Genomic DNA, 56,386 nt, shown 5'->3' with positions numbered 1-56,386 from the left:
GTCTTCCAGGGCCGCGAAATCGGCGGCTTCGGCGTCCTTGAGTTGTTTGAGCTGGCCCATCAGTTCGTAGGCCTTGTCGTCGTCGAAGGCATCGTGGGCCTGGCGGATAGCGTTGCGCAGTTCGCGGATCTGGTCGCTTTCGCGGTTCGACTGGAACGCATCGAGGACCATTTCGCTGATGGTTTTGGCCTGGGGCAGATGCTGTGAAAGATTGATGGAGTTTTCGTATTCCGCTTTGGACGACAGGGTGGCTACGGATTCAGCGGTGTTGGAATCGGACATTGAAATTTCACTACTTCTGTTAGCGGGATGAGGCGAGAAAGGCATTGAGCTTTTTTCCGGCCGCCTAATCTATTGGACGCGGGCGGTGTTGTCACGGTCGGAGCGGCAGTAACCGACCATTTGTTGTGGCTGGCGCGTTTCAGTCGTGCATCAGGTCCATCAATCGCAATGCATCGGCGGTCGCGGCGCCACTGGCGGTGTTGTCAAAGATGCACCAGGTCGGTGTGGCGGGGTCGGCTTTCAAGGCGCGGGCGAGGCGCTCCAGCCAGGCGTCTTCGTAAGCCGAGTAGTAAATCCGTGGCGAACCGTGCAAGCGGTAGTAGCGAATGCCGGGCCAGCCTGCGGGTCGATCGCCGCCGGGCAACGGCGACGGATCGGCGGCGACACGGCCGATGCGCTCGTCCAGCAGGATCGCTGCGGCCTGGGGCACCAGCCAGCTCGGATGCCGCGGCTCAAGCACGGCATGGCCTTGGTAACGGTCCCGCAAGGTCTTGAAGAATGCTTCGGCCACGGTCGCATCGAAGGCCAGCGACGGAGGCAACTGAATCAACAGGCAGCCAAGCTTTTCGCCCAGTTGTGAACATTGCCCGAGGAACGCATCCACAAGCCCTTCGCAATCGATCAGCCGCCGTTCATGGGTGATCTGCTTGGGTACCTTGACCGAAAAACGAAAATCCCCGGCAACGCTGTCGGCCCACTTTGCATACGTGGCGGGGCGGTGCGGACGATAGAACGAACTGTTGATTTCCACGGCGGGGAATCGGCTGCTGTAGCGCTGCAAATGCGTGCCCTCGACGGCGAAGGCCGGCCAATGCTCGCGGGGCAGCGACCAGCCGGCGCAGCCCAGGTAAAGGCGTGAGGAGGAGGGAAGTCGAGTCGGCAAGGGCGAAGGCCTGGTGGCAACGGATACAGCCTATGACCGCTGCTAACCCCCCTTGTCAGCATTCTTTTTTATCGTGGGCCTGGGCTACCGCTCATTCACAAATCACATTCTTGCCGGCCATTTTGGAGCGATACAGCGCCTGGTCCGCCCGATGCAGCAACGCCGAGTGCTGTTCATCCTCCAAGCGCTGCACCACGCCGAAACTCATGGTGATCTGGAAGTCGCCCACCGGCAGCAGGTCGGACAAGCCTCGGCGAATGCTTTCCGCCAACAGGCGGGCATCGGCCAAGGTAGTGTTGGGCAAGATCATGATGAATTCGTCACCGCCCCAGCGCACCAGCAAATCGCCGTCGCGCTCGCAGCGCTGGACGCTCTGCACCACTTGCACCAGCGCTGCGTCGCCAAAGGCATGGCCGTATTGATCGTTGATATCCTTGAAATCATCGACGTCCATGGCGATCAGCGACAACGATTCGCGAAAGCGCTGGGCACGCTCACAGGCCAGTGGCAGCGCCTGCTCCAGGCGATAGCGGTTGGCGACCCGTGTCAGGGCATCGGTTTCGGCCAACCTGCGGTTCTCGTCGAGCTGGATTTGCAACTGATGGTTGACCCTGGACAGCTCGCGTGTGCGTTCTTCGATGATCGCTTCCAGGGATTGGTTGCGCCGTTCGAGTTGTTCGAACAGGCGCTTCTTGTCATCGATACTGCGATGGGCGCCGATCATTCGAGCGACGCTGCCGTCGGGGTTGCGAGCAATGACGTAACCGCGGTCTTCGATCCAGATATAGGAGCCGTCATGGGCCCGGCATCGGTATTCGGCTTGGTATTTCGGCGATCGTTGTTCCAGGTAATCGTCGAACAGGGCCATCACCTGGGGATAATCCTCTGGATGGATCACGCTCTCCCAGGTCAGCACGGTATTGCTCAGGGAATGGGGCGTATAGCCGAGCATGGTGTACCAGCCGGGGTTGCGATAGACGAACCCGGTATTGGCGTTCCAGTCCCAGATGCCGTCGCTGACCAGCTCCATGATGGTGTGCAGCACGCTTTCGTCCAGATCGGACAAATCGAACCGCAGCAAATCGATCTTCGAGGCGTCGTCCATCGTTGTTCCCTCAATCAGCCCTGATATCAAAATGCTCTCCAGGGGTGAAGAGTAGCCGATGGGGCGCGGGGTCACTAGCCGGAGCGATGCCCTGTAGGAGCTGCCGAAGGCTGCGATCTTTTGATCTTTCGCTTGGGATTCAAGCGCCTGGGAAAAGATCGCAGCCTCGCTTCGCTCGTCAGCTCCTACATCATCATTCGGCTTGGGTTTGGGGTTTGCCCCATTTCTCCAGCGCAAACTGGACAAAACTGCGCAGCTTCGGCAAACGGTAGCGATCCTGGGCGTACATCAGGCTCATTGGCCGATGGGGCAGTTGATAATCCTGCAGCAGCGCCACCAGATCCCCTTCCTGTAGATCCTTTGCCACCAACGCGTCGGGCAGCATCACCACGCCCATTCCGGCCAGGGCGGCGCGGTGCAGGCCCGAGGAGCTGTTGATCAGCATCGGCCCGGTCACCGGGACTTTGATTTCCCCTTCCGGACCGTTGATTGGCCAGTGCTCCTGGGCGAAGCGCCATTCGTCACCAGCTGAATAGGCAAACGACAGGCAATCATGATGTTGCAGATCGTCGGGCTTTTGCGGCGTGCCTTTGCGCGCCAGGTAAGCAGGGGAGGCACAAATGGTCAGGGTGTAGTCCACCAACGGACGGGCAATCAGTTTCGGGTCGGGATGGCCGAGGCGAATGGCGACATCGAAGCCATGGTCAAGCAGGTCCAGGCGCTGGTTGGTCAGTACCACGTCGAGTTTGACCTGGGCGAAGCGCTGGCTGAATTCGGCCAGGGCCGGCGCGAGGCGTTCGGTGCCGAAGGTCAGCGGCGCGGTGATGCGCAGGGTGCCGGTGGGCTCGCCTTGGGTCTGTTCGGCCAGGCGCTCGGAATCGGCCACCAGCCCCAGCACTTCCAGGCAGCGCTGGTAATAGGCCGAGCCGAACTCAGTCAGGCGCTGGCGCCGAGTCGTACGGTTGATCAGGCGCACGCCGAGACGTTGCTCCAGTGCGCGAAGATGATTGCCCACCATTGTCGTAGACATTTCGCACGCCTGGGCCGCCGCCGTCAGGCTTCCGGTTTCCACCACCTTCACGTAAACGGTCATTGCCTGGAACAAATCCATTATCAAGCTCAGCTTTTAAATGATTGAAGTAAAGCGACGTTTATCCAGCCTTGGTGGCTAACCATACTGGAAAAAACCACCCTGATGGAGCTTGATGCCATGACCGCTGCCTGCCTGATGACCACTTACCAACCCCTGGCGCTGAGTTTCACCCATGGTTTGGGGACGCGCCTGTGGGACCAGGACGGTCGCGAATACCTCGATGCGGTGGCGGGCGTGGCGGTGACCAATGTCGGCCACTCCCACCCGCGGCTGGTGGCCGCCATCAGCGAGCAGGCCGGCTTGCTGTTGCACACCTCCAACCTGTACAGCATCGATTGGCAGCGGCGCCTGGCGCAAAAACTCACCCGGCTGTCCGGGCTGGAGCGGGCGTTTTTCAACAACTCGGGCGCTGAGGCCAACGAAACTGCGCTGAAACTGGCGCGCCTCTACGGCTGGCACAAGGGCATCGAGCAGCCGTTGGTGGTGGTCATGGACAATGCGTTCCATGGGCGCACCTTGGGCACGATGTCCGCCAGTGACGGCCCGTCCGTGCGGCTGGGCTACAACCGGTTGCCGGGGGATTTCATCAAGGTGCCGTTCGGCGATCTCGCGGCGCTGGAGCAGATCCAGCAGGCTCATGCCGAGCGCATCGTCGCGGTGCTGGTGGAGCCGATCCAAGGCGAAAGCGGCGTGCAACTCGCCCCGCCGGGTTATCTCAAGGCCTTGCGGCAGCTGTGCAGCCGGCGTGCCTGGCTGTTGATGCTCGATGAGATCCAGACCGGCATCGGCCGTACCGGCCAATGGTTCGCGTTCCAGCACGAGGGCATCGTGCCGGACGTCATGACCCTGGCCAAAGGCCTGGGCAACGGCGTGCCCATCGGTGCCTGCCTGGCCCGGGGCAAGGCCGCCGAGCTGTTTACCCCAGGCAGTCATGGCAGTACGTTCGGTGGTAATCCATTGGCCTGTCGGGTCGGCTGCACGGTGCTGGACATCATCGAGGAACAAGCGCTGGTGGAGAACGCCAGGCATCAAGGCGAACAGTTGCTGAGTCGACTGCGGACCGAACTGGCGGACAACCCGAACGTATTGGCGATTCGCGGCCAGGGCTTGATGATCGGCATCGAACTCAAGCAACCGATCCGCGACCTGACCCTGCGCGCCGCCCGGGACCACGGCCTGCTGATCAATGTCACCCGGGGCCAGACCATTCGCCTGCTGCCGCCGCTGACCATCGATGGGCGCGAAGTGGAGATGATTGTCAGGGGCGTGAGCCGCTGTCTGGCGCAGGCTTGAGGGGCGTTCGCCCGGTTGACGGTTTTTATCGGTGAGCCGGGCGAAGCGCAACGCAGCGGGACGGAATTTTTAACGATTGCCGCGTTCCAACGCCTGCCAGAGTCGATTGCCTACACTTTGGCATTCAGACTGAAAACCCAGGAGCATCTTCATGTTCACCTCGCGTCGCTTGATCGTTGTCGCTACTGCCGTAGCTTTGTTGTCCGGCTGTGCGTCGCCTAACCCCTATGACAACCAGGGCCAGGCCTCTACCGATTCGTCGGGCATGAGCAAAACCGCCAAGTACGGCGGCCTCGGTGCACTGGCGGGGGCGCTGGCCGGTGCGGCCATCGGTCACGATAACCGCGGCAAGGGCGCATTGATCGGCGCGGCGGTGGTGGGGGCTTCCGCGGCCGGCTATGGCTACTATGCCGACCAGCAGGAAAAGAAGCTGCGCGCCAGCATGGCCAATACCGGTGTTGAAGTGCAGCGCCAGGGCGACCAGATCAAGCTGATCATGCCGGGCAACATCACTTTCGCCACCGACTCGGCGAACATCGCGTCCAGCTTCTACCAGCCGCTGAACAACCTGGCCAACTCCCTCAAGGAGTTCAACCAGAACCAGATCGAGATTGTCGGTTACACCGACAGCACCGGCAGCCGCCAGCACAACATGGACCTGTCCCAGCGACGCGCCCAGAGCGTGGCGACCTACCTGACATCCCAGGGTGTGAGCGGTGCCAACCTGTCGGCCCGTGGCGCCGGCCCGGACAACCCGGTGGCGAGCAACGCCGACGTCAATGGCCGCGCGCAAAACCGTCGGGTCGAGGTTAATCTCAAGGCGATTCCTGGGCAGCAGTACCAGGCGCCGCAGCAGCAGCAGGGCCAGACTTACCAGCAGTATCCTTGATCGCTGGGCGGTAAATGAAAGGGGGCCCCCGGAAATGGGTCCCCTTTTTTTTTGCGACCAGCGTTTGGGCTTTTGTGGCGAGGGAGCTTGCTCCCGCTGGGCTGCGAAGCAGTCCTGAGATCATTCGCCTTGATTCTCCTGGGACACCGCGTTCGCTGATTTGGGGCCTCCTGCGCCCGAAGCGTCGGACCGGTCCAGCGGGAGCAAGCTCCCTCGCCACAAAGGTGTTCACTTGAGTCATGGGTTAGGGGTTAGTTAGCCTCTTTCACCGCGCTCAAGAACGCACACGTGCGCTCCTGCTGCGGATTCTCGAAAATCTGCTCCGGCGTGCCTTGTTCATGGATCTGTCCTTTGTAGAAGAAGCACACCCGATCAGCGAACTCCCGCGCAAACCCCATTTGGTGGGTCACCATCAGCATGGTCAGGTTGTGTTCGGCCCCCAGTTTGCGAATCACGTTCAGCACCTCGCCGCACAGCTCCGGGTCGAGGGCCGAGGTCACTTCGTCGAACAACATTACCTTGGGCCGCATCGCCAGGGCCCGGGCAATCGCCACCCGTTGTTGCTGGCCGCCGGACAACTGCGATGGGTAATGGTCGAGCTTGTTGCCCAGGCCCACCAATTCCAGCAGGTCGGCGGCGCGTTCCCGGGCCTCTTTCGGGTTCATGCCCAGCACCTGCACCGGCGCTTCGATAACGTTTTGCAGCGCAGTCATGTGGGGGAACAGGTTGAAGCTCTGGAACACCATGCCGATCTTGCCGCGCACCCGGCGGATGTGTCGGTCGTTGGCCGGCACCAGCACGCCGTTGCGATTGGGCATGTGGGTCAGGGAGTCATCCTCGACGCGGATCTGGCCCTGGTCGATGCCTTCCAGGGTCATCAGCACCCGCAGCAGCGTGGACTTGCCCGAGCCGCTCGGGCCGATGATCGCGACTTTTTCACCGGGCGCGACATCCAGGTTCAGATGGTCGAGTACAGTGAAGCTGCCGTAGCTTTTGGTCACGTCCTGGAAACTCACAATCGGCCGGGACGGTGTCGGAATCTGCATGGCCGGGGCCTCCTGCTGCGACGCCAGCGTGCTGCGCCGGGACAAATCGGTGGGCGTGGACAGGGGTAAAGTCATTAGCGTAGCTCCATGCGCGTTTCAAGGCGCCGTACCAGATAGGCCAAGGCGAGGCTCAGGGCGAGGAAGAACAGGCCGACCAGGGTGATCGGTTCCAGATAACGGAAATGCTCGGAACCGATGTTCTTGGCCTGCTGCATGATTTCCACCACGGTGATCGCCGACAGCACCGGCGTGTCCTTGAGCATCGCCACCAGGTAATTGCCCAGGGGCGGCACGATCGGGCGCAGCGCCTGGGGCAGGATGATGTTGCGGTAGGCGTCGTACGGCGCGATGTTCAACGCCGTCACCGCTTCCCACTGCGCCCGCGGCACCGCGTCGAGCCCGCTGCGGTAGACCTCGGCGATGTAGCAGGCGTAGTGCAGGCCGATGCCGAGGATGCCGACTTGCATGGCCGTCAGGCTCAAGCCGTAGTTGGGCAGCACGTAGTAGAGGAAATACACCTGGATCAGCAACGGCGTGCTGCGGATGAACTCGATCACCGCCGTGGCCGGCCACGACAGCCAGAACCTGCGACTGCGCCGGCCAATCGCCAGGAACAGCCCCAGCACGATCGCGATCAGGAAACCGATCAGGGTAATGCCCACGGTATTGAGGGAGGCGCGCAGCAGGTCCGGGAGGATCTGTGCGGCGTAGGACCAGTCGAACAGCGTCATGACAGACCTCCACGCATCCGGCCCCGGCTCAGCCGTCGCTCGACGTTGCGCATACCGAAGTTGATGGCTTGGGCGAGGATGAAATACAGCACCAGCGCCAGGCTGAATATCTCCAGGGTCTGGAACGTCGCCTGATCCAACTGGCGCGCCCTGAAACTCAGGTCGGACAAGGTGATCAGCGACACCAGCGAGGTGTTCTTCAGCAACTCGATCAACAGGTTGGTGCCCGGTGGAATCGCCGCCAGCAATGCCTGGGGCAGGATGATTCGCTTGAAGCGGGTGAAGCCGCTGAAATTCAGTGCCGTGCAGGCTTCGTATTGGCCCTTGGCGACCGAGCTGATGGCGCCGCGCATCACTTCCGCACCGTAGGCGCCAATGTGCAAGCCCAGGCCGACGATGGCCACGGCGTAGGGGCTCAGCTCGATATTGAAGGGCGGCAGTGGCAGTACGAAAAACAGCCAGAACAACTGCACCAGCAGCGACGTGCCTCGGAACACTTCGATGTAGGTAATCGAAAACCAGCGCAACGCGCGCCACGGCGACAGCCGCCCGAGGGCTGCGAGCACCGCAGCGACAATCGCCAGCAGCGAGCCAAAGAAGGTCACCTGGAGCGTGACCCAGGCCCCTTGAATCAATAACGGAAGTAATTCGCCCATGGTTCAACCCGATGTCCGATGAAGCAGGGAACAGGCATCACGCCTGCGCGTCATGCCTGTTTCGGCGTGCCATTAGGGCTGAGCGCAAAGCTCGGCCGCGGTCTTGCTGGTGACGTTGGATTTGTCGAAACCGAATGGCGCGACGGCCTTGAGGTGTTCCTCCGAACCCAGCCACTTCTTCAGCTCGGCATTGACCGCGTCGCGCAGGTCTTTGTCCTCGGGTCGGAAGGCCAGCGCGCCGTAGCCGATGTGGGACGGGTCGTCCTTGAATTCGGTCATCGCCTCTACTTTATCGCCACCCTTGCTGGCCAGGCCCTTCATGGTCAGTTGGGTGCCGACGGCCGCGTCGGCACGACCGGCGCGCACGGCTTGCAACTGCGCGGTGGTGTCGGGGACCTGGAGGATCTGATCGTCCTTGACCCCGGAGTCGCGGGCATAGGCCAGGTTCACCGTGCCGGCCATGATGGCCAGCTTGACGTCCGGTTGCTTGGCGATGTCTTCATAGCTGTGGAGTTTTTTCGGGTTGCCCTTGGCCACGAGCAACGCGTCGGGCAATTGATACTGCGGATCGGTGAACAACACTTGTTTGCAGCGCGCCGGGGTGATGTACATGCCGGCAGCAATCACGTCGAAGCGACCTGCGCGCAGGCCAGGAATCAGCGAGCCCCATTCGGTGAGCACGCCGTTGACCTGCTTGATGCCCATCTTGGCGAAGATGATCTTGGCGATCTCCGGCGATTCGCCAGTGACGGTGCCGTCGGTTTCGGTGAAGGCGAACGGGGTTTCGTTGGCGTAGCCGATCCGGATGCTGCTGTTGCTTTTGACGGTGTCCAGGGTGGCCGCTTGAACGCTGCTGGCCAGGCCCAGTACGGCACAGGTCAACAAGAGCCGACGCAAGGGCGCGCAGGTGCCGGGAAGAAAATTGCTCATCGATAAAATCTCCTGTTTCTTGTGGATCCGTCAGCGGACGGTTCTGTGTTAGGAGGCAGTGTGACAAGAGCAAAGCGTACAGCGGCGGATCCGGGCGGGGCCTGGAATCGGTAAGGGCGCCGGTACAGGTCGATCCGGCTTTTTGTCGGGGTAATGAACCCGCCTGGAGGACGACCTTGGACCGAGCATACAAAAGCCCCGGCATCGATTGTATTGCACTAGGACAATTGCTTTGCCGCGAGGGCCGCGCAATGCTGTGCGCACCCCTACACACGCCGGTTGCAGCCGTTATGGATAAGTGGAAGTCAGCCTTGGACCTCGCCCGCAGTGGTGAATCCAAATACAAGATTCTGGTGCAGGCCATTGCCGACGATATCGAACAGGGCAGCCTGGCCAATGACCAGCGCCTGCCGCCGCAACGGCAAGTGGCCGACGCCATGGGCATCAGCGTGCAGACCGTCACCAACGCTTACAAGGAGCTGGAGCGCCAAGGGCTGGTCCGTTGCGAAGTGGGGCGCGGCAGTTTTGTCTCGCGGCGCATGAGCGACCGGGTGGCGACTTACATTCTCGACAGCCCCGAACGGGCGCTGGTGGATTTTTCCATCACTCGCATCCTCCACACTCGCGAGCATGACCAGGCCTGGCGGGATACCTGCGCGGCGCTGAGCACTGAAGAAGATCAGCCGTGGATCCATGCGTTTCGCCCCATCGCCGGTTTCGAATCCCATCGCGAAGCGGCGGCGCAGTGGATTGGCCGGCAAGGGCTGAAAGTCGACCGTAACGATGTGCTGATCACCAACGGCGCGGCCCATGGGATTTTCCTGGCCCTCGCTTCGCTGGCGGGGCCCGACGATGTGGTGCTCTGCGAAGGGCTGACCGATCACGGCGTGATCGGCAATTCCCAGGTGCTGGGCTTCACCCTCAAGGGCCTGGAGATGGACCGCTATGGCATCGACCCCGAGCATTTCGAAGACATGTGCAGCAACGAGCGCATCACCGCGCTGGTGTGCACGCCGAACCTGAACAACCCCACCACCAGCCTGATGCCCGACGCCCGGCGCCGGGAAATCGCCGAGATCGCCCGGCGCTTCGGTGTGCATATCATTGAAGACGATGTGTACGGTCCGCTGCTGGACGAGCGTCGCGCGCCGCCCATCAGTCATTACCTGCCGGAGCTGTCGTTCTATTGCACGAGCATGACCAAGTCGGTGCTGACGGGGTTGCGGATTGGCTATCTGGTGGTGCCCAAGCGCTTGGCGTTGCGTACCGAGAGCATCCTGCGGGTGAACAGTTGGATGGCCACGCCGATGGTTTCGGAGATCGCCACCCGCTGGATTCGCGATGGCCGCGCCGAGTCGCTGGTGCAGTTGCAGCGCCAATTGCTGGCCGGGCGCCAGGCGCTGATCACCGAATACATGGGCGAACATGTGTTGGCCCAGCATCCCCATGCCTTGAACGCCTGGATCGGCATTCCGCCCCACTGGGAAGTGGACAGCCTGGTACGTGCGCTACGGCACAAACACATCGCCGTCACGTCGCCCGACCCGTTCACCGTGCGCGGCACTCCCCGGCCCCGTGCGGTGCGAGTGTGTGTCGGCGCCGAATGCAGCGACGAGGAAATGCGCCATGCACTGATCGGCATGCGCGAGATCTTCAACCAGTACCCGCAGATTCATGATTTTTGATAGGCAAACAGTGGGCTTTCTCCAAAGTTGCATGTGCTTTTGTGGCGAGGGAGCTTGCTCCCGCTCGGCTGCGAAGCAGTCGTAAAAACAGTTAACTGTCTTCAGATACATCTGGTTGACTGGATTTGGGGCTGCTGCGCAGCCCAGCGGGAGCAAGCTCCCTCGCCACAGGGATAGGTGGGTCATGCTGAATTTGTCGATCTTTCAGCCGACACTGAATGCAAAGTAAATTGCCCTAGTACATTCATCGCCACAATCCAGCCCTCTTAGACTGCGCCCAACACATCCGCTCGGGACGCCGTCATGACAGGGTTGCAGCTTCAGGACATTTACCTCGCCCGCCAGCGCATCGAGTCGCAGGTGCGGCGCACGCCCATGGAGCATTCCCCGAGCCTGTCACGGTTGATGGGCGTGCCCGTATCTCTCAAGCTGGAAGCCCTGCAAATCACCGGCAGCTTCAAATTGCGCGGGGCGAGCAATGCCGTCGCGCAACTCAGTCCCGAACAGAAGGCCCAGGGCGTGGTCACCGCGTCGACCGGCAACCATGGCCGGGCATTGGCCCATGCGGCCTCGCAACAAGGCGTCCGGGCGATTGTCTGCCTGTCGAACCTGGTACCGGCCAACAAGGTGCAGGCGATTCGCGATTTGGGCGCCGAAGTGTGCATCGTCGGCCAGTCCCAGGACGACGCCCAACGCGAAGCCGAGCGCATTGCCCGGGAGCAGGGCGCGACGTTTTTACCGCCCTTCGATCACCCGGCGATCATCGCCGGCCAGGGCACCCTCGGCCTGGAGATCCTCGAGCAGCAACCGGAGGTGGCCCAAGTGCTGGTGCCATTGTCCGGTGGCGGCCTGTTCGCCGGGGTCGCCCAGGCCCTCAAAAGTGCCAACCCCACGATCCAGGTCCACGGCATCAGCATGGCTCGCGGTGCGGCGATGCACGCCAGCCTCGCAGCCGGGAAACCCGTAGACGTCGAAGAACTGCCGACCCTGGCCGACTCCCTCGGGGGCGGCATCGGCCTGGACAACCGCTACACCTTCGCCATGACGCGGCAACTGCGTGATGACTTGCACCTGCTCTCGGAAGCCTCCATCGCCAATGCCATCCGCCACGCCTATCACCACGAACGCCTGGTGCTCGAAGGCGCCGCCGTGGTGGGCATCGCGGCGCTGCTCGACGGCCTGGTCGAGCCGCGCGGCCCCATCGTCCTGGTGGTCAGCGGGCGCAACGTCGACATCGAACAACATGCCCGCGTGATCGCTGGCGCCAACGCTTGATAACCCGATAACGGAGTCTGTCATGAGTGAAGTCACCCTATTGAGCGAGGCCGACGTGCGCAGTTGCGTGGCCCTCGACCTGGCCAGCATCGATGCCATCGAGCAGGCTTTCGTGCTGTTGGCCACCGCCGCCGTGGCGATGCCACCGATCCTGCGATTGGACATCCCCGAGCACAACGGCGAAGTGGATGTGAAGACCGCTTACCTGCCGGGCCTGGAACGCTTCGCCATCAAGATAAGCCCGGGTTTTTTCGATAACCCCAAGCTTGGTCTGCCCAGCCTTAACGGCATGATGATGCTGCTCTCGGCACGCACCGGTTTGCTGGAGGCGCTGTTGCTGGACAATGGCTACCTCACCGCCGTGCGCACCGCCGCCGCCGGTGCCGTGGCGGCGCGGTGCCTGTCTCGCGAGGACAGCCGCAGCGTCGCGCTGGTCGGTGCCGGCGAACAGGCGGCGTTGCAGCTTCAGGCGCTGCGCCTGGTGCGGCCCATCGACGAGGTGCGGGTCTGGGCGCGGGATGTACAAAAGGCCAAGGCGTTCAGCCAAGACTTGGCGCGTGACAGCGGACTGGCCGTCACGCCATGCACCTCCATTGACGATGCCCTGGAAGGCGTGGACATCGCCATCACCTGCACCCCCAGTCGCGAGCCGCTGATCGAAGCCCGCCATTTGCACCCTGGCCTACACATCACCGCGATGGGCTCGGACGCGGAACACAAGAACGAAATTTCCCCGCAAGCCTTGGCGGCCGTCGATTGCTATGTCGCCGATCGCCTGAGCCAGACCCGCGTGCTCGGCGAACTGCACCACGCCCTGGCGGCGGGCACCGTGCGCGATGACTTGGCATTGACGGAGCTGGGGCGGGTGCTGGCGGGGCAACGGCTGGGGCGCGCCGATGAGGCGCAAGTGACGCTTTGCGACCTGACCGGCACCGGCGCCCAGGACACCGCCATTGCCAACCTGGCGTTCGAGCGGGCGAGGGCGGCGGGCAAGGGCTTTGCGTTCGGTCGCTAGATCATTTTCTTCATGAGTTATTGAACAGAGGGCAGGTGGATGTCAGAGATCGTCGTCAATCTTCCGTTTGAACGGGAGGAATACGCCCAGCGCCTGGCGAAGGTTCGCGCGGCCATGCAGGCCCAGGGCCTGGAGCTGCTGCTGGTCACCGATCCGTCGAACATGGCTTGGCTCACCGGCTATGACGGTTGGTCGTTTTATGTGCACCAGTGCGTGCTGCTGGCGCTGGAGGGCGAGCCCGTGTGGTTCGGCCGCGGCCAGGATGCCAACGGTGCCAAGCGCACGGTGTTCATGCAGGCCGACAACATCGTCGGCTACCCGGACATCTACGTGCAGTCCCGCGAGCGCCACCCCATGGACTACCTGTCCCGCGAGGTGATCATCGCTCGTGGCTGGGGGGCGCTGAGCATCGGCGTGGAGATGGACAACTATTACTTCAGCGCCGCCGCGTACCTGTCGCTGCAAAAGCACTTGCCCGACGCGACGCTGGTAGACGCGGTGGGCCTGGTGAACTGGCAGCGCGCGGTCAAGTCGCCCCAGGAAATCGCCTACATGCGCATCGCCGCGCGCATCGTCGAGAACATGCACAGCCGGATCCTCGAACGGATCGAACCGGGCATGCGCAAGAACGAACTGGTGGCCGAGATCTACAGCAGTGGCATTCTCGGTGCCGATGGTCATGGCGGCGACTACCCGGCCATCGTGCCGCTGTTGCCCACCGGCGCCGACGCCAGCGCGCCGCACCTGACCTGGGACGATTCGCCGTTCGAACAGGGCGCCGGCACGTTCTTTGAAATCGCCGGTTGCTACAAGCGTTACCACTGCCCGTTGTCGCGGACGATTTACCTGGGCAAGCCGCCCCGACATTTCCTCGACGGCGAAAAGGCCGTGGTTGAGGGCATCGCCGCCGGCCTGGACGCGGCCAAGCCGGGCAATACCACCGGCGACATCGCCGTGGCGTTTTTCAAGGTGCTGGAGAAATTCGGCATCCACAAGGACAGCCGTTGCGGCTATCCCATCGGCATCAGTTATCCGCCGGATTGGGGCGAGCGCACCATGAGCCTGCGCCCTGGCGACAACAGCGTGTTGCAACCGGGCATGACCTTCCACTTCATGCCGGGGCTGTGGATGGACGATTGGGGCCTGGAAATCACCGAAAGCATCCTGATCACCGAGACCGGCGTCGAGACGCTGTGCAACGTGCCTCGTCAACTGTTCGTGAAGGATTGAGCCATGCCCGACTTGCCCAACAATCCCATCAGCGCCACGGTCGATTTCAGCCGCGAGGGCGTGCAGCACGGCTTTCTCAAGCTGCCGTATTCGCGGGACGATTCGGCCTGGGGCGCGGTGATGATTCCCATCACCGTAATCCAGCGCGGCAGCGGCCCGACGGCGCTGCTCAGTGGTGGCAACCACGGCGATGAATACGAAGGCCCGGTGGCCCTGAGCAAACTGGCCCAGCAATTGACCGCCGATGAAATCAGCGGACGGGTGATCATCGTGCCGTTCATGAACACCCCGGCCTTCCATGCCGGGCGCCGGACATCGCCCATCGACAAGGGCAACCTGAACCGCAGTTTCCCCGGCAGGCCGGACGGCACCGTCACCGAGAAAATCGCCGACTATTTCAATCGCACCTTGTTGCCCTTGGCCGACATTGTCCTCGACATTCATTCCGGCGGCCGAACCCTGGATTTCCTGCCGTTCGCCGCCTGCCACGTGTTGCCGGACAAACAGCAGCAGGCCCGCTGCGAGGCCGGGATGCTGGCGTTCAACGCGCCCTATTGCATGCGCATGCTGGAATTGGACGCCGGGTCGATGTACGACACGGCGGCCGAATCCCAGGGCAAGGTGTTCGTCACCACCGAGTTGGGTGGCGGCGGTTCGTCGACCGCCCGCAGCGTGGCGATTGCCGAGCGTGGGGTGCGCAACCTGCTGATCCACGCCGGCATCCTGCGGGGCTCGATCGAGTTGCAGCCGTCGCTGGTGCTCGACATGCCGGACGCCAGTTGTTTCATTGCCAGCGAACACAACGGTTTGCTGGAAATGTGCCGTGATCTTGGTGAAAACGTCACCCAGGGTGAGGTGGTGGCGCGTATCCATGACACTACCCGCAGCGGTGTCGCCCCGGTCGAATACCGCGCCGCCCGCAGCGGCCTGCTGGCGGCCCGGCACTTTCCCGGGCTGGTGCAGTGTGGCGATACGTTGGTGGTGATTGCGGATGTGTTGGCTTGATAACAGCCAGCCACAAATTTCCTGTGTACATATAAAACCTGTGGGAGCGAGCCTGCTCGCGATGGCGGTATAACAGATGATAGAGGTGCTGAATGTAATGGCCTCATCGCGAGCAGGCTCGCTCCCACAGGGATTTACGGTGATTGCAGGTTGGTGATCCGCCACAGATAAATGTGGGAGCGGGCTTGCTCGCGAAGGCGGTGTGACATGCAACGGATATGTTGAGTTTGATGGCCTCTTCGCGAGCAAGCCCGCTCCCACAAAGGCCTGCGTTGAGTCTGAGTTTTTTAACCACCCGGAGCCCGGCCCCATGCACAAGCTCGATCGCTACGACCTCAAGATCCTGCAGATCCTCGCCGAGGACGGGCGAATCACCAAGTCGAGCCTGGCCGAGGCCATCAACCTGTCGGTGACCCCGGCCTGGGAGCGGGTGCGCAAGCTGGAAGCGGCGGGTCTGATCATCGGCTACCGGGCGCAGATCGATTGGGGCGCGGTATTCAAGCGCCAGCAGGTGCTGGTGGAGATCACCCTGGCCCGACACACCGCCCAGGACATGCGCCGTTTCGAGCAACGCATGATTGCCGTGCCCGAAGTGGCGTTCTGTTACGCCACCGGGGGCGGGGTGGATTACCTGGCTATGATCCAGGCGCCGGACGTCGATGCCTATCAGCGTTTCGTCGACCAACTGCTGCTCGAAGACCTCGGCATCGAACGCTACTTCACCTACATCGTCACCAAGACCATCAAGACCGCCGGGGCATTGCCGGCGGAGTTGGCGTTATCTTCCTGAGCACCGCAGAAAACACTTCTGCGTAGGTCTTTTCCAGAAAAAAACCAAGGTCTGACCCCGCGTAAACACCCGATAACCCAAGCATTGCTGCCCTAGCATGGACTCACGCAAACGGTCTGGAGTGAACGTCATGCTTTATCAACATCCACTGCTGTTCAAGGCGCTTTGTTACATTGACGGCCATTGGGTCCACAGCGACAGTGGCCAGAGCATCGCGGTGCACAACCCTGCCACCCGTACCGTCATCGGCCATGTGCCGATGCTCGATCAGCCACAGATCGTCGCGGCAGTGGACGCGGCGCATCGCGCCTTCCCGGCGTGGCGCGAGCAGAGCCTGGAAACTCGCGGCGCGATCCTGCGCCGCTGGGCAGCGTTGATCACCGAACACAGCGAAGACCTTGCGCGTATCCTCAGCCTGGAGCAGGGCAAGCCGTTGGCCGAGTCCCGTGGCGAAATCGCCTATGCCGCCAGCTTCATCCCGTGGTTCGCCGAGGAAGCACGGCGCCTGTACGGCCAGAACATTCCCAGCCATATCCCGAATGCGCACCTGGGCACCATCAAGGAGCCGGTGGGCGTCTGCGCGCTGCTCACGCCCTGGAATTTCCCTTCGGCGATGATCACCCGCAAGGCCGCCGCCGCCCTGGCCACCGGCTGCACGGTGGTGATCAAGCCAGCCCACGAAACGCCGTACTCCGCGTTGGCCCTGGCGCAACTGGCCGAGGAGGCAGGCTTTCCTGCCGGGGTCTTCAACGTGGTCTTGGGCGAGCCGCAAATGGCCATGGAAACCCTGGTCAAGGACCGTCGTGTACGCTCGGTGAGTTTCACTGGCTCGACCCGGGTCGGCAAACTGGTGTTGCAAGCGGCGGCCCATGACGTGAAAAAAGTCGCGTTGGAACTGGGCGGCAATGCGCCGTTCATTGTCTGCGCCGATGTCGACCTGACGCTGGCGGTGAAAGTCGCCGTGGAGGCGAAATTCCAGACATCGGGCCAGGATTGCTGCGCGGCCAACCGGATCCTGGTGCAGCGTCCTGTGTACCAGGCGTTTCTCAGTCGTTTCGCCGCGGCAGTGCGTGCCTTGCGCGTCGGGCCGGCCATGGTCGATCAACAGGAACAGGACGTGGAGGTCGGGCCGTTGATGCACCAGGCGGCGTTCGATGCGACCGCTGATCGTGTCACCGATGCCCTGGCCCTTGGCGCTCAGCGCCTGGTGGGGGGCGAGGCCCATGCCTTGGGCGGGTTGTTCTATCAACCGACGGTGCTGGCCGACGTCACGCCGCAGATGCGCATCTACCGTGAAGAAAACTTCGCGCCCATTGCCGGGGTGATGCCGTTCGACACCCTGGACGAAGCCATCGAAATGGCCAACGACACTGAATACGGGCTCGCGGCCTATATTTGTTCCAACCGCCTGGACGTCATTTATCCGCTGATTCGCCGTCTCGACCACGCCATGGTCGCGGTCAACGGCGTCAAGTTCACCGGCCACCCAATCCCCTTCGGTGGCATGAAAGCCTCCGGCCTCGGTCGCGAGGGTGGCAGCGAGGGCTTCGAGCCCTTTGTCGAAACCAAATATTTTTGCCTGCACCATCAAGGCCAGTTCCCAGGAGAGTCCGCATGAGCCAAGAACTCAACACGCTGTTCGAACAAGACCGTGCGCATTTCATGCACCCCTCGACCCACGCCCACGACCACGCCAGCGGTGCCCTCAAGGGCCGGATCATCAAGAGTGCGTCAGGCGTTCGCATTCGCGACCATGAGGGCCGTGAGTTCATCGACGCCTTTGCCGGGCTCTACTGCGTGAACATCGGCTACGGCCGCACGGAGGTGGCTGACGCCATTTATAAGCAGGCCAAGGAACTGGCCTACTACCACACCTACGTCGGCCATTCGAGCGAGGCGATCATCGAGCTGTCCAGCCGCATCATGGACTGGGCGCCGGAAGGGATGAAGAAGGTCTATTACGGGCTGTCCGGCTCCGATGCCAACGAGACCCAGGTCAAGTTGGTGCGCTACTACAACAACGTACTGGGCCGGCCGCTGAAGAAAAAAATCATCTCCCGCGACCGTGGTTACCATGGCTCGGGCATCATGACCGGCAGCCTGACGGGGCTGGCGACCTTTCACCAGCATTTCGACCTGCCGGTGGCAGGGGTCAAGCACACCGTGTGCCCGCACTGGTATCGCAAGGCCCCGGCGGGGATGGACGAAGCGGCATTCGTGCGCTATTGCGCCGATGAGCTGGAGAAGATGATTCTTGCCGAAGGCCCTGACACCGTGGCGGCGTTCATCGGTGAACCGCTGATGGGCACCGGCGGCATCATCGTTCCTCCCGCTGGTTATTGGGCTGCGATCCAGGCCGTGTTGAAGAAATACGACGTGCTGCTGATTGCCGATGAAGTGGTCTGCGCGTTCGGCCGCCTGGGTTCGAAAATGGGCAGCCAGCGCTACGGCATGAAGCCAGACCTGATCACCACCGCCAAAGGCCTGACCAGCGCCTATGCACCGTTGTCGGCGGTGATCATCGGGGAAAAGGTCTGGAGCGTGATTGAAAAGGCCTCCCAGGCCGAAGGGGCCATGGGCCATGGCTGGACTTATTCAGGGCACCCGATCTGTGCGGCGGCGGCGCTGGCCAACCTCGACATTCTCGAACGGGAAAACCTCACGGCCAACGCCGAGGAGGTGGGTGGCTACCTCAATCGTCGCCTGCGTGAAACCCTCGAAGGTCATCCGCTGGTGGGTGAGGTGCGCGGGGACGGCATGCTGGCGGCGGTAGAATTCATGGCCGACCGCGAACAGCGCACGGCGTTCGACCCGGCGCTCAAGGTCGGCCCCAAGGTCTCGGCTGCCTGCCTGGAACGCGGCATGATCGCCCGCGCCATGCCCCACGGCGACATCCTGGGCTTCGCCCCACCGCTGATCCTGACCCGCGAGGATGCGGACCTGATCGTCGACATCACCAAAGATGCTATCGATCAGGTGGCGGAGGAAGTGTTGGTTTGCATTGAGTAAATAATTTTTCAGGACGCCAATATCCTGTGGCGAGGGAGCTTGCTCCCGCTGGGCCGCGAAGCGGCCCCAAAACCAGGCAACTCGGTGTGCAGGAAAATCGAGTTCGCTGCTATAGGGCTGCTCCGCAGCCCAGCGGGAGCAAGCTCCCTCGCCACGGGGGATCAAATTGAAATAGGGAATTGGAACCAATAAAAAGCCCGCCTGATCATAGGATCGGGCGGGCTTTTGGGTGTCGCTTGGAAATTACTTCTTCAAACCGTAATGCTCATCGAGCATGCCCGGCGAATTCGGGGCCTTGGGGGCGTAGTCCCGTGGCGGTTCCTGGATCCCTTTGGGCGGGGTCAGGCGTTCCCGTGGCGTCTGTGCCGAATCGGCTTGCAGGGCGGCCAGCAGGCGTTGGCGAGTCTGCTCGTCCAGGGCCAGGCGATTGGCACCCTCGGACAGATGATCCTGGACTTCCTGGTAGCTCTGGGTGAGTTTTTTCACTAGGGACGCGGTGCTGTTGAAGTGGGTGACCACTTCATTCTGATAACTGTCGAAGCGTTCCTGAATGTCGTCCAGCTGACGTTGGGTGCTGTTGGGCACCGCGTTGGGCAGCAGTCGGGCAAGCAGGAATCCAATGGCGACACCGGCAACCAGGGCAAGAGTCGGCAACAACCAAACTAAGAGCGAGTGTTCCACGAGTCCTTCCTCTATAAACGGCTTTGCTTTACGTTAACGGCTCGGACCTGCGCTGTATACCGCGAAGAACATCGCAATCATGCCAGGCACAGACTTTTAGCTAGACGAGTCGACCCTATTCGGGGTCACGGAGTTCTTTCCCTTGCTTATGCGCGAAACCCCTGTAGTCATCGATGGCCCCGTGGGCCAACTGGAAGCCTTGTACCTGGACAACGAGGCCCCCCGTGGCCTGGCGCTGATCTGCCACCCGAACCCGGTGCAGGGTGGGACCATGCTCAATAAAGTGGTCTCGACCCTGCAACGCACCGCCCGGGATGCCGGGCTGGTTACGTTGCGTTTCAATTATCGTGGCGTGGGCGCCAGTGCCGGCACGCATGACATGGGCACCGGCGAAGTGGACGACGCCCAGGCGGTCGCCCAATGGCTGCGGGAACAATACCCGCAATTGCCGCTGACCCTGTTCGGTTTTTCCTTTGGTGGATTTGTCGCCGCCAGCCTGGGCGGGCGCCTGGAAGCCCAGGGACAACCGGTCAAGCACCTGTTCATGGTGGCCCCGGCGGTGATGCGCCTGGATGATCAGTCGCCCTTGCCGACCGGTGGCGAATTGACCGTGATCCAGCCGGAAACCGACGAAGTGGTCGATCCGCAGCTGGTTTACGCATGGTCCGACACGCTTCAGCGTCCCCATGAGCTGCTGAAAGTGGCAGAATGCGGACACTTTTTTCATGGCAAGCTGACCGATCTCAAGGATCTGATCCTGCCGCGCCTCTCGAATTGACAGCAGTCTGACAAGCGATAACCCATGACGACGCGTACCCGTATCCTGACCGGCATCACCACCACCGGCACCCCGCACCTGGGCAACTATGCCGGCGCCATCCGTCCGGCGATCCTCGCCAGCCGCGACAGCAACGCCGATTCGTTCTACTTCCTGGCCGACTACCACGCCCTGATCAAGTGCGATGACCCGCTGCGTATCCAGCGTTCGCGCCTGGAAATCGCCGCCACCTGGCTGGCCGGCGGCCTGGACGTGGACCGCGTGACGTTCTATCGCCAGTCCGACATTCCCGAGATCCCGGAACTGACCTGGTTGCTGACCTGCGTCGCCGCCAAGGGCCTGCTCAACCGCGCCCACGCCTACAAGGCCTCGGTGGACAAGAACGTCGAGGCCGGCGAAGACCCGGACGCCGGCGTCACCATGGGCCTCTACAGCTACCCGATCCTCATGGCCGCCGACATCCTGATGTTCAACGCCCACAAGGTGCCGGTCGGTCGCGACCAGATCCAGCACGTTGAGATGGCCCGGGACATTGGCCAGCGCTTCAATCACCTGTTCGGCCAGGGCAAGGAGTTTTTCACCATGCCCGAGGCGCTGATCGAAGAAAGCGTCGCGACACTGCCGGGCCTCGATGGCCGCAAGATGTCCAAGAGCTACGACAACACCATCCCGTTGTTCAGCAGCGCCAAGGACATGAAGGACGCGATCTCGCGGATCGTTACCGACTCCCGCGCCCCGGGCGAAGCCAAGGATCCGGACAATTCGCACCTGTTCACCCTGTTCCAGGCCTTCGCCACTGCCGAACAGTCCGCCGAGTTCCGCAGCGAACTGCTGCAAGGCCTGGGTTGGGGCGAAGCGAAGAACCGCCTGTTCCAATTGCTCGACAACGAGCTGGGTGAAGCGCGCGAACGTTATCACCAGTTCATCGAGCGTCCGTCGGACCTTGAAGACATCCTGCAACTGGGCGCGAGCAAGGCCCGGGCCGTGGCAACGCCGTTCCTCAACGAACTGCGCGAAGCCGTTGGCTTGCGGTCCTTCGTCAGCCAGGTCCAGGTGGCCACCCAGACCAAAAAGAAAGCGGCCAAGGCGGCACGTTTCGTCAGCTTCCGTGAGGATGACGGCAGTTTCCGCTTCCGCCTGCTTTCTGCCGATGGCGAGCAACTGTTGCTCTCGAACAATTTTGCCGACGGCAAGACTGCCGGACAGGTGACCAAGCAATTGCAGTCCGGCCAACCCTTGGACGTACGCAGCGACGAGCTGTGTTTCAGCGTCTGGCTCGACGGTGAATGCGTGGCGAACAGCCCGACGTTCGCCGACAACGCCGCGCGGGATGCCGCCGTCGATGCGCTACGCATCGCCCTGACGCCTGCCCAGGACTGATTCCGGCGCGTCACCCGACCATCGGCCCGAATAAGGGCCGATTGCCATTCTTCTGGGCCATCGCTACAGTGACGGCCCGTTTTTGTTGCCTTGCTAACGAATATGACGCCCCTAGAACGATATCAAGCTGATCTGAAACGCCCGGAGTTCTTCCACGACGCAGCCCAGGAAACGGCGGTGCGGCATTTGCAGCGCCTGTATGACGACCTGGTCGCGGCTTCGAACAACAAGCCGGGCCTGTTGGGCAAACTGTTCGGCAAAAAAGACCAGGCACCGGTCAAGGGCCTGTACTTCTGGGGCGGCGTGGGCCGTGGCAAGACCTACCTGGTGGACACCTTCTTCGAAGCGCTGCCGTTCAAGGAAAAGACACGGACGCACTTCCACCGCTTCATGAAGCGCGTGCACGAGGAAATGAAGACCCTGGGGGGCGAGAAGAACCCGCTGACCATCATCGCCAAGCGTTTTTCCGACGAGACCCGGGTGATCTGCTTCGATGAGTTCTTCGTTTCCGACATCACCGACGCCATGATCCTCGGCACCTTGATGGAAGAGCTGTTCAAGAATGGCGTGACCCTGGTCGCCACCTCGAACATCGTGCCGGACGGCCTGTACAAGGACGGTCTGCAACGGGCGCGGTTCCTGCCGGCCATCGCGCTGATCAAGGAACACACCGAAATCGTCAACGTCGACAGCGGCGTCGACTACCGCCTGCGTCACCTTGAACAAGCGGAGCTGTTCCACTTCCCGCTGGATGCCGCCGCCGAAGAAAGCCTGCGCAAGAGCTTCCGCGCCCTGACGCCGGAATGCACCCAAGCGGTGGAAAACGACGAGCTGATCATCGAAAATCGCAAGATCCGCGCCATTCGCACCTGCGACGACGTCGCCTGGTTCGACTTCCGCGAACTGTGCGATGGCCCACGCAGCCAGAACGACTACATCGAACTGGGCAAGATCTTCCACGCCGTGTTGCTCAGCGGCGTCGAGCAGATGAGCGTCACCACCGACGACATCGCCCGTCGCTTCATCAACATGGTCGACGAGTTCTACGACCGGAACGTGAAGCTGATCATTTCGGCCGAAGTCGAACTCAAGGACCTCTACACCGGCGGTCGCTTGACCTTCGAATTCCAGCGGACCCTGAGTCGCTTGTTGGAAATGCAATCCCACGAATTCCTGGCGCGGGCGCATAAGCCGTAGGGCGTTCGGAGCAAAAAAAAAGGCCTGCGATTGCAGGCCTTTTTATTTATTGATTCCCCACCGGACCCTGTGGGAGCGAGCCTGCTCGCGAAGGGGGCGGCATGTCCAGCGCAGATGCAAGCTGACACACCGCTTTCGCGAGCAGGCTCGCTCCCACATTGGGCCGTATGCAGCTCTGGCCTACGCCGCCTGCTGAAACTGCTGCCGATACTGGTTCGGCGACAGGTCGGTATGTTGCCGGAACAGTCGTGCGAAAAAGCTCGCGTCGTCGTAGCCGACTTCGTAGCTGATGGTCTTGATGCTTTTGCGGCTGCCGGAGAGCAGACCCTTGGCGGTTTCGATCCGTAGCCGTTGCAGGTAATGCAGCGGTTTGTCGCCCGTGGCGGTCTGGAAGCGGCGCATGAAGTTGCGGATGCTCATGCCGTGCTCCCGGGCAACGTCTTCGAAGCGGAATTTATCGGCGAAGTGCTCTTCGAGCCATTGCTGGATCTGCAGGATGATCACGTCCTGGTGGAGCTTCTGCCCGCCGAAGCCGATCCGTCCTGGCGAATAGCTGCGTTGCACTTCATACAGGATGTCCCGCGCCACGGCCTGGGCCACGTTGGCACCGCAGAAACGCTCAATGAGATAGATGTAGAGGTCGCAGGCAGATGTGGTGCCGCCAGCGCAAAACAGGTTGTCGGCGTCGGTCAGGTGCTTGTCCTGGTTCAGGTGCACCTGGGGGAAGCGCTCCTTGAAGGCATTGAAGAAGCGCCAGTAAGTGGTGGCTTCCTTGCCGTCGAGCAGCCCGGCCTCGGCCAGCCAGAACACCCCGGTGGCTTCGCCGCAGAGTACTGCGCCGCGAGCGTGTTGTTCGCGCAGCCAGGGCAAGACCTGGGGATAACGTTGGCAGAGGCCGGCGAAATCATCCCAGAAGGCCGGCAGGATGATGACGTCGGTATGTTCCAGGCCACCGTCCACCGGCATGATCACATCGCTGAAACTGTTCACCGGTTTGCCATCGGGGCTGACCAGCCGGGTTTCAAACGCCGGCGTCAGGCCGTGCCCCAGTTGTTTGCCATAGCGCAGGCTGGCCAGGTGGAAAAAATCCTTGGCTTGCATGAGGGTAGAGGCGAAGACCCGGTCGACTGCCAGGATGCTGACGCGCCGCAGGGGCGTGGAGGCGTGCATAGACATAATTCATCTTTATTTTTATAGGGGAAAGTGGTCAACAGACGGCTGGATCGTCTTATTTTTTGTCGGATGTGTCCAGTGTCCTGTCGTACATCGCAGGCTTAGGCTTTGTCGGATAACCACGCCCAACAATAATCAAAGGTGCGCCATGATCCCAAGAACCCTGTTCAGTCCCGAGCACGAATTGTTTCGCGACAGCGTACGAACCTTCCTCGAAAAAGAAGCCGTGCCGTACCACAGTCAGTGGGAAAAACAGGGGTATGTCGACCGTCAACTCTGGAACAAGGCGGGGGAGGCGGGCATGTTGTGCTCGCACCTGCCAGAGGCCTATGGCGGGCTTGACGCGGATTTCCTCTATAGCACCGTGGTGATCGAGGAGATCGGCCGCTTGGGGCTGACGGGGATCGGCTTCTCGCTGCATTCCGATATCGTCGCGCCGTACATCCTGCATTACGGCAGCGAAGCGCTGAAACACAAGTACCTGCCGAAACTGGTGTCTGGCGAAATGGTCACGGCCATCGCCATGACCGAGCCGGGCGCCGGTTCCGACTTGCAAGGGGTGAAGACCACGGCGGTGCTCGACGGTGATGAATACGTCATCAACGGCTCGAAGACATTCATCACCAATGGTTTCCTGGCGGACCTGGTGATTGTGGTCGCCAAGACCGACTCCAAGGCCGGCGCCAAGGGCACCAGCCTGTTCCTGGTGGAAGCGGGCACCCCGGGCTTTGAAAAGGGCAAGCGCCTGGAGAAAGTCGGCATGAAGGCCCAGGACACGTCGGAATTATTCTTCCAGGATGTCCGCGTGCCGAAGGAAAATCTGCTTGGGCAGGCCGGAATGGGCTTTGCCTATCTGATGCAAGAGCTGCCCCAGGAGCGCCTGACCGTCGCCATCGGTGGCCTGGCTTCGGCCGAAGCGGCGTTGCAATGGACCTTGGACTACACCCGGGATCGCAAGGCGTTCGGCAAATCCATCGCCGACTTCCAGAACACCCGTTTCAAGCTCGCGGAAATGGCCACCGAAATCCAGATTGGCCGGGTCTTCGTCGATCGCTGCCTGGAGTTGCATCTGCAAGGCAAGCTGGACGTGCCGACGGCGGCGATGGCCAAGTACTGGGGCACCGACCTGCAATGCAAGGTGCTCGACGAGTGCGTGCAGTTGCACGGCGGCTACGGCTTCATGTGGGAATACCCGATTGCCCGGGCGTGGGCGGATGCACGGGTGCAGCGGATCTATGCCGGGACCAATGAAATCATGAAGGAGATCATTGCGCGGTCGCTTTGATGTCGTAGTGACGCTTAGACCGCTATCGCGAGCAGGCTCGCTCCCACAGGGGTGTGTGTCGATCAAAAAATTGTGTTCAGACACATATCCAATGTGGGAGCGAGCCTGCTCGCGATGAGGCCTATGGATCAGGGCGCCGGATTCGGCTGATCCTTGTGAATCGCCTCGATCCCTGCCAGCACTTCATCCGACAGCTTCAGATCGAAGCTGGCGATGTTGCTGTCCAGTTGCTCCAGCGTGGTGGCGCCAATGATGTTGCTGGTCACGAACGGCTGTTGGGTGACGAACGCCAGGGCCATCTGCGCCGGGTCCAGGCCATGTTCGCGGGCCAGGGCCACATACCGGCTGCATGCTGCTTCCGATTGTGGGTTGAAGTAGCGCATGAAGCGGCTGTACAGCGTCAGGCGGCCCTTGGCGGGACGGGCGCCGTTTTCGTACTTGCCCGACAGGAAACCGAACGCCAGGGGCGAATAAGCCAGCAGGCCGCATTGCTCGCGAATGGCGATTTCCGACAGGCCGATCTCGAAGCTGCGGTTGAGCAGGTTGTACGGGTTCTGGATCGACACCGCCCGCGGCCAGCCACGGGCCTCGGCCAGGGCGAGGAACTTCATGGTGCCCCAAGGCGTTTCGTTGGACAGGCCGATATGGCGGATCTTGCCGGCGCGGACCTGTTCGTCCAGTGCTTCGAGGGTTTCCTCCAGCGGGGTGAACGTTTCGTCGGCCTTGTGCTGGTAGCCCAGTTGGCCAAAGAAATTGGTGCTGCGTTCCGGCCAGTGCAGTTGGTAGAGGTCGATCCAGTCGGTCTGCAGGCGCTTGAGGCTGGCGTCCACGGCTTCGACGATGTGGCGGCGGTTGTGCTTGAGGTTCTTGTCGCGGATGTAGTCGATGGTGTTGCCGGGGCCGGCGATCTTGCTCGCCAGGATCCAGTCGGCACGGTCGCCACGGGTCTTGAAGTAATTGCCGATGTAGCGCTCGGTGGTGGCGTAGGTTTCCGCCTTGGGTGGCACCGGGTACATCTCGGCGGTGTCGATGAAATTGATGCCGGCACCCTTGGCGCGTTCGATCTGGGCGAAGGCTTCGGCCTCGCTGTTCTGCTCACCCCAGGTCATGGTGCCGAGGCACAGGGCACTCACGTTCAGATCGGTACGGCCTAGCTGGCGATAGTCCATCGGGAACTCCTTGGGCAAAACAATCATAAAAGCAGGTTGAAATATTTTTCGCAATCTGCATAATTGCGCACCTCTTTCTGCAGTGGAAGTGATGCGCCGCCGCCGAAGAATCTTGCCGTTGAACGGACGCGCCGACCCGAGCCCCCGAAAGCGTCTGTATCCGGCTGCCTTTGACTTGTCAAAGTACGCACTATTCAGTAAGATCCGCCGTCTAATTTACAGGGCGGCCCCTGAGGCTATAAAGAATGAAAACTTTTACTGCTAAACCGGAAACAGTAAAGCGCGACTGGTTTGTCGTCGACGCTGCTGGTCAGACCCTGGGTCGTCTGGCCACCGAAATCGCGAGCCGTCTGCGTGGCAAGCACAAGCCTGAGTACACCCCTCACGTTGACACCGGTGACTACATCGTCGTGATCAATGCTGAGCAAGTACGTGTTACTGGCGCTAAAACCACTGACAAAATGTACTACTCCCACTCCGGTTTTCCTGGCGGCATCAAGTCGATCAACTTCGAAAAGCTGATCGCCAAAGCCCCTGAGCGCGTGATCGAGACCGCGGTTAAAGGCATGCTGCCTAAGAACCCACTGGGTCGCGACATGTATCGTAAGCTGAAGGTTTATGCGGGCGCTGCTCACCCTCATACTGCTCAGCAGCCCCAAGAACTGAAGTTTTAACGGAATAGTTCATTATGTCGGCGACTCAAAATTACGGCACTGGCCGTCGCAAGACTGCAACCGCACGCGTTTTCCTGCGTCCGGGCACTGGTAACATCTCCATCAACAACCGCTCCCTGGATAACTTCTTCGGCCGCGAAACTGCCCGTATGGTAGTTCGTCAGCCGCTGGAACTGACCGAGACCGTCGAAAAATTCGACATCTACGTCACTGTTATCGGTGGTGGTGTAAGTGGTCAAGCTGGCGCAATCCGCCACGGCATCACTCGCGCCCTGATGGATTACGACGAGACTCTGCGTGGTGCTCTGCGCAAAGCCGGCTTCGTAACTCGCGATGCTCGCGAAGTTGAACGTAAGAAAGTCGGTCTGCGTAAAGCGCGTAAGCGTCCGCAGTACTCGAAGCGTTAATTTCGCTTCCGCTTTCAAAAGGCGCCCAGTTCCTCACGGAGCTGGGCGTTTTTTTATGGGCAAAAGAATTGCTCTGTGACAACTTGCCACATTCGTAGAACCCCTATACTACAAGGCTTAGCGGTTTGGCCGCTTGGTAATTACCTTGTCAGAATTGGGGCTTTTCATTACCATTCGGCAAAATTTTTATAAGTTCAGATTTTTACTTAGTAGACGCCTGATTTAACAGGCCACAAAGCTGATGGGAGAGGACTGAATGAGCAATGACGGCGTGAATGCAGGCCGGCGTCGCTTCCTGGTAGCAGCCACATCCGTGGTGGGTGCTGCAGGAGCGGTGGGGGCTGCGGTCCCGTTCGTGGGGTCATGGTTTCCCAGCGCCAAGGCGAAAGCCGCAGGTGCACCGGTGAAAGTGAATGTCAGCAAGATCGAGCCAGGCCAGCAGATGATTGCTGAGTGGCGCGGCCAGCCGGTGTTCATTGTCCGCCGTACAGAGGAAATCCTGGGGAATCTGAAAAAGATCGAGGGTCAGTTGTCCGACCCGTCCTCCAAGAACTCGGTCCAACCGGAATACGTCAATCCTGAAACGCGTTCGATCAAGCCAGAGGTTTTGCTGCTGATCGGTATCTGCACGCACCTGGGTTGCTCGCCAACGTTCCGTCCTGAAGTGGCCCCTGCCGATCTGGGCAAGGACTGGGTCGGTGGTTATTTCTGCCCTTGCCACGGCTCCCACTACGACCTGGCTGGTCGCGTCTACAAGTCGCAGCCTGCACCTCTGAACCTGCCAGTTCCCCCGCATTCCTATGAGACCGACGACATCATTGTCATCGGCGTCGATACGGAGAAAGCGTGATGAGCAAACTAATGGATTGGGTTGATGCGCGCTTTCCCGCGACCAAAATGTGGGAAGACCATCTCAGCAAGTACTACGCTCCGAAGAACTTCAACTTCTTCTACTTCTTTGGCTCCCTGGCGCTGCTCGTTCTGGTCAACCAGATCGTCACCGGTGTCTGGCTGACCATGAGCTACACCCCGTCGGCGGAAGAGGCGTTCGCCTCCGTCGAATACATCATGCGCGACGTCGAGTACGGCTCGATCCTGCGCCTGCTGCACTCCACTGGCGCTTCGGCGTTCTTCATCGTGGTCTATCTGCACATGTTCCGTGGCTTGCTCTACGGTTCGTACCAGAAGCCTCGTGAGCTGGTGTGGGTCTTCGGCATGCTGATCTACCTGGCGCTGATGGCCGAGGCCTTCATGGGCTACCTGCTGCCGTGGGGCCAGATGTCCTACTGGGGTGCCCAGGTGATCATCTCGTTGTTCGGTGCGATCCCGGTCATTGGCGACGACCTTACCCAGTGGATCCGTGGTGACTACCTGATCTCGGGCATTACCCTGAACCGCTTCTTCGCGTTGCATGTCGTGGCCCTGCCGATCGTGATCCTCGGTCTGGTGGTGCTGCACATCCTGGCGCTGCACGAAGTCGGTTCGAACAACCCGGATGGCGTGGACATCAAGAAGCACAAGGACGAGAACGGCGTACCGCTGGATGGCATCGCCTTCCACCCGTACTACACCGTGAAAGACATCGTCGGCGTGGTGGTCTTCCTGTTTATCTTCTGCTCCATCGTGTTCTTCTTCCCGGAAATGGGTGGTTACTTCCTCGAGAAGCCGAACTTCGAGCAGGCGAACGCGTTCAAGACCCCTGAGCACATTGCCCCGGTCTGGTACTTCACGCCGTTCTACGCGATTTTGCGGGCGATCCCGGACAAGCTCCTGGGCGTTATTGCCATGGGCGCGGCCATCGCCGTGCTGTTCGTCCTGCCGTGGCTGGACCGCAGCCCCGTCAAGTCGATGCGCTACAAAGGCTGGCTGAGCAAGATCTGGCTCGTGGTGTTCTGCATCTCGTTCGTGATCCTGGGCGTGCTGGGTGTACTGGCACCGACACCGGGCCGGACGCTGCTGTCGCAGGTCTGCACCTTCCTGTATTTCGCCTACTTCATTTTGATGCCGTTCTACACCAGGCTCGAGAAGACCAAACCGGTTCCGGAAAGGGTGACTGGCTGATGAAAAAGCTATTTTCTGTACTGATTCTTGCTGCTTTGCCTGTACTGTCCTTTGCGTCCGCGTCGAGTGGGCCGGAGCTGGAAAAAGTCGACATCGACGTTTCCGACAAAGCGGCCATGCAGGATGGCGCCCGTACGTTCGCCAACTACTGCATGGGCTGCCACAGTGCTAAGTTCCAGCGCTACGAGCGCGTGGCCGATGACCTGGGCATTCCTCATGAGCTGATGCTCGAGAAGCTTGTGTTCACCGGTGCCAAGCTGGGTGATCACATGAACATCGGCATGCAGCCGGCGGACGCCAAGACCTGGTTCGGCGCCGCGCCGCCGGACCTGACCCTGGTTGCCCGTGTGCGTGGCACCGACTGGCTTTACGGCTACCTGCGCTCGTTCTACGAAGATCCTTCCCGTCCATGGGGCGTGAACAACAAGGTCTTCCCGAACGTCGGCATGCCTAACGTTCTGGTCGGCCTCCAGGGTCGCCAGGTGGTAGGCTGCAAACAGGTTCAGATCGTTGAAGACGGTAAAAAGCAATTCGATCCGCTGACCGGCTCGGCTTTGACCCATGAAGCCTGCGACCAACTGACCGTATTGCCGAACACCGGCAGCCTGACCCCGGAGCAGTTTGACGAGAAGGTCAAGAACCTGGTGACCTTCCTGGCCTACTCGGCCAACCCGGTGAAGCTGGAGCATCAGCGCATCGGTACCTATGTATTGCTGTACCTGGCGTTCTTCTTCGTATTCGCTTACCTGCTCAAGCGTGAATACTGGAAAGACGTGCATTGATAAAGCTGTAAGCCGTTGCTGTTAATCGTGCGCGCCCAAGGGCGTCTCTGAAAATGTAACGAGCCTGGCCCGCCAGGTGTTACGGGAGGCGCCCTCTGGGCGCGCTCGCTTTTCCGTTTTTCGATAATTTCAACAAGCGAGGAGGATCGCCATGGGCGTGACCAATCGGTTGGCCTGTTACTCCGACCCCGCCGACCACTATTCCCACCGGGTACGCATCGTACTGGCAGAGAAGGGTGTCAGCGCCGAGATCATATACGTCGAAGCGGGCCGTCAGCCGCCGAAGCTGATCGAGGTGAACCCTTACGGCAGCCTGCCCACACTGGTCGATCGTGACCTGGCGTTGTGGGAATCGACTGTGGTGATGGAATATTTGGATGAGCGTTATCCGCATCCACCTTTACTGCCGGTTTATCCTGTTGCGCGTGCCAATAGCCGTTTGCTGATCCATCGCATCCAGCGTGACTGGTGCGGGTTGGTGGATTTGATCCTGGATTCCCGGACCAAGGAGCCGGCGCGGGTCGTGGCGCGCAAGGAATTGCGTGAAAGCCTGACGGGCGTATCGCCGCTGTTCGTCGACAAGCCGTTTTTCCTCAGTGAGGAACAAAGTCTGGTGGATTGCTGCCTATTGCCCATACTCTGGCGTTTGCCGATTTTGGGTATCGAACTGCCGCGGCCTGCCAAGCCGCTGCTTGATTATATGGAGCGCCAATTTGCGCGTGAGGCATTCCAGGCGAGTCTGTCTGGTGTCGAACGCGACATGCGCTAAGGCTTAGGGAGCCGCTATGAACTCCAGTCGACCTTATTTGGTCCGCGCGCTCTACGAGTGGATTGTGGACAACGATTGCACCCCGCACATGCTGGTCAACGCCGAGTATCCATCGGTGCAGGTGCCGCAGGGTTTTGCCAATGACGGGCAGATTGTCCTGAACGTGTCGCCAGCCGCTGTGCGTCACTTGCACATGGACAACGACGCTGTCAGCTTCGAAGGGCGCTTCGGTGGTGTGCCGCACACCCTGTACGTGCCTGTTGCTGCGATCTTGGGCATTTATGCTCGGGAGAATGGCCAGGGCATGGTGTTCGAGCTGGAAGCGCCGCTCGATGGCGAGGAAGAGTTCGAGCCGGATGATGATTTGCCTCCACCGGATGACGAGCCGCCGCGTCCTAGCGGGCGGCCGAGTTTGAAAGTGGTGAAGTAGGTAGATATGTGCCAGATACAGGCTGTTTGAAAGCTTGGTGACTTGGTTAAGAAAATGCCCGTATCGTGAGATGTGGGCATTTTTTTTGTGTGATGGTTGGTGTGTGTATCCGTTGCTGCGGTAACGGCGGCTTAGGGTTCCGCCCTTACGGCGGCTCACTTTTGAGAAGCGCAAAAGTAAGCAAAACGCTTTATGCCCCACCACTAGGCACCTCGCCTAGGCTCGGTGTGCCCTCACTCCGGCATTGCTCCGTGGGCCCGCCGCGAAGGGCCATCCATGGCCCAGCGCGGCTATCCCGGCATCCATGCCGGGATGCCCACTGCGCAATGCCTGCGTTCGGCCATCGTGGTTAACGGGGCGCCGAGATCAACGTCCACCGCGAGGCGGCCTAACAGCCGACCTGACTCTCCCGGTCGTACACCCGTTAGATCTGTGGGAGCAAAGCTTGCTCGCGATAGCGGTCTGTCAGGCAACATCAATACTGACTGCCCCGCCGCCATCGCGAGCAAGCTCGCTCCCACATTCGATCTTCAGTGAACACAAAACTTATTGCTCAACACAGTCCCCCTGTGGGAGCGAGCTTGCTCGCGAAGGGGCCGGCAGACCCAACATCCATGTGACTGAGCTATCGCCATCGCGAGCAAGCTCGCTCCCACAGGAGGCACGCTGTCTCATCAAGAATCAGGTCGGCTCTAAGGCCGCCTCGCGGTGGACGTTGATCTCGGGCGCCCCGTTAACCACGCTGGCTGAACGGAGGTGTTGTGGAGTGGGTAACCCGGCATGGATGCCGGGTTAGCCGCGCTGGGCCATGGATGGCCCTTCGCGGCGTGCCCACGGAGCAATGCCGGAGTGAGGGCACACCGAGCCTAGGCGAGGTGCCGAGTGGTGGGGCAAAGCGCTTTTGGTTACTTTTGGCGCTCTTCCAAAAGTGACCCGCTGTAAGAGCGGAACCCTAAGCCGCCGTTACCGCAGCAACGGATATACACACCGATCACACCCCAAAAAAAGCGAAGCCCAAAAAAACGGCGCTTTCCGTCTCGGAAGAAGCGCCGTTTTTCTTGAGCAACTGAAATTCAATAATCAGTCAATGTACTCAAACAACTTGACGATTTTCTGCACCCCAGACACACCTTGCACCAGGTTGGTCGCCTGCGCAGCCTCTTTCTTGGTCAACAACCCCAGCAAATAGACAATGCCATTCTCAGTCACAACCTTGATGCGCGAACCAGGAATGCTGGCATCGGTGAGCATCTGCGTCTTGATCTTGGTCGTCAGCCAGGCATCGTTCTGACGCGCCAGTAGCGAAGAAGGTTGCAGGACCTGAAGCTCGTTATGCACGGTCTTGACCCGCTGCACGGCGCTGGCTTCCTGTTCGGCCTTGGCCTTGAGGTCGGCTCGTGGGGTCTGGCCGGCCAGCAATACGACGCCGTTGAAGCTGGTGACGACGATGTGCGAGTTGTTGTCCAGGTCCGGATCGGCCTTGGCGATGTTCACGCCGACCTTGGTTTCAATCAGGGAGTCGTCGATCTTGCTGCCGAAGGTGCGGGTGCCGCGGTCATCTTCAATCGGCTTTTCCCGGCTGGCGTTAACCACCGATGTGCAGCCGCTGATGCCGAGGCACAGGGTCAGGGCCAGAAGGCCTAGGCGATTAGGGGTCATTCTTCACTCCCGAACAGTTGGCTGTCGATCAAGTCGCATAGGCAGTGGATCGCCAGCAGGTGGACTTCCTGGATACGTGCGGTGACATTGGCCGGTACGCGGATCTCGACGTCTTCGGGCAATAGCAGTGACGCCATGCCGCCGCCGTCACGACCGGTCAATGCTACGACAATCATTTCGCGATCATGTGCGGCCTGGATCGCTTGAATAATATTGGCCGAGTTGCCGCTGGTGGAAATCGCCAGCAGGACATCGCCGGGTTGGCCCAAGGCGCGGATCTGTTTGGAGAAAACTTCGTTATAGCTGTAGTCGTTGGCGATCGAGGTGATCGTCGAGCTGTCGGTGGTCAGGGCGATCGCCGGCAGGCTCGGGCGTTCGCGCTCGAAGCGGTTGAGCAGTTCCGAGGAGAAGTGCTGGGCGTCGCCGGCCGAGCCGCCGTTGCCGCATGAAAGCATCTTGCCCTCGTTGAGCAAGGCGTTGACCATCACTTGGCTGGCTTGCTCGATGTGCGGTGCAAGTACGTCCATCGCCTGTTGCTTGGTGTCGATACTGGCCTGAAAAAGCTGGCGAATTCGCGATTGCATGTCCATCAGTGTGACCTTAAGTAGCGCGGCTTATCGGCACGAATAGGTGCGGCGCGCAAAGCAAAGAGCAAAAAAGTTAGGTGAAGGTGTCCGGCTCGGCATGGGCGCTCAACTGTCGAAGGCGTTCTGCAGCCAGTTCAACTGGTCGGCGTTGCTGTCGATGGCAACCACGTCGAAGCGGCAGGGGTGATCGGCCCAGCGAGACTCGCGTTGCAGGAAGTACTGCGCAGCGAAAATCAGCTTTTGGCGCTTGCGCCCGTCAATGCTGTCGAGCGCGCCACCCCATTGGGTATTTTTTCTGTAGCGGACTTCGACGAATACTACTGTATCGCCGTCAAGCATGACCAGATCAAGCTCGCCACGTTTGCATAACCAGTTCCGCGCCAGCAGCCGCAGGCCGTGTTGCTCGAGATGCGCGAGGGCCTGGCCCTCGGCATCCCGTCCGCTTTGCTGGCTTGATCGGTCAGGCATCAGCGCTGCGTGTCCGGCAGGCGCTGCACCTGGCCGTTGACGAACTCGGCCCAGGGTAGTTGGCGCTGTACGCGCTGGGTGGGAGACACGGCCAGGCTGCCCGACAGGCCTTCGATGCGGCTGTCCGGCAACGTCTTGAGCTGACCCAGGCGAGGCGCCAGGCGGTAGGCGTCCGCCCCCATCGCGTACAACCGACCCAGGCTGCCACCCGCCTGGGGCCACTGCGCGGTGACCTGCTTGCGCAGCGGGTCATTGGCGTCGAGCAGCCACGGGGTTTCGCAGAAGCGGATGCCGCTCATGTCGTTGTACTGGTTCTGGTCGCCGCTGGCGCTGAACACCGAAGACGTCGCATAGACCGGCACGTCGCCGGCGTACTGGAAGTTCAGGGTCGGCTTGATCTGCTGAGCCTGCTGCGGTGTCGAGGCGAGGAAGATGAATTCGATGTCCTGGCGACGGGACGGCTGGGCCGCGACCGTGGTGCCAACGGTGTTTTGCAGGCTCTTGGCGCGCCCTTCGCTCTGGCGCAACTGGAACATGTCGGCAATCTGCTGGGCCAACTGGACCGGCTGATCGACGCGTTCGATGGCGACGATGGTGCCGCCGTTGGCCTGCCAGTCCTGGCTGAAGGCCTTCAGTACGCGATCGCCCCATTCGCCCTTCGGTACCATGGCGGCGGCGCGATGCAGGCCATCGGCGCGGGCGCGACGGGACACTTCGCGGGCTTCATCCTCAGGCGCCAGGCCGAACTGGAACAGTTGCGGTGGCCCTTGCTCGCCTTCGCTGTAGTTCAGTGCCAAGGTGGTGATTGGCAATTGCGGGCGGGTGCTGATCTGCTTGACCAGTGGTTTTTCCAGCGGGCCGATGATCAGTTGCACGCCGTCGGCCTGGGCCTTGCGATAGAGCTCGTCCATGGAGGTCAGGCTGGCGCTGTCATAGAACTGGATGCTTGGCGGCGTCTGCCCGGCCTGTTGGGCCTGGTAGTGCGCGGCCATGAAGCCCTCGCGCAAGGCCTTGGCAACCGCTGCCAACTGGCCACTCTGTGGCAGCAGCAGGGCGATCTTGCTCAATGGCTGGCTGGCCAGTTCCTTGAGCTTGACCAGGGGTGTCGGCAGTTGCAGGGCGGCAGGGTGCTTCGGGTTCTGCTCGCGCCATTGGTCGATGGCCGCCTGCTGCTGTTCCAAGGTGCCGGCGGTCTTGACGACCTGGGCCAGGCTCAGCCAGCCGCCGAGGTCGTCGGCGGAGGTTGGCTGCAACTGGTCGGTGGGCAGCGAGGCGATCAGTGACCAGATGGCTTCGTGGTTTTTCGCTGCGGCATCGTTCTCCAGCAGGGGCGCGATGAAGATGCGCTCCTTGGCGGCGGCCAGGGTCTGGCCGTCGGCCTCGAGGGCGCGGGCACGGACGGTGCCGGTGCGGACCTGCTGCTCCACCGGCATTTCGCTCAGGTGTTGCAGGCTTGGATGGCTCAGGGCGGTCAGCGCAGCCTTGGGCTGGTTGCGGGTCATTGCCAGTTCAGCCGACAGCGTGCTGGCGAAAATCTGCTGGCCGGGCTTGAGTTGCTCCATCGGCACTTGTTGCAGGATCTGTGCGGACTGGCCGGCATTGCCCTGGCGGTAGGCCAGGTCCGCGGCGCTCAGGCGCAGCAGGGCGGCTTTTTCCGGGGTTTTGCTTTGGTTGGCCTGTTCGAGCAGTTGCTCGATACTGGCATCCGGGGTCCGTGGAAGTTCGCCAAGGCTGGACGAGGGCGAGCTGGCGCAAGCCGCCAGGAGGGCAGCGAGGCAGAGGGCGGAGAGCAGCCGCAGGCAAGCGATCATGTAAGTGTTCCTGATACGAGATCAAATTAGCGTCGAATTGTACCCAAGCACTGGCCGGGGCGCGATGTTAGTGGCGTGAATCGATCAATTTAGGTATTTCAAAGAGTGCGGCGCAGCACAAAAGACAGGCATTGACCCTTTGTGGCGAGGGAGCTTGCTCCCGCTGGGCTGCGTAGCAGCCCCAAAAAACATTCAACACGCTACCTCAGGATGTGGCTGCAGATTTTTACGACTGCTGCGCAGCCGAGCGGGAGCAAGCTCCCTCGCCACAAAGGCTGGTGCAACCTTCTAGTGAGAGGCGGCGCCTCGGGGTGCCAGGTACTGCGAACAGCCGAGACCGCCGCTACACGCTACAATGGCGGTTTTTACCGATCATGAGGTACGCGTTTTGACTGCTCCAGGTGCTTTGAATTCCGCTGCCGGCTCGCTTTATGTGGTGGCGACGCCCATCGGCAACCTGGACGATATCAGTGCTCGGGCGCTGAAGATCCTGCAGGAGGTCGCACTGATCGCGGCTGAAGACACGCGCCACTCCCAGCGCCTGCTGCAACATTTCGGCATTTCCACGCCGTTGGCGGCCTGTCATGAGCACAATGAGCGGGACGAAGGCAGTCGTTTCATTACCCGGCTATTGGCGGGCGATAGCGTCGCGCTGATTTCCGATGCCGGTACGCCGCTGATTTCCGACCCCGGCTATCATCTGGTGCGCCAGGCCCGGGCGGCCGGCATCAGCGTGGTGCCGGTACCGGGGGCTTGCGCATTGATCGCGGCGCTGTCGGCGGCAGGCTTGCCGTCGGACCGTTTCATCTTTGAAGGTTTCCTGCCGGCCAAGGCCGTTGGCCGACGGGCGCGCCTGGGAGCTATAAAGGAAGAGCCGCGCACGCTGATTTTCTATGAGGCACCGCACCGCATCCTGGAATGCCTGCAAGACATGGAGTTGGTGTTCGGTCCTGAGCGCCAGGCGCTGCTGGCCCGTGAACTGACCAAGACCTTTGAAACCCTCAAGGGTCTGCCCTTGGCCGAGTTGCGCGCCTTCGTCGAAAACGACAGCAACCAGCAGCGCGGCGAATGCGTCGTGCTGGTGGCAGGCTGGACGCCGCCGCAAAGCGAGGATGCCGTCAGCAGCGAGGCGATGCGCGTCCTGAACCTGCTGCTCGAGGAAATGCCCCTCAAGCGCGCCGCGGCGCTGGCGGCGCAGATCACTGGCGAGCGCAAGAATGTGTTGTATCAGGTCGCACTGGAAAAACAGAAAGGCCAGTGAAACCGGGACACGGTGCTGGCCCAAGGCTTTTAGCGCTTGTTCTTCCAGCGCTCTACCGTTAACCTTCGCGGCGGAGAGTCGATCGGACAGTCGCTGCCCTCTATGAAAATTAGGGGGGGGAGGAAAGTCCGGGCTCCATAGGGCGAAGTGCCAGGTAATGCCTGGGAGGCGTGAGCCTACGGAAAGTGCCACAGAAAATAACCGCCTAAGCGTTTCGGCGCCGGTAAGGGTGAAAAGGTGCGGTAAGAGCGCACCGCACGGCTGGCAACAGTTCGTGGCTAGGTAAACCCCACTTGGAGCAAGACCAAATAGGGTCCCAAGGCGTGGCCCGCGCTGGGACCGGGTAGGTTGCTAAAGGTGTCCAGTGATGGCCATCGTAGACGAATGACTGTTCAAGACAGAACCCGGCTTACAGATCGACTCTCCACCTTTTCCCTTCCTGCCGGAATCACTGGCAGACGCAGTTCCTAATACCAAAAAAATCTTACTCTTAACAAATCACTTTAACTTGTGCGTGCAGTCCCCTGTGCTGCCTCAGGTTAAGGCGACTTTTCCTACGTCAGATTCTTGTTACCCCTCCTGAAACGCTCCTAAATCTCCGATCTATAAGGCTTTTCCTTCATTGCGCGCCTTGACGGTGCGGTGGGCGCATTCCTATAGTGTGCGCAAGTGGCGGAAAGTGGCATGAAGTGGGTTTTTTTGAAGGTAAAACGCCAAAAAGTGGAGAAACGCAGACGTGTTTCGCGGAGCTAACGCTATCAGTCTCGATGCAAAAGGCCGGCTCGCCATGCCCAGCCGGTATCGTGACGAGCTCGTTTCGCGAAGTTCGGGGCAATTAATCGTCACGATCGACGCCGTTGACCCATGTTTGTGCGTTTACCCCCTGGATGAGTGGGAAATCATCGAAACCAAACTGCGCGCATTGCCTTCGCTGCGTGAAGAAAACCGCCGCCTGCAACGCTTGCTGATCGGTAATGCCGTCGACCTCGAGCTTGATGGCAGCGGTCGTTTCCTGGTGCCGCCGCGCCTGCGCGAGTACGCCAAGCTGGACAAGCGCGCGATGCTGGTGGGCCAACTGAACAAGTTCCAACTATGGGACGAAGATGCCTGGAATGCGGTTTCTGCCGCTGACCTCGCTGCTATTCAACAACCGGGCGCTATGCCTGATGAACTGCGTGATTTGATCCTGTGACTATTGATAGCGGCTTTAACCACATCACCGTACTGCTTGACGAAGCCGTCGAGGCTCTCGCCGTACGTCCTGATGGCTGCTATCTGGACGGCACATTCGGGCGTGGCGGACACAGCCGGCTGATTCTCAGTCAGCTCGGTCCGGACGGCCGGTTGCTGGGGTTCGACAAGGATCCTCAAGCGATTGCCACCGGGCAAGCGCTAGCGGCCGAAGACGGCCGCTTTGTCGTTGTGCAGCGCAGCTTTGCCGAGCTGGGCGCCGAAGTCGCCGAGCGCGGCCTGGCCGGCAAGGTCAGTGGCGTGCTGCTCGACCTGGGCGTGTCGTCGCCGCAACTGGACGATCCGGAGCGCGGCTTCAGTTTCCTCAATGATGGCCCGTTGGACATGCGCATGGATCCGTCCCGCGGGATCAGTGCCGCCGAATTCGTCAACACCGCCCCGGTGGAAGAGATCGCCCGTGTCTTCAAGGAATACGGTGAAGAGCGTTTCTCCGGCCGCATGGCCCGTGCCGTGGTCGAGCGCCGCGACATCAAGCCCTTCGAGCGTACCGGCGACCTGGCCGAAGTACTGAAAGTGGCCAACCCGGCCTGGGAAAAGGGCAAGAACCCGGCGACCCGTGCTTTCCAGGGCTTGCGCATCCACGTCAATAACGAACTGGGCGATCTGGAAGTCGGTCTCGAAGCGGCGCTTGAAGCGCTGGAGATCGGCGGTCGACTGGTGGTGATCAGCTTCCATTCCCTGGAAGACCGCATCGTCAAGCTGTTCATGCGCAAGCTCACCAAGGGCGAGGCCGATAACCTGCCGCGCAACCTGCCGGTGCGTTTCGAAGCCTTCGTGCCGAAGATCAAGATCCATGGCAAGGCGCAGTTCGCCTCCGACGCTGAACTCAAGGCCAACCCACGTGCCCGTAGCGCCGTCATGCGTGTCGCGGAGAAGTTGCGGTGAGCAAGCTCTTCGCCAAGCCCCTGCCTGGCGGCAGCTTTTTCATGCTGCTGCTGTTTATCGGCGTGCTCGTGTCGGCTATCGCCGTGTCCTATAGCGCGCACTGGAATCGGCAGTTGCTCAACACCCTCTACAACGAACTGAGCGTGCGCGACAAGGCGCAGGCCGAGTGGGGCCGGTTGATCCTGGAGCAGAGCACCTGGACCGCCCATAGCCGCATCGAAGTATTGGCCACCGAACAACTGAAAATGCGCATCCCCGGCGCCGCCGAAGTGCAGATGGTGGCGCCATGATGAAACTCGAAGGGGCGCTGTTCCCGTGGCGGTTTCGTCTGGTCCTGGGTTTGCTCGGACTTATGGTGGCGGCTATTTCGTGGCGCATCATCGACCTGCAGGTCATCGACCGTGACTTCCTCAAGGGGCAGGGCGACGCTCGCAGTGTGCGTCATATTCCAATTCCGGCGCACCGTGGCCTGATCACCGACCGCAATGGCGAACCCCTGGCCGTGAGCACTCCGGTGACCACCCTGTGGGCCAACGCCAAGGAAATGCAGCAAGCCAAGGAAAAATGGCCGGCCTTGGCCGCCGCCCTCGGACAGGACCCCAAGGCCCTGGCCGAGCGTCTTGAAGCCCAGGCGAACAAAGAATTCATCTACCTGGTGCGCGGGTTGACGCCCGAGCAAGGCCAGAGTGTGCTCGACCTGAAAGTGCCCGGTGTCTATGGCATCGAAGAGTTCCGGCGTTTCTATCCGGCCGGTGAAGTCACTGCCCACATGGTCGGGTTTACTGACATCGATGATCGAGGGCGCGAAGGGGTCGAACTGGCCTATGACGAATGGCTCGCCGGGGTCGCCGGCAAGCGCCAAGTCATCAAGGATCGGCGCGGCAGGTTGATCAAGGATGTCCAAGTCACCAAAAACGCCAAGGCCGGCAAGCCCTTGGCGTTGTCCATTGACCTGCGCCTGCAATACCTGGCCAACCGGGAGCTGCGCAATGCCATCGTCGAGAACGGTGCCAAGGCCGGCAGCCTGGTGATCATGGACGTGAAGACCGGCGAGATCCTGGCGATGGTCAACCAGCCGACCTACAACCCGAACAACCGTCGCAACCTGCAACCAGCGATGATGCGCAACCGGGCGATGATCGACGTGTTCGAGCCGGGTTCGACCATGAAGGCCGTGTCCATGGCCGCTGCCCTGGAAACCGGGCGCTGGAAACCGAGCGACACCGTCGAGGTGTACCCGGGCACCCTGCAGATCGGCAAGTACACCATTCGCGACGTGTCCAAGACCGAAGGCCCGGTGCTCGACCTGACTGGCATCCTGATCAACTCCAGTAACGTCGGCATGAGCAAGATCGCCTTCGATATCGGCGGCGAGACGATTTATCGCCTGGCCCAGAAAATCGGCCTCGGCCAGGACACCGGCCTGGGCTTCCCCGGCGAACGTGTCGGCAACTTGCCGAACTACCGTGACTGGCGCAAGGCTGAGACCGCCACGTTGTCCTATGGCTACGGCGTTTCCGTGACCGCGATCCAGTTGGTCCACGCGTTTTCCGCGCTGGCGAACAACGGGCGCATGGCACCGCTGACCCTGATCAAGACCGACAAGCCACCGCAGGCCACCCAGGTGATCCCGGAAAACGTCGCCAAGACCATGCAGGGCATGCTGCAACAAGTGATCGAGGCGCCGCGTGGTGTCTATCGCGCCCAGGTGCCGGCCTATCACGTGGCAGGCAAGTCGGGTACGGCCCGCAAAACCTCCGTGGGCACCAAAGGCTACGCCGAGAATTCCTACCGTTCGCTGTTTGCCGGTTTCGGTCCGATGAGCGACCCGCGCTACGCCATCGTCGTGGTCATCGACGAACCGAGCAAGGCGGGCTACTTCGGTGGCCTGGTCTCGGCGCCGGTGTTCAGCAAAGTGATGTCAGGCACCCTGCGCCTGATGAACATTACGCCGGATAACCTGCCGCCGACCCAGCAGGCCAATACCGCACCGGTCATTCCCTTGAAAGCCGAAGGAGGGCGTGGCTGATGTCCCTGAGCCTGAACAAGATTTTTGCCCACGCCGGTCACGATCTGCTGATTCGTGAGTTGGCCCTGGACAGCCGCAATGTACGTGCCGGGGACTTGTTCCTGGCGGTGCCGGGTGGCCGTGTCGATGGTCGCGACCATATCGCCGACGCCCTGAAGCGCGGCGCGGCTGCCGTGGCGTACGAAGTGCAAGGCGCGACCGTGCTGCCGATTACTGACGTGCCGCTGATTCCGGTCAAGGGCCTGGCGGCGCAGCTGTCGGACATCGCCGGGCGGTTTTATGGCGACCCGAGCCGCCACCTGAACCTGGTGGGCGTGACCGGCACCAACGGCAAGACCAGCGTGACCCAACTGGTGGCCCAGGCCTTGGACCTGCTCGGCCAGCATTGCGGCATTGTCGGCACCTTGGGCAACGGTTTTCATGGCGCGCTGGAAAGCGGCCTGCACACCACGCCGAACCCGATTGCCGTGCAAGCGACCCTGGCGGACTTGAAGAAGGCCGGTGCCAAGGCCGTTGCGATGGAAGTCTCGTCCCACGGCCTGGACCAGGGGCGTGTGACGGCGCTGGCGTTCGACGTCGCGGTGTTGACCAACCTGTCCCGCGACCACCTGGACTACCACGGCACCATGCAGGCCTACGGCGAAGCCAAGGCCAAGCTGTTTGCCTGGAATGACTTGAAGTGCCGGGTCATCAACCTCGACGACGAGTTCGGCCGGCAACTGGCCGCCGACAAGCGCGAATCCCGGTTGATCACCTATAGCCTGGAAGATGCCAGCGCCTACCTTTATATACGCCAGGCGCAGTTCGATGACGAAGGCGTGCGCGCCACGCTGGTCACGCCCCAGGGCGAGCACCATGTGCGCAGCACCTTGCTCGGCCGCTTCAACCTGAGCAACGTATTGGCGGCCATCGGCGCCTTGCTCGGGCTGGACTACGCGCTGGACGAAATTCTCAAGGTGTTGCCAAAACTTGAAGGGCCTGCCGGGCGCATGCAGCGCCTCGGCGGCGGGACTCAACCGTTGGTGGTGGTCGATTACGCCCATACCCCCGACGCGTTGGAAAAAGTCCTCACGGCCTTGCGTCCTCACGCCAAGGGCCGGCTGCTGTGCCTGTTCGGCTGCGGCGGCGATCGCGATCGCGGCAAACGCCCGTTGATGGCAGAAGTGGTGGAGCGTCTGGCGGACGGCGTGCTGGTCACCGATGACAACCCGCGCAGCGAAGACCCGCTGCGGATCTTCGACGACATCCGCGCCGGTTTTACCGCTGTGGATAACGTCACCTTCGTCGCCGGTCGCGGCCAGGCCATTGCCCAGTTGATCGCCAGCGCCTCGGCGGACGATGTCATCGTCCTGGCCGGCAAGGGTCACGAGGACTATCAGGAAATCAACGGCGAACGCCATGCATTCTCCGATCTGGTGGAAGCCGATCACGCCCTGACCGCGTGGGAGGTGGCCCATGCTTAAGGCCTTGAAACTCAGCGAACTGACCAACGCCCTGAATGCGCGCCTCATTTCTGCGGACGCCACCTTCAGCGGCGTGAGCATCGACAGCCGGGCGATCGCGCCGGGGCAATTGTTCGTCGCCCTGGCCGGGCCGCGTTTCGATGGCCACGATTACTTGAACGAGGTCGCGGGCAAAGGTGCGGTCGCCGCATTGGTCGAGCGGGAAGTGAGCAACAGCACGTTGCCGCAATTGCTCGTCAATGACACTCGCCAGGCCCTGGGCCAGCTCGGTGCGCTGAACCGCGCTGCGTACGGCAACCCGGTCGCGGCCATCACCGGCTCCAGTGGCAAGACCACGGTCAAGGAAATGCTTGCCAGCATCCTGCGCACCCGCGGCTCTGTCTTGGCGACCCGTGGCAACCTGAACAATGACCTTGGCGTGCCGCTGACCTTGCTCGAACTGGCACCGGAACACAGCGCCGCCGTCATCGAACTGGGGGCTTCGCGGCTCGGCGAGATCGCCTACACCGTGGCCATGACCAAGCCCCACGTGGCGGTGCTCAACAACGCCGGGACCGCCCACGTCGGCGAGTTCGGCGGCCCGGAAAAAATCGTCGAGGCCAAGGGCGAGATCATCGAAGGGCTGGATGCCAATGGCGTCGCCGTGCTGAATCTCGACGACAAGGCCTTCGAAATCTGGAAGGCCCGGGCGGGGGAGCGCAAGGTGCTGACCTTTGCCCTGAGCAACCTCGCCGCGAATTTCTACGCCAGCGACCTGGACCGTGATGCCCGCGGTTGCCCGGCCTTCAACCTGCACAGCCCCGACGGTGCCGAGCGGGTCCAATTGAACCTGCTGGGCACCCATAACGTCGCCAACGCCCTGGCCGCCGCGGCTGCCGCCCATGCCCTGGGTGTGTCGCTGCCGGGCATCGTTGCCGGACTGAACGCCGTGCAGCCGGTCAAGGGGCGCTCTGTCGCGCAACTGGCCAGCAACGGCATGCGCGTGATCGACGACACCTATAACGCCAACCCGTCGTCCATGTGCGCGGCGGTGGATATCCTCGCCGGTTTCTCCGGCCGTACCGTGCTGGTGCTGGGGGATATCGGCGAGCTGGGTGAGTGGGCGCAACAGGGACATCACGATGTCGGTGCCTATGCGCGCGGCAAGGTCGATGCGCTGTATGCGGTCGGTCCGATGATGGCCCATGCGGTCGCCGCGTTTGGCGAGCACGCACGGCATTTCACCACTCAAGCTGAATTGATCCAGGCCCTGGGCGCCGAGCAGGACCCGAACACCACCTTATTGATCAAGGGTTCACGCAGCGCAGCGATGGAAAACATCGTCGCGGCGCTGTGCGGCACCACCACGGAGAAACATTAATGCTGCTGCTGCTAGCGGAGTACCTGCAACAGTTCCACAAAGGCTTCGCGGTCTTCCAGTACCTGACCCTGCGCGGGATCCTGGGTGTGCTGACCGCGTTGTCGTTGTCGCTGTTCCTGGGCCCGTGGATGATCCGCACCCTGCAGAACCTGCAGATCGGCCAGTCGGTCCGTAACGACGGTCCGCAATCGCACCTGTCCAAATCCGGTACGCCGACCATGGGGGGCGCGCTGATCCTGTCGTCCATCGGCATCAGCACCTTGCTCTGGGCCGACCTGGCGAACCGTTACGTCTGGGTCGTGCTGCTGGTGACCTTATTCTTTGGTGCCATCGGTTGGGTCGACGACTACCGCAAGGTCATCGAGAAGAACTCCCGTGGGCTGCCCAGCCGCTGGAAATATTTCTGGCAGTCGGTGTTCGGCCTCGGCGCGGCGATCTTCCTTTATATGACTGCCGCCTCGCCGGTGGAAACCACCCTGATCCTGCCGATGCTCAAGGACTACAGCATTCCGCTGGGCGCAGGGTTCATCGTGCTGACCTACCTGGTGATCGTCGGTTCGAGCAACGCGGTCAACCTCACCGACGGCCTTGACGGCCTGGCGATCATGCCAACGGTCATGGTCGGCGGCGCCCTGGGGATCTTCTGCTACCTGTCGGGTAACGTGAAGTTCGCCGAATACCTGCTGATCCCGTATGTGCCGGGCGCTGGCGAGTTGATTGTGTTCTGCGGTGCGCTGATCGGTGCCGGCCTGGGCTTCCTGTGGTTCAACACCTACCCGGCGCAAGTCTTCATGGGCGACGTCGGCGCGCTGGCGCTGGGCGCGGCCCTGGGCACCATTGCCGTGATCGTTCGCCAGGAAATCGTCCTGTTCATCATGGGCGGTGTGTTCGTGATGGAGACCCTGTCCGTCGTCATTCAGGTGGCCTCCTTTAAATTGACCGGCCGCCGCGTATTTCGCATGGCGCCGATTCACCACCACTTTGAACTCAAGGGCTGGCCCGAGCCGCGTGTGATCGTCCGTTTCTGGATCATCACCGTGATTCTGGTGCTGATCGGCCTTGCCACCCTGAAGCTGAGGTAGAACGAGTGTCCCTGATCGCTTCTGACCACTTCCGCATCGTTGTCGGCCTCGGCAAGAGCGGCATGTCCCTGGTTCGCTTCCTGGCGAGCCGGGGCGTGTCGTTTGCCGTGGCCGATACGCGGGAAAATCCACCTGAGCTGGCCACGCTGCGCCGTGACTATCCCCAGGTGGACGTGCGTTGTGGCGAGCTGGACGTCGAATTCCTGTGCCGCGCCGATGAGCTCTACGTGAGCCCCGGCCTGGCCCTGGCGACTCCGGCCCTGCAGGCTGCGGCGGCCCGTGGCGTGAAATTGTCCGGCGATATCGAGCTGTTCGCGCGCAACGCCAAGGCGCCGATCATTGCCATCAGCGGTTCGAACGCCAAGAGCACCGTCACCACCCTGGTGGGCGAGATGGCCGCGGCGGCCGGCAAGCGCGTCGCCGTGGGCGGCAACCTCGGTACCCCGGCGCTGGACCTGCTCAGCGACGACGTCGAGTTGTACGTGATGGAGCTGTCGAGCTTCCAGCTGGAAACCACCGACCACCTGGGCGCTGAAGTGGCCACCGTGCTCAACGTCAGCGAAGACCACATGGACCGCTACAGCGGCCTGCCGGCTTATCACCTGGCCAAGCACCGGATCTTCCGGGGTGCCCGGCAAGTGGTGTTCAACCGTCAGGACGCCCTGACCCGGCCGCTGTTGGGCGAGGGCATGCCGTGCTGGTCCTTCGGCCTGGGCGTTCCGGATTTCAAAGGTTTCGGGTTGCGCGAAGAGAATGGCGAGAAGTACCTGGCCTTCGAATTCCAGACCCTGATGCCAGTGCGCGAATTGAAGATTCGCGGCGCCCACAACCAAGCCAATGCCTTGGCCGCGTTGGCCCTGGGCCATGCGGTCGGCCTGCCGTTCGACGCCATGCTCTCGGCCCTGCGTACCTTTGCCGGTCTCGAACACCGCTGCCAGTGGGTGCGCGATCTGGATGGCGTGGCCTGGTACAACGATTCCAAGGCCACCAACGTCGGTGCGGCGCTGGCGGCCATCGAAGGCCTGGGCGCGGACATTGATGGCAAGCTCGTGCTGATCGCCGGCGGCGACGGCAAGGGCGCCGACTTCAAGGACCTGCGCGACCCCGTGGCCGCCAACTGCCGCGCGGTGGTGCTGATGGGCCGTGACCGCGAACTGATCGCCCAGGCCCTCGGCGATGCCGTGCCGCTGGTTCGTGTCGCTTCGCTGGACGAGGCGGTGCAGCAATCCCGCGTCCTCGCGCAACCGGGCGATGCGGTGCTGTTGTCGCCGGCCTGCGCCAGTTTCGACATGTTCAAGAACTACGAAGAGCGTGGGCAGTTGTTCGCCCGGGCCGCGGAGGACTTGGCATGAACCTGATGAACATCATCAAGCCGTACCCGTCGCCATTGATCACCGGCCGTGGCATCGACCTGGATTTCCCGATGCTCGCCGGCTGCCTGGCGCTGCTTGGCCTGGGCCTGGTGATGATCACCTCCGCGTCGTCGGAAGTGGCCGCCGTGCAGTCGGGCAACACGCTTTACCACATGATCCGCCACCTGATTTACCTGGTGATCGGCCTGGGCGCGTGCATCGTCACCATGATGGTGCCGATCGCCACCTGGCAACGCCTGGGCTGGATGATGTTGCTCGGTGCCTTCGGCCTGTTGGTGATGGTGCTGTTACCGGGCATTGGCCGCGAGGTCAACGGCTCGATGCGCTGGATCGGCTTCAGCTTCTTCAACGTTCAACCTTCGGAGATCGCCAAGGTTTTCGTGGTGATCTACCTCGCCGGTTACCTGGTGCGTCGCCAGAAGGAAGTGCGCGAGAGCTGGATGGGCTTCTTCAAGCCGTTCATCGTGTTGCTGCCGATGGCCGGCCTGCTGCTGATGGAACCGGACTTCGGTGCCACGGTGGTGATGATGGGCGCGGCGGCCGCGATGTTGTTCCTCGGCGGCGTCGGGCTGTTCCGTTTCACCTTGATGGTCGCGCTGGCGGTGGCGGCGGTAACGGTGCTGGTGCAGGCGCAACCGTATCGGATGGCGCGCCTGATCACCTTTACCGATCCGTGGGCCGACCAGTTCGGTTCCGGCTATCAATTGACCCAGGCGCTGATTGCCTTCGGTCGCGGCGAGTGGCTGGGCGTGGGCCTGGGCAACAGCGTGCAGAAGCAGTTCTACCTGCCGGAAGCCCACACCGACTTCGTGTTCTCGGTCCTGGCCGAAGAACTGGGGATGGTGGGTTCCCTGTGCACCGTCGCCCTGTTCGTGTTCGTCTGCGTGCGTGGCATGTACATCGGCTTGTGGGCGGAAAAGGCCAAACAGTTCTTCGCCGCCTATGTGGCGTATGGCTTGTCGTTCCTGTGGATCGGCCAGTTTTTGATCAACATCGGCGTGAACGTCGGCCTGTTGCCGACCAAGGGCCTGACCCTACCGTTCCTCAGTTATGGCGGCAGCTCCCTGGTGATCTGCTGTGCCTGCCTCGGCCTGTTGCTGCGCATCGAATGGGAGAGTCGAACCCACCTGGGCAGCGAAGAGATGGAATTCCAGGAGAGCGACTTCGCCGAGGAGCCGACTCATGGGCGCTAACGTGCTGATCATGGCGGGCGGTACCGGCGGGCACGTATTCCCGGCGCTGGCCTGTGCCCGGGAGTTCCAGGCGCGCGGCTACACCGTGCACTGGCTGGGCACGCCACGGGGCATCGAGAATGAACTGGTGCCGGCCGCGGGCCTGGAGTTGCATCGGATCAATGCCAGCGGCCTGCGGGGCAAGGGCAAGTTGTCGTTGCTCAAGGCGCCGTTGATGCTGTTGAAGTCGGTCTGGCAGGCGCGGGCGATCATTCGTCGGCTGCGGCCGGTGTGCGTGGTCGGATTCGGTGGTTATGTGACCGGGCCGGGCGGTGTCGCGGCAAAACTGGCCGGCGTGCCGGTGATCGTCCACGAGCAGAACGCCGTGGCCGGTACCGCCAATCGGTTACTGGTGCCGTTGGCCGCCCGGGTCTGTGAAGCCTTTCCCGACACCTTTACCCTGTCGGGCAGCCGTCGCACCACCGGCAATCCGGTGCGTACCGAGCTGTTCCTCGAAACACCGCGCCCGGCCCTGGCCGGACGCAAGGCGCGCTTGCTGGTCCTGGGTGGAAGCCTGGGGGCGGAACCGTTGAACAAATTGCTGCCCGAAGCCCTGTCGCAGGTCGCCCCCGAACTGCGCCCGGAAGTGTTTCACCAGGCCGGCAAAAACCACGATGAAGTGACCGCCGAGCGCTACCGCGCCGCCGGCGTCGAGGCGCAAGTGCAGCCTTTCATCAAAGACATGGCCCAAGCCTATGGCTGGGCCGACCTGGTGGTCTGCCGCGCAGGCGCGCTGACCATCAGTGAACTGGCTGCCGCCGGTCTGCCCTCGATGCTGGTGCCTTTGCCCCACGCCATCGACGATCACCAGACCCGTAACGCCGATTATTTGGCCCGTGAAGGCGCTGCCTTCCTGATGCCGCAAAGAACGACTGGCGCCGCGGATCTTGCCGCCCGCCTGACAGAGGTTTTGATGCAGCCGCAACGACTTGAAGACATGGCCCGCGCCGCGCGCCGCCTGGCCAAACCCGATGCCACGGCCCAAGTGGTCGATACCTGCCTGGAGGTGGCCCATGGTTGAGAATCGCAAAGCCATGCCGCAACCGGAAATGCGCCGCATCCGCCGCATCCACTTCGTCGGCATCGGCGGCGTGGGCATGTGCGGGATCGCCGAGGTGTTGCTGAACCTGGGTTACCAGGTTTCGGGTTCCGACCTGAAGGCATCCCCGGTCACCGAGCGCCTGGAATCCTTCGGGGCACAGATCTTTATTGGCCACCGTGCCGAGAACGCCGCCAATGCCGACGTGCTGGTGGTGTCCAGCGCCGTGAACACCTCCAACCCGGAAGTCGCGACCGCCCTGGAGCGCCGTATTCCCGTGGTGCCACGGGCCGAGATGCTCGCCGAGCTGATGCGCTATCGCCACGGCATCGCCGTCGCCGGTACTCATGGCAAGACCACCACCACCAGCCTGATCGCCTCGGTGTTCGCCGCTGGTGGCCTGGACCCGACCTTCGTGATCGGTGGCCGCCTGAATGCCGCAGGCACCAATGCCCAACTGGGCACCAGCCGCTACCTGATCGCCGAAGCCGACGAGAGCGATGCGAGCTTCCTGCACCTGCAACCGCTGGTCGCCGTCGTCACCAACATCGACGCCGACCACATGGCGACCTACGACGGTGACTTCAACAAACTGAAGAAAACCTTCGTCGAGTTCCTGCACAACCTGCCGTTCTACGGTCTGGCGGTGGTGTGCCTGGACGATCCGGTGGTGCGTGAGATCCTGCCGCTGATCAAGCGTCCGACCGTGACCTATGGCTTTGGCGAAGACGCCGACGTCCGTGCCATCAACGTGCGCCAGCAGGGCATGCAGACGTTCTTCACCGTGCTGCGCCCTGAGCGCGAGCCGTTGGATGTGTCGGTGAACATGCCGGGCAACCACAACGTGCTCAACGCCTTGGCCACCATCTGCATCGCCACCGACGAAGGTGTCAGCGATGAAGCCATCGTCCAGGGCCTGTCCGGGTTCCAGGGCGTAGGCCGACGCTTCCAGGTCTACGGCGAACTGCCAGTGGACGGCGGCAACGTGATGCTGGTGGACGACTACGGCCACCACCCGACCGAAGTCGCGGCGGTGATCAAGGCCGTGCGCGGTGGCTGGCCGGAGCGGCGCCTGGTGATGGTCTATCAACCGCACCGCTACAGCCGCACCCGCGACCTGTATGACGATTTCGTCCAGGTATTGGCCGACGCCAACGTGTTGCTGTTGATGGAAGTCTACCCGGCCGGCGAAGAGCCGATCCCGGGAGCCGACAGCCGCCAGCTGTGCCACAGCATTCGCCAGCGTGGCCAGTTGGACCCGATCTACATCGAACGCGGCGTGGACCTCGCACCGTTGGTCAAGCCGCTGCTGCGCGCTGGCGACATCCTGCTGTGCCAGGGTGCCGGCGACATCGGTGGCCTGGCCCCGAAACTGTTGAACAGTCCGTTATTCGCCGGAGCCATCGTGGCGTCCAGCGAGGGGAAACTGAAATGACTGCTGCCTACGCCAACCTGGTCTCGACCCTCGATCCGAAAGCCTTCGGCCGCGTCGCCGTGCTGTTCGGTGGCAAGAGCGCCGAGCGCGAGGTCTCCCTCAAGTCCGGCAACGCCGTGCTGCAAGCCTTGCAAAGCGCCGGCGTCGACGCCTTCGGCATCGACGTGGGCGACGATTTCCTGCAGCGCCTGCTCAGCGAAAAGATCGACCGTGCGTTCATCATTCTTCACGGCCGTGGCGGTGAAGACGGCAGCATGCAAGGCCTGCTCGAATGCCTGGGCATTCCCTACACCGGCAGCGGCATCCTCGCGTCGGCCCTGGCGATGGACAAGCTGCGCACCAAGCAGGTCTGGCACAGCCTCGGCATTCCGACGCCGCGTCACGCCGTGCTGGCATCCGAGGCCGATTGTATTTGCGCGGCCACGGAACTGGGCTTCCCTTTGATCGTCAAACCGGCCCATGAAGGTTCAAGTATCGGCATGGCGAAAGTGAATTCGCTGCCTGAGTTGACCGCAGCCTGGAAGGACGCCAGTTCCTACGATTCGCAAGTATTGGTCGAACAGTGGATCACCGGTCCCGAGTTCACCATCGCCACCCTGCGTGACCAGGTGTTGCCCCCGATCGCGCTGGGCACGCCCCACACGTTCTACGACTACGACGCCAAGTACGTCGCCAACGATACCCAGTACCGCATTCCCTGCGGGCTGGACGCTGCTAAGGAAAAAGAATTGATGGACCTCACGGCCAAGGCTTGTGAGGCGCTGGGTATCGCCGGTTGGGGCCGGGCAGACGTGATGCAGGACGCCGATGGGCAGTTCTGGTTTTTGGAAGTCAACACCGCCCCCGGCATGACCGATCACAGCCTGGTGCCGATGGCCGCCCGTGCCGCGGGCCTGGATTTCCAGCAACTGGTGCTGTCGATCCTGGGCGCCAGTGTCGGCCAACAAGAGCCAAGAGGTTAAGCCATGCAAGGCGCATCGCTTCGTCATCAGCCATCCGCACCCGGTCGCAAGCCGGTGCCGCGGGGTGCCAGCCGAATGGTGGCCAAGGAGCCGATGTCGGCGCGCTTGCCGAAAGCCAATTTTGGTTTTCTCAAGAGCTTGTTCTGGCCGGTGATGCTGGTGGCGTTGGGGTTCGGTACGTATGAAGGTGCGCAACGGCTGTTGCCGTATGCCGACCGGCCGATTGCGCGGATCAACGTCCAGGGCGACTTGAGCTACATCAGCCAGCAGGCGGTGCAGCAGCGGATCGCCCCGTTCGTCGCGTCGAGCTTCTTCACCATCGACCTGGCGGGCATGCGCACGGAGCTGGAGCAGATGCCCTGGATCGCCCACGCCGAAGTCCGGCGGGTGTGGCCCGACCAGGTGTCGATTCGCCTGGAAGAACAACTGCCGGTGGCCCGTTGGGGCGACGAGTCGCTGTTGAACAACCAGGGCCAGGCGTTTACGCCGCGGGAACTGGCCAATTATGAACATTTACCACAACTGTTCGGTCCACAGCGGGCCCAGCAGCAAGTGATGCAGCAATACCAGGTGTTGAGCCAGATGTTGCGGCCATTGGGCTTCTCCATCGCGCGCCTGGAGTTGCGTGAGCGCGGCAGTTGGTTCCTGACCACTGGCGCGGGCAGCTCGGGGCCGGGCATCGAGCTGTTGCTCGGTCGCGGCAACCTGGTGGAAAAGATGCGCCGCTTCATCGCCATCTATGACAAGACGCTCAAAGAACAGATTACGAACATTGCGCGCATCGATCTGCGCTACGCCAACGGCCTGGCCGTTGGCTGGCGGGAACCTGTAGCGCCGACGACGGCCGAACCCGCCGTCGCGAAGAATTAAGAAGAGGCAGGACCCATGGCAAACGTGCAAAGCGGGAAAATGATCGTCGGTCTCGATATCGGCACTTCCAAGGTGGTGGCGCTGGTAGGCGAAGTCGCGGACGACGGCACGCTGGTCATCGTCGGGATCGGTACACACCCGTCCCGCGGCTTGAAGAAAGGCGTGGTGGTGAACATCGAGTCCACCGTGCAATCGATCCAGCGCGCCATCGAAGAGGCGCAACTGATGGCCGGCTGCCGGATCCACTCGGCGTTTGTCGGCGTGGCGGGCAATCACATCCGCAGCCTGAACTCCCACGGCATCGTGGCGATTCGTGACCGCGAAGTCAGCTCCGCGGACCTTGAGCGCGTCCTCGACGCGGCCCAGGCCGTGGCGATCCCGGCCGACCAGCGTGTGTTGCACACCCTGCCGCAGGATTACGTGATCGATAACCAGGAAGGCGTGCGCGAGCCCCTGGGCATGTCCGGCGTGCGCCTGGAAGCCAAGGTCCACGTGGTGACCTGTGCGGTGAACGCCGCGCAGAACATCGAGAAATGCGTACGTCGTTGCGGCCTGGAAATCGACGACATCATCCTCGAGCAACTGGCCTCGGCCTACTCGGTGCTGACCGACGACGAGAAAGAGCTGGGCGTGTGCCTGGTGGACATCGGTGGCGGCACCACCGACATCGCGATCTTCACCGAAGGCGCGATCCGCCACACGGCCGTGATCCCGATTGCCGGCGACCAGGTGACCAACGACATCGCCATGGCGCTGCGCACTCCGACCCAGTACGCCGAGGAAATCAAGATCCGCTACGCCTGCGCCCTGGCGAAGCTGGCCGGTGCCGGCGAAACCATCAAGGTGCCAAGCGTTGGCGACCGTCCGCCGCGCGAACTGTCGCGCCAGGCCCTGGCCGAAGTGGTCGAGCCGCGTTACGACGAGCTGTTCACGCTGATCCAGGCCGAGCTGCGTCGCAGTGGCTACGAAGACTTGATCCCGGCCGGCATCGTGCTGACCGGCGGTACCTCGAAGATGGAAGGCGCGGTCGAGCTGGCCGAAGAGATTTTCCACATGCCGGTGCGCCTGGGCGTGCCCCATGGTGTCAAGGGCCTGGATGACGTGGTTCGCAACCCGATCTATTCCACCGGCGTGGGCCTGTTGATGTATGGCCTGCAAAAACAGTCCGACGGGATCTCGTTCTCGGGCATTGGCAGTCGCGACAGCTACAGCAGCGACGAGCCGAAGGCACCGCTGTTCGAGCGTCTCCAGGCTTGGGTCAAGGGTAATTTTTAGCGACAAGTTTCAAGCTTCAAGCGGCAAGCTTGCAGCTTAAGGCTCGCAACTTGCCACTGAAGACGCAGTAGGCGAAAAAACTAGAGAATGAAAGGAGAGGGAACATGTTCGAACTCGTAGACAACATCCCCGCTAGCCCGGTTATCAAAGTAATCGGTGTCGGCGGTGGCGGCGGCAACGCTGTCAACCATATGGTCAAGAGCAACATCGAAGGCGTCGAGTTCATCTGCGCCAACACCGATGCTCAAGCGCTGAAAAACATCGGCGCGCGGACCATCCTGCAACTGGGTACCGGCGTGACCAAGGGCCTGGGTGCCGGCGCGAATCCCGAGGTTGGCCGTCAGGCTGCCCTGGAAGACCGCGAGCGCATCGCTGAAGTCCTGGCCGGCACCAACATGGTGTTCATCACCACGGGCATGGGCGGTGGTACCGGTACCGGTGCTGCGCCGATCATTGCCGAAGTGGCCAAGGAAATGGGCATCCTCACCGTTGCGGTGGTGACCCGTCCGTTCCCGTTCGAAGGCCGCAAGCGCATGCAGATCGCCGATGAAGGCATCCGCGCGCTGAGCGAAAGCGTCGACTCGTTGATCACCATCCCCAACGAGAAGCTGCTGACCATCCTGGGCAAAGACGCAAGCCTGCTGTCGGCTTTCGCCAAGGCCGATGACGTGTTGGCCGGTGCCGTTCGCGGTATCTCCGACATCATCAAGCGTCCAGGCATGATCAACGTCGACTTCGCCGACGTACGCACCGTGATGTCCGAAATGGGCATGGCGATGATGGGCACTGGCTGCGCCAGCGGTCCGAACCGTGCGCGCGAAGCCACCGAAGCGGCCATCCGCAACCCGTTGCTCGAAGACGTCAACCTGCAGGGCGCCCGTGGCATCCTGGTGAACATCACCGCCGGTCCGGACTTGTCCTTGGGCGAGTACTCCGACGTGGGTAGCATCATCGAGGCGTTCGCTTCCGACCACGCGATGGTCAAGGTCGGCACCGTGATCGATCCGGACATGCGTGACGAGTTGCACGTGACCGTGGTTGCCACTGGCCTGGGCGCGAAAATCGAGAAGCCGATGAAGGTGATCGACAATACCGTGCAGACCGCCATGGCCTCCCAGCCACAGCAGCAAGCCCCCGTTCGTCAGGAACAGCCTGCGGTGAACTACCGTGACCTGGACCGTCCGACCGTCATGCGCAACCAGGCCCAGGCCGGTGCTGCGACTGCCGCGAAGATGAATCCGCAAGACGATCTGGATTACCTGGACATCCCGGCCTTCCTGCGTCGTCAGGCCGATTGATGAAATGTATCAGGGGGATACGGGTGATTGGTGTTCAGCAAAGGTCTGGTCTGCTATCATCGCCAGCCTTTGTTGATACCAGTTCGCAATTTGCGCTGAAGCGGCCCATGCCATGATTAAACAACGCACCCTGAAGAATATTATCCGTGCCACAGGTGTCGGCCTGCACTCCGGCGAGAAGGTCTACCTGACCCTCAAGCCCGCGCCTGTCGATACCGGCATCGTGTTTTGTCGTGCCGACCTCGACCCTGTGGTGCAGATTCCTGCTCGCGCGGAAAACGTTGGTGAAACCACTATGTCGACCACGTTGGTCAACGGTGACACCAAAGTGGACACGGTGGAGCATTTGCTCTCGGCCATGGCTGGCCTGGGCATCGATAACGCCTACGTCGAGCTCTCCGCGTCCGAAGTCCCGATCATGGATGGCAGTGCCGGACCCTTCGTATTCCTGATTCAATCGGCTGGCCTGGAAGAGCAGGACGCAGCCAAGAAGTTCATCCGCATCCTGCGGGAAGTGACAGTGGAAGACGGCGACAAGCGCGCCACTTTCGTCCCTTTCGAAGGTTTCAAGGTGAGCTTCGAGATCGATTTCGATCACCCGGTTTTCCGTGACCGCACCCAAAGTGCAAGCGTGGATTTTTCCAGCACTTCGTTCGTAAAAGAAGTCAGCCGCGCCCGTACCTTTGGTTTCATGAGTGATATCGAGTACCTGCGCAAGCACAATCTCGCACTCGGCGGCAGTGTTGAAAACGCGATCGTGGTCGATTCCGATGGTGTTTTGAACGAAGACGGTCTTCGTTATGAAGACGAATTCGTCAAGCACAAGATCCTCGATGCAATCGGCGACCTCTACCTGCTGGGCAATAGCCTGATTGGTGAGTTCAAGGGCTTCAAGTCCGGCCATGCACTGAACAACCAGCTGCTGCGCAAGTTGATTGAGCAGAAAGATGCTTGGGAAGTCGTGACGTTCGAAGATGCCAGCACCGCGCCAATCTCTTACATGCGCCCTGTCGCGGCCGTGTAAGCAAAAAACCTCTCTAGTTTTTGAAGGCTGCCTTTGGGTGGCCTTTTTTTATGGGCGCGTTTTGGGTGTATATCCATTGCTGCGGTAACTAACGGGGCGCCCGAGATCAATGTCCTCCGGGAGGCGGCCTTATAGCCGACCTGGTTCTTGAGGGAACCGTGTTCCTCCTGTGGGAGCGAGCCTGCTCGCGAAGAGGCCGGCACATCCAACATCACCGCAAACTGACCCACCGCCATCGCGAGCAGGCTCGCTCCCACATTCGATTTTCAGTGAGCACAAAATTCATATCCAACACAGGCCCCTGTGGGAGCGGGCTTGC

53 protein-coding genes and 1 other RNA gene (1 of these 54 cut by a window edge) are annotated in these 56,386 nt (G+C 61.6%); 39 read left to right on the top strand and 15 right to left on the bottom strand.

What is annotated here, in order from left to right:
- The 4 genes from J3361_RS10425 to J3361_RS10410 form a co-directional block, all read right to left on the bottom strand.
- Positions 1-282, bottom strand: the beginning of a protein-coding gene (locus J3361_RS10425) for a hypothetical protein (protein WP_207964351.1). Its footprint begins 423 nt before the window's first position; 282 of the gene's 705 nt are visible here — the first part of the coding sequence; it begins with the start codon at positions 280-282; its stop codon lies off the left edge, out of view.
- Between the two features lie 139 nt (positions 283-421).
- The gene (locus J3361_RS10420; protein ID WP_207964349.1) at positions 422-1,165 is read right to left on the bottom strand and encodes a DUF72 domain-containing protein; all 744 of its coding nucleotides are present in this window, start codon (positions 1,163-1,165) and stop codon (positions 422-424) included.
- Positions 1,166-1,256: 91 nt separating this feature from the next.
- Positions 1,257-2,270 (bottom strand): sensor domain-containing diguanylate cyclase, encoded by a 1,014-nt coding sequence (locus tag J3361_RS10415; protein ID WP_207964347.1) that lies wholly within the window; start codon positions 2,268-2,270, stop codon positions 1,257-1,259.
- A gap of 193 nt (positions 2,271-2,463) precedes the next feature.
- Entirely contained in the window at positions 2,464-3,381 is a 918-nt protein-coding gene (locus J3361_RS10410; RefSeq protein ID WP_207964345.1) for a LysR family transcriptional regulator, read from the bottom strand.
- A 99-nt stretch (positions 3,382-3,480) separates the two neighbouring features.
- On the opposite strand from J3361_RS10410, the gene J3361_RS10405 reads away from it, so the two are divergent.
- Positions 3,481-4,656, top strand: coding sequence for an aspartate aminotransferase family protein (locus tag J3361_RS10405; RefSeq protein WP_207964343.1), 1,176 nt, complete (start codon positions 3,481-3,483; stop codon positions 4,654-4,656).
- 151 nt (positions 4,657-4,807) lie between these two features.
- A complete protein-coding gene (locus J3361_RS10400; protein ID WP_207964342.1) occupies positions 4,808-5,545 on the top strand; it encodes an OmpA family protein in 738 nt (245 codons plus the stop codon).
- Between the two features lie 251 nt (positions 5,546-5,796).
- Here J3361_RS10400 and ehuA read toward each other — a convergent pair whose 3' ends face one another.
- The 4 genes from ehuA to ehuB all read right to left on the bottom strand — a co-directional run bounded on the left by ehuA (position 5,797) and on the right by ehuB (position 8,908).
- Entirely contained in the window at positions 5,797-6,591 is a 795-nt protein-coding gene (ehuA, locus tag J3361_RS10395; RefSeq protein ID WP_243458831.1) for an ectoine/hydroxyectoine ABC transporter ATP-binding protein EhuA, read from the bottom strand.
- A 74-nt stretch (positions 6,592-6,665) separates the two neighbouring features.
- Entirely contained in the window at positions 6,666-7,322 is a 657-nt protein-coding gene (ehuD, locus tag J3361_RS10390; protein ID WP_039591587.1) for an ectoine/hydroxyectoine ABC transporter permease subunit EhuD, read from the bottom strand.
- Entirely contained in the window at positions 7,319-7,978 is a 660-nt protein-coding gene (gene ehuC, locus J3361_RS10385; protein ID WP_207964340.1) for an ectoine/hydroxyectoine ABC transporter permease subunit EhuC, read from the bottom strand. The genes ehuD and ehuC overlap by 4 nt, the downstream gene beginning before the upstream one ends.
- A 72-nt stretch (positions 7,979-8,050) precedes the next feature.
- Positions 8,051-8,908 (bottom strand): ectoine/hydroxyectoine ABC transporter substrate-binding protein EhuB, encoded by an 858-nt coding sequence (gene ehuB, locus J3361_RS10380; protein ID WP_207964338.1) that lies wholly within the window; start codon positions 8,906-8,908, stop codon positions 8,051-8,053.
- A 290-nt stretch (positions 8,909-9,198) separates the two neighbouring features.
- Here ehuB and J3361_RS10375 point away from each other — a divergent pair, with 290 nt between their 5' ends.
- From J3361_RS10375 to J3361_RS10340, 8 genes are all read left to right on the top strand, one after another.
- A complete protein-coding gene (locus tag J3361_RS10375; protein WP_207964336.1) occupies positions 9,199-10,593 on the top strand; it encodes a PLP-dependent aminotransferase family protein in 1,395 nt (464 codons plus the stop codon).
- Between the two features lie 303 nt (positions 10,594-10,896).
- Positions 10,897-11,868 (top strand): hydroxyectoine utilization dehydratase EutB, encoded by a 972-nt coding sequence (gene eutB, locus J3361_RS10370; protein ID WP_207964334.1) that lies wholly within the window; start codon positions 10,897-10,899, stop codon positions 11,866-11,868.
- A 22-nt stretch (positions 11,869-11,890) separates the two neighbouring features.
- Entirely contained in the window at positions 11,891-12,883 is a 993-nt protein-coding gene (locus J3361_RS10365; RefSeq protein WP_207964332.1) for a cyclodeaminase, read from the top strand.
- Positions 12,884-12,922: 39 nt separating this feature from the next.
- Entirely contained in the window at positions 12,923-14,113 is a 1,191-nt protein-coding gene (gene doeA, locus J3361_RS10360; protein ID WP_207964330.1) for an ectoine hydrolase DoeA, read from the top strand.
- Positions 14,114-14,116: 3 nt separating this feature from the next.
- Entirely contained in the window at positions 14,117-15,118 is a 1,002-nt protein-coding gene (gene doeB, locus J3361_RS10355; RefSeq protein WP_207964329.1) for a N(2)-acetyl-L-2,4-diaminobutanoate deacetylase DoeB, read from the top strand.
- Positions 15,119-15,428: 310 nt separating this feature from the next.
- Positions 15,429-15,908: an Lrp/AsnC family transcriptional regulator gene (locus J3361_RS10350; RefSeq protein WP_207964327.1), complete on the top strand. Its 480-nt coding sequence runs from the start codon at positions 15,429-15,431 to the stop codon at positions 15,906-15,908.
- A gap of 130 nt (positions 15,909-16,038) precedes the next feature.
- The gene (locus J3361_RS10345; protein WP_207964325.1) at positions 16,039-17,526 is read left to right on the top strand and encodes an NAD-dependent succinate-semialdehyde dehydrogenase; all 1,488 of its coding nucleotides are present in this window, start codon (positions 16,039-16,041) and stop codon (positions 17,524-17,526) included.
- Positions 17,523-18,917 carry an aspartate aminotransferase family protein gene (locus J3361_RS10340; protein WP_207964323.1) on the top strand — a complete coding sequence of 465 codons (1,395 nt, stop codon included), beginning with the start codon at positions 17,523-17,525 and terminating at the stop codon, positions 18,915-18,917. Before J3361_RS10345 ends, J3361_RS10340 begins: the two co-directional genes overlap by 4 nt.
- Before the next feature lie 243 nt (positions 18,918-19,160).
- Here the strand turns inward: J3361_RS10340 and J3361_RS10335 are convergent, their stop codons facing one another.
- Positions 19,161-19,598 (bottom strand): DUF1043 family protein, encoded by a 438-nt coding sequence (locus tag J3361_RS10335; RefSeq protein WP_053124999.1) that lies wholly within the window; start codon positions 19,596-19,598, stop codon positions 19,161-19,163.
- Positions 19,599-19,746: 148 nt separating this feature from the next.
- On the opposite strand from J3361_RS10335, the gene J3361_RS10330 reads away from it, so the two are divergent.
- The 3 genes from J3361_RS10330 to zapE all read left to right on the top strand — a co-directional run bounded on the left by J3361_RS10330 (position 19,747) and on the right by zapE (position 22,953).
- Positions 19,747-20,376, top strand: coding sequence for an alpha/beta fold hydrolase (locus tag J3361_RS10330; protein ID WP_207964459.1), 630 nt, complete (start codon positions 19,747-19,749; stop codon positions 20,374-20,376).
- A 24-nt stretch (positions 20,377-20,400) separates the two neighbouring features.
- Positions 20,401-21,756: a tryptophan--tRNA ligase gene (locus J3361_RS10325; protein ID WP_207964321.1), complete on the top strand. Its 1,356-nt coding sequence runs from the start codon at positions 20,401-20,403 to the stop codon at positions 21,754-21,756.
- A gap of 102 nt (positions 21,757-21,858) precedes the next feature.
- Entirely contained in the window at positions 21,859-22,953 is a 1,095-nt protein-coding gene (gene zapE, locus J3361_RS10320) for a cell division protein ZapE (protein WP_186705116.1), read from the top strand.
- Between the two features lie 180 nt (positions 22,954-23,133).
- Here the strand turns inward: zapE and J3361_RS10315 are convergent, their stop codons facing one another.
- Entirely contained in the window at positions 23,134-24,030 is an 897-nt protein-coding gene (locus J3361_RS10315) for a GlxA family transcriptional regulator (RefSeq protein WP_207964457.1), read from the bottom strand.
- 244 nt (positions 24,031-24,274) lie between these two features.
- Here J3361_RS10315 and J3361_RS10310 point away from each other — a divergent pair, with 244 nt between their 5' ends.
- On the top strand, positions 24,275-25,411 hold the full coding sequence (locus J3361_RS10310) for an acyl-CoA dehydrogenase family protein (protein ID WP_207964319.1): 1,137 nt from the start codon (positions 24,275-24,277) through the stop codon (positions 25,409-25,411).
- Positions 25,412-25,539: 128 nt separating this feature from the next.
- Here J3361_RS10310 and J3361_RS10305 read toward each other — a convergent pair whose 3' ends face one another.
- Positions 25,540-26,580 carry an NADP(H)-dependent aldo-keto reductase gene (locus tag J3361_RS10305; RefSeq protein ID WP_207964317.1) on the bottom strand — a complete coding sequence of 347 codons (1,041 nt, stop codon included), beginning with the start codon at positions 26,578-26,580 and terminating at the stop codon, positions 25,540-25,542.
- Between the two features lie 245 nt (positions 26,581-26,825).
- On the opposite strand from J3361_RS10305, the gene rplM reads away from it, so the two are divergent.
- The 7 genes from rplM (at position 26,826) to J3361_RS10270 (ending at position 31,703) form a co-directional block, all read left to right on the top strand.
- On the top strand, positions 26,826-27,254 hold the full coding sequence (gene rplM / locus J3361_RS10300; RefSeq protein ID WP_003205365.1) for a 50S ribosomal protein L13: 429 nt from the start codon (positions 26,826-26,828) through the stop codon (positions 27,252-27,254).
- Positions 27,255-27,268: 14 nt separating this feature from the next.
- Complete coding sequence (gene rpsI / locus J3361_RS10295) at positions 27,269-27,661, top strand: 30S ribosomal protein S9 (protein ID WP_003205364.1); 393 nt, start codon at positions 27,269-27,271, stop codon at positions 27,659-27,661.
- A gap of 256 nt (positions 27,662-27,917) precedes the next feature.
- Positions 27,918-28,511 carry a ubiquinol-cytochrome c reductase iron-sulfur subunit gene (gene petA, locus J3361_RS10290; protein ID WP_003205363.1) on the top strand — a complete coding sequence of 198 codons (594 nt, stop codon included), beginning with the start codon at positions 27,918-27,920 and terminating at the stop codon, positions 28,509-28,511.
- Positions 28,511-29,722, top strand: a complete 1,212-nt coding sequence (locus tag J3361_RS10285) for a cytochrome bc complex cytochrome b subunit (RefSeq protein ID WP_030138561.1) — start codon at positions 28,511-28,513, stop codon at positions 29,720-29,722. The genes petA and J3361_RS10285 overlap by 1 nt, the downstream gene beginning before the upstream one ends.
- On the top strand, positions 29,722-30,504 hold the full coding sequence (locus tag J3361_RS10280) for a cytochrome c1 (RefSeq protein WP_207964315.1): 783 nt from the start codon (positions 29,722-29,724) through the stop codon (positions 30,502-30,504). Before J3361_RS10285 ends, J3361_RS10280 begins: the two co-directional genes overlap by 1 nt.
- 151 nt (positions 30,505-30,655) lie before the next feature.
- Positions 30,656-31,273, top strand: coding sequence for a glutathione S-transferase N-terminal domain-containing protein (locus tag J3361_RS10275; protein ID WP_003178195.1), 618 nt, complete (start codon positions 30,656-30,658; stop codon positions 31,271-31,273).
- 16 nt (positions 31,274-31,289) lie between these two features.
- Positions 31,290-31,703, top strand: a complete 414-nt coding sequence (locus J3361_RS10270) for a ClpXP protease specificity-enhancing factor (protein ID WP_207964313.1) — start codon at positions 31,290-31,292, stop codon at positions 31,701-31,703.
- A gap of 1,080 nt (positions 31,704-32,783) precedes the next feature.
- On the opposite strand, the gene J3361_RS10265 is transcribed toward J3361_RS10270, so the two are convergent.
- The 4 genes from J3361_RS10265 to J3361_RS10250 all read right to left on the bottom strand — a co-directional run bounded on the left by J3361_RS10265 (position 32,784) and on the right by J3361_RS10250 (position 36,228).
- Complete coding sequence (locus J3361_RS10265) at positions 32,784-33,362, bottom strand: BON domain-containing protein (protein ID WP_003178201.1); 579 nt, start codon at positions 33,360-33,362, stop codon at positions 32,784-32,786.
- Complete coding sequence (locus J3361_RS10260) at positions 33,359-33,952, bottom strand: phosphoheptose isomerase (RefSeq protein ID WP_007928463.1); 594 nt, start codon at positions 33,950-33,952, stop codon at positions 33,359-33,361. The genes J3361_RS10265 and J3361_RS10260 overlap by 4 nt, the downstream gene beginning before the upstream one ends.
- A 102-nt stretch (positions 33,953-34,054) precedes the next feature.
- On the bottom strand, positions 34,055-34,417 hold the full coding sequence (locus tag J3361_RS10255) for a YraN family protein (protein WP_207964310.1): 363 nt from the start codon (positions 34,415-34,417) through the stop codon (positions 34,055-34,057).
- The gene (locus tag J3361_RS10250; protein WP_207964309.1) at positions 34,417-36,228 is read right to left on the bottom strand and encodes a penicillin-binding protein activator; all 1,812 of its coding nucleotides are present in this window, start codon (positions 36,226-36,228) and stop codon (positions 34,417-34,419) included. The genes J3361_RS10255 and J3361_RS10250 overlap by 1 nt, the downstream gene beginning before the upstream one ends.
- A gap of 355 nt (positions 36,229-36,583) precedes the next feature.
- Between J3361_RS10250 and rsmI the strand changes: the two genes are divergently transcribed.
- The 18 genes from rsmI (at position 36,584) to lpxC (ending at position 56,067) form a co-directional block, all read left to right on the top strand.
- The gene (gene rsmI / locus J3361_RS10245; RefSeq protein ID WP_207964307.1) at positions 36,584-37,489 is read left to right on the top strand and encodes a 16S rRNA (cytidine(1402)-2'-O)-methyltransferase; all 906 of its coding nucleotides are present in this window, start codon (positions 36,584-36,586) and stop codon (positions 37,487-37,489) included.
- Positions 37,490-37,563: 74 nt separating this feature from the next.
- An RNA gene (gene rnpB / locus J3361_RS10240) (RNase P RNA component class A) lies at positions 37,564-37,917 on the top strand.
- Positions 37,918-38,225: 308 nt separating this feature from the next.
- A complete protein-coding gene (mraZ, locus tag J3361_RS10235) occupies positions 38,226-38,681 on the top strand; it encodes a division/cell wall cluster transcriptional repressor MraZ (RefSeq protein WP_003205355.1) in 456 nt (151 codons plus the stop codon).
- Positions 38,682-38,683: 2 nt separating this feature from the next.
- Complete coding sequence (rsmH, locus tag J3361_RS10230; RefSeq protein WP_186705197.1) at positions 38,684-39,625, top strand: 16S rRNA (cytosine(1402)-N(4))-methyltransferase RsmH; 942 nt, start codon at positions 38,684-38,686, stop codon at positions 39,623-39,625.
- Positions 39,622-39,915 carry a cell division protein FtsL gene (ftsL, locus tag J3361_RS10225; protein ID WP_003178214.1) on the top strand — a complete coding sequence of 98 codons (294 nt, stop codon included), beginning with the start codon at positions 39,622-39,624 and terminating at the stop codon, positions 39,913-39,915. Before rsmH ends, ftsL begins: the two co-directional genes overlap by 4 nt.
- The gene (locus J3361_RS10220) at positions 39,915-41,654 is read left to right on the top strand and encodes a penicillin-binding protein 2 (protein ID WP_207964455.1); all 1,740 of its coding nucleotides are present in this window, start codon (positions 39,915-39,917) and stop codon (positions 41,652-41,654) included. The genes ftsL and J3361_RS10220 overlap by 1 nt, the downstream gene beginning before the upstream one ends.
- Positions 41,654-43,117, top strand: a complete 1,464-nt coding sequence (locus J3361_RS10215) for a UDP-N-acetylmuramoyl-L-alanyl-D-glutamate--2,6-diaminopimelate ligase (protein ID WP_207964305.1) — start codon at positions 41,654-41,656, stop codon at positions 43,115-43,117. Before J3361_RS10220 ends, J3361_RS10215 begins: the two co-directional genes overlap by 1 nt.
- A complete protein-coding gene (gene murF / locus J3361_RS10210) occupies positions 43,110-44,477 on the top strand; it encodes a UDP-N-acetylmuramoyl-tripeptide--D-alanyl-D-alanine ligase (RefSeq protein WP_207964303.1) in 1,368 nt (455 codons plus the stop codon). Before J3361_RS10215 ends, murF begins: the two co-directional genes overlap by 8 nt.
- Positions 44,477-45,559 carry a phospho-N-acetylmuramoyl-pentapeptide-transferase gene (mraY, locus tag J3361_RS10205; RefSeq protein ID WP_053124966.1) on the top strand — a complete coding sequence of 361 codons (1,083 nt, stop codon included), beginning with the start codon at positions 44,477-44,479 and terminating at the stop codon, positions 45,557-45,559. Before murF ends, mraY begins: the two co-directional genes overlap by 1 nt.
- A gap of 5 nt (positions 45,560-45,564) precedes the next feature.
- On the top strand, positions 45,565-46,911 hold the full coding sequence (gene murD / locus J3361_RS10200; protein ID WP_207964302.1) for a UDP-N-acetylmuramoyl-L-alanine--D-glutamate ligase: 1,347 nt from the start codon (positions 45,565-45,567) through the stop codon (positions 46,909-46,911).
- A gap of 2 nt (positions 46,912-46,913) precedes the next feature.
- Positions 46,914-48,125: a putative lipid II flippase FtsW gene (gene ftsW / locus J3361_RS10195; RefSeq protein WP_186705199.1), complete on the top strand. Its 1,212-nt coding sequence runs from the start codon at positions 46,914-46,916 to the stop codon at positions 48,123-48,125.
- Positions 48,115-49,185 carry an undecaprenyldiphospho-muramoylpentapeptide beta-N-acetylglucosaminyltransferase gene (murG, locus tag J3361_RS10190; RefSeq protein ID WP_207964300.1) on the top strand — a complete coding sequence of 357 codons (1,071 nt, stop codon included), beginning with the start codon at positions 48,115-48,117 and terminating at the stop codon, positions 49,183-49,185. The genes ftsW and murG overlap by 11 nt, the downstream gene beginning before the upstream one ends.
- Positions 49,178-50,638, top strand: a complete 1,461-nt coding sequence (gene murC / locus J3361_RS10185) for a UDP-N-acetylmuramate--L-alanine ligase (protein WP_039591549.1) — start codon at positions 49,178-49,180, stop codon at positions 50,636-50,638. Before murG ends, murC begins: the two co-directional genes overlap by 8 nt.
- Positions 50,635-51,600, top strand: a complete 966-nt coding sequence (locus J3361_RS10180; protein ID WP_207964298.1) for a D-alanine--D-alanine ligase — start codon at positions 50,635-50,637, stop codon at positions 51,598-51,600. Before murC ends, J3361_RS10180 begins: the two co-directional genes overlap by 4 nt.
- Positions 51,601-51,603: 3 nt before the next feature.
- The gene (locus tag J3361_RS10175; protein ID WP_186705128.1) at positions 51,604-52,470 is read left to right on the top strand and encodes a cell division protein FtsQ/DivIB; all 867 of its coding nucleotides are present in this window, start codon (positions 51,604-51,606) and stop codon (positions 52,468-52,470) included.
- Positions 52,471-52,485: 15 nt separating this feature from the next.
- Complete coding sequence (gene ftsA / locus J3361_RS10170) at positions 52,486-53,745, top strand: cell division protein FtsA (protein ID WP_003205342.1); 1,260 nt, start codon at positions 52,486-52,488, stop codon at positions 53,743-53,745.
- A gap of 104 nt (positions 53,746-53,849) precedes the next feature.
- Positions 53,850-55,043 carry a cell division protein FtsZ gene (gene ftsZ, locus J3361_RS10165; RefSeq protein WP_042729563.1) on the top strand — a complete coding sequence of 398 codons (1,194 nt, stop codon included), beginning with the start codon at positions 53,850-53,852 and terminating at the stop codon, positions 55,041-55,043.
- 112 nt (positions 55,044-55,155) lie between these two features.
- Positions 55,156-56,067, top strand: coding sequence for a UDP-3-O-acyl-N-acetylglucosamine deacetylase (gene lpxC / locus J3361_RS10160; protein WP_030139673.1), 912 nt, complete (start codon positions 55,156-55,158; stop codon positions 56,065-56,067).
- Positions 56,068-56,386: the final 319 nt, after the last annotated feature.

Origin of the sequence: Pseudomonas sp. OA65, from assembly GCF_017498305.1 — a bacterium.
Classification (GTDB): domain Bacteria; phylum Pseudomonadota; class Gammaproteobacteria; order Pseudomonadales; family Pseudomonadaceae; genus Aquipseudomonas; species Aquipseudomonas zanjanensis.
This window is presented reverse-complemented; position numbering and strand designations above follow the sequence as displayed.

Coding starts and splice junctions, on each gene's coding strand:
- J3361_RS10260 (WP_007928463.1), bottom strand. CDS start 33,952: ATGGACATGCAATCGCGAATTCGCCAGCTTTTTCAGGCCAGTATCGAC.
- J3361_RS10340 (WP_207964323.1), top strand. CDS start 17,523: ATGAGCCAAGAACTCAACACGCTGTTCGAACAAGACCGTGCGCATTTC.
- J3361_RS10180 (WP_207964298.1), top strand. CDS start 50,635: ATGACTGCTGCCTACGCCAACCTGGTCTCGACCCTCGATCCGAAAGCC.
- rsmI (WP_207964307.1), top strand. CDS start 36,584: ATGGCGGTTTTTACCGATCATGAGGTACGCGTTTTGACTGCTCCAGGT.
- rplM (WP_003205365.1), top strand. CDS start 26,826: ATGAAAACTTTTACTGCTAAACCGGAAACAGTAAAGCGCGACTGGTTT.
- J3361_RS10215 (WP_207964305.1), top strand. CDS start 41,654: ATGTCCCTGAGCCTGAACAAGATTTTTGCCCACGCCGGTCACGATCTG.
- J3361_RS10325 (WP_207964321.1), top strand. CDS start 20,401: ATGACGACGCGTACCCGTATCCTGACCGGCATCACCACCACCGGCACC.
- J3361_RS10220 (WP_207964455.1), top strand. CDS start 39,915: ATGAAACTCGAAGGGGCGCTGTTCCCGTGGCGGTTTCGTCTGGTCCTG.
- J3361_RS10415 (WP_207964347.1), bottom strand. CDS start 2,270: ATGGACGACGCCTCGAAGATCGATTTGCTGCGGTTCGATTTGTCCGAT.
- J3361_RS10265 (WP_003178201.1), bottom strand. CDS start 33,362: ATGACCCCTAATCGCCTAGGCCTTCTGGCCCTGACCCTGTGCCTCGGC.
- J3361_RS10275 (WP_003178195.1), top strand. CDS start 30,656: ATGGGCGTGACCAATCGGTTGGCCTGTTACTCCGACCCCGCCGACCAC.
- ehuA (WP_243458831.1), bottom strand. CDS start 6,591: ATGCAGATTCCGACACCGTCCCGGCCGATTGTGAGTTTCCAGGACGTG.
- J3361_RS10250 (WP_207964309.1), bottom strand. CDS start 36,228: ATGATCGCTTGCCTGCGGCTGCTCTCCGCCCTCTGCCTCGCTGCCCTC.
- murG (WP_207964300.1), top strand. CDS start 48,115: ATGGGCGCTAACGTGCTGATCATGGCGGGCGGTACCGGCGGGCACGTA.
- J3361_RS10405 (WP_207964343.1), top strand. CDS start 3,481: ATGACCGCTGCCTGCCTGATGACCACTTACCAACCCCTGGCGCTGAGT.
- J3361_RS10305 (WP_207964317.1), bottom strand. CDS start 26,580: ATGGACTATCGCCAGCTAGGCCGTACCGATCTGAACGTGAGTGCCCTG.
- doeA (WP_207964330.1), top strand. CDS start 12,923: ATGTCAGAGATCGTCGTCAATCTTCCGTTTGAACGGGAGGAATACGCC.
- ftsA (WP_003205342.1), top strand. CDS start 52,486: ATGGCAAACGTGCAAAGCGGGAAAATGATCGTCGGTCTCGATATCGGC.
- mraY (WP_053124966.1), top strand. CDS start 44,477: ATGCTGCTGCTGCTAGCGGAGTACCTGCAACAGTTCCACAAAGGCTTC.
- murF (WP_207964303.1), top strand. CDS start 43,110: ATGCTTAAGGCCTTGAAACTCAGCGAACTGACCAACGCCCTGAATGCG.
- murC (WP_039591549.1), top strand. CDS start 49,178: ATGGTTGAGAATCGCAAAGCCATGCCGCAACCGGAAATGCGCCGCATC.
- J3361_RS10345 (WP_207964325.1), top strand. CDS start 16,039: ATGCTTTATCAACATCCACTGCTGTTCAAGGCGCTTTGTTACATTGAC.
- rpsI (WP_003205364.1), top strand. CDS start 27,269: ATGTCGGCGACTCAAAATTACGGCACTGGCCGTCGCAAGACTGCAACC.
- petA (WP_003205363.1), top strand. CDS start 27,918: ATGAGCAATGACGGCGTGAATGCAGGCCGGCGTCGCTTCCTGGTAGCA.
- J3361_RS10350 (WP_207964327.1), top strand. CDS start 15,429: ATGCACAAGCTCGATCGCTACGACCTCAAGATCCTGCAGATCCTCGCC.
- J3361_RS10270 (WP_207964313.1), top strand. CDS start 31,290: ATGAACTCCAGTCGACCTTATTTGGTCCGCGCGCTCTACGAGTGGATT.
- J3361_RS10375 (WP_207964336.1), top strand. CDS start 9,199: ATGGATAAGTGGAAGTCAGCCTTGGACCTCGCCCGCAGTGGTGAATCC.
- doeB (WP_207964329.1), top strand. CDS start 14,117: ATGCCCGACTTGCCCAACAATCCCATCAGCGCCACGGTCGATTTCAGC.
- lpxC (WP_030139673.1), top strand. CDS start 55,156: ATGATTAAACAACGCACCCTGAAGAATATTATCCGTGCCACAGGTGTC.
- J3361_RS10330 (WP_207964459.1), top strand. CDS start 19,747: ATGCGCGAAACCCCTGTAGTCATCGATGGCCCCGTGGGCCAACTGGAA.
- J3361_RS10400 (WP_207964342.1), top strand. CDS start 4,808: ATGTTCACCTCGCGTCGCTTGATCGTTGTCGCTACTGCCGTAGCTTTG.
- J3361_RS10280 (WP_207964315.1), top strand. CDS start 29,722: ATGAAAAAGCTATTTTCTGTACTGATTCTTGCTGCTTTGCCTGTACTG.
- J3361_RS10410 (WP_207964345.1), bottom strand. CDS start 3,381: ATGGATTTGTTCCAGGCAATGACCGTTTACGTGAAGGTGGTGGAAACC.
- J3361_RS10310 (WP_207964319.1), top strand. CDS start 24,275: ATGATCCCAAGAACCCTGTTCAGTCCCGAGCACGAATTGTTTCGCGAC.
- ftsZ (WP_042729563.1), top strand. CDS start 53,850: ATGTTCGAACTCGTAGACAACATCCCCGCTAGCCCGGTTATCAAAGTA.
- J3361_RS10365 (WP_207964332.1), top strand. CDS start 11,891: ATGAGTGAAGTCACCCTATTGAGCGAGGCCGACGTGCGCAGTTGCGTG.
- J3361_RS10175 (WP_186705128.1), top strand. CDS start 51,604: ATGCAAGGCGCATCGCTTCGTCATCAGCCATCCGCACCCGGTCGCAAG.
- eutB (WP_207964334.1), top strand. CDS start 10,897: ATGACAGGGTTGCAGCTTCAGGACATTTACCTCGCCCGCCAGCGCATC.
- zapE (WP_186705116.1), top strand. CDS start 21,859: ATGACGCCCCTAGAACGATATCAAGCTGATCTGAAACGCCCGGAGTTC.
- ehuB (WP_207964338.1), bottom strand. CDS start 8,908: ATGAGCAATTTTCTTCCCGGCACCTGCGCGCCCTTGCGTCGGCTCTTG.
- ehuC (WP_207964340.1), bottom strand. CDS start 7,978: ATGGGCGAATTACTTCCGTTATTGATTCAAGGGGCCTGGGTCACGCTC.
- J3361_RS10255 (WP_207964310.1), bottom strand. CDS start 34,417: ATGCCTGACCGATCAAGCCAGCAAAGCGGACGGGATGCCGAGGGCCAG.
- ehuD (WP_039591587.1), bottom strand. CDS start 7,322: ATGACGCTGTTCGACTGGTCCTACGCCGCACAGATCCTCCCGGACCTG.
- J3361_RS10285 (WP_030138561.1), top strand. CDS start 28,511: ATGAGCAAACTAATGGATTGGGTTGATGCGCGCTTTCCCGCGACCAAA.